Origin of the sequence: Dickeya undicola (assembly GCF_000784735.1) — a bacterium.
GTDB classification, from domain to species: domain Bacteria; phylum Pseudomonadota; class Gammaproteobacteria; order Enterobacterales; family Enterobacteriaceae; genus Dickeya; species Dickeya undicola.
This window is the reverse complement of the sequence record NZ_JSYG01000035.1, coordinates 1-57,671: the sequence shown is the minus strand read 5'-3', so window position 1 is coordinate 57,671 and position 57,671 is coordinate 1. Positions and strand designations below refer to the sequence as shown.

Below are 57,671 nucleotides of genomic sequence, written 5' to 3'. Positions count from 1 at the left end.
ACAAAACATTGGTATATTTTGCACCCTGTTTTGTATGGGAGCATGGAACGGACTTGAACGACACTATATCATCAGCGGCGCGCTGTTTGGCGCCATTTCTGTTGTACACAACATGTTGCAGTGGTCAGCCAAACGCAGTCCGATGCTCAGCAACTGGTTGCATTATCCAGTTATTGTGTTCTTAGGGCGAATTCTGACGCTGGCAAGCGCCGCTGTCTCCCTTTACATTTTTAGCGGAATGTCACCCCTATGAACCTTTACTCCGAGCTTAAGGAACTGCAAGATTTCTTGCACACAGCATTACTCAAGCCCGCGAACCCACAGCAACTGGCGATTAGCGGCAGCGACGAAGCAATGACCTGGCAACAGCTATCTGTAGCCGTTACCGATTGGTCGCAGCGCTACCAGCAGTGTCAGCAGCCAGCCGGTATACCGGTGGTGTTATACGGGCATCAGCAGGCTGAATTTGCCGTGGCAATTTATAGCTGTCTGCTGCATAACATTCCGTACATCCCGGTGGACTGTATCTATCCGCAGGAGCGACTTAAAGAGATTTGCCAGTTGGCGAGTGCCCCTTACTACTACGATGTGGCGACAAAGCAGTTCGTTACAACCGGTGAGGCTGGTCAGGTGCTGGCCGAGCAGGATCTCGCCTATATCATGTTCACCTCCGGAAGTACCGGCAAACCCAAAGGCGTGCAGATTGGGCGCGAAAGCCTATGGCACTTCATGAAGTGGGTGCGTCAGGACTTTTCACTGCCAGCATTGCCGGTATTGATGAACCATGCGGTGTTCAGTTTCGATCTCTCATTAATCCCATTGCTGGCGAATCTGGCAACCGGGGGGCACATCGTTCTGAACGCAAAAGAAGACATTGCGGCGGAAAACTGGCTTGATCGGCTGAAAAACAACGGCGTTTCCGTGTGGGTTTCAACGCCTTCTTTTGCCTACCAGCGGCTGCTCTCCCCACAGTTCAACAGTGAGTATTTACCCGAACTTAGCGTCTTCGTGTTCATCGGCGAAGTGTTAAATAAAGCGCTGGTAAAACAGCTGCGCCGCCGTTTCCCGCACGCCAAAATTCTTAACTCGTATGGCCCAACGGAAGCCACCATTGCAACAACCGTCATTGAAATCACCGATGAAATTCTGCACAGCGAAAACGACCTGTTGCCGATCGGCGTGATGATGCCGGACACCAGAATGGAAATCACCGCAGACGGTGAGCTGGTGATCTGGGGCAAACATGTGATGCGTGGCTACCTCGGGCTCTCGAAGGAGAACGCAGAGAAGTTGCTGCATCGGGAGAGTGAGGCGTTTCGGGGCTACAGAACCGGCGATCTGGGCTATGAGGACAATGGTATCCTGTACTGCCAGGGCCGAAATGACAGCCAGATCAAGCTGAATGGCTACCGCATTGAAATCAATGAGATTGAGAATCGCCTGCTGGCGATGTCCGATATCAGTGAAGCGGTGGTGCTGCCGCTGATGAAGTCGGGCGGTGGTGTGCTGCGTATTGCGGCGTTCTGCGTGACGGATTTAGCGCCTGAAGTGATTAAAAACTCACTGTCGAAGGTGATTCCGCACTATATGGTGCCTTCTCAAATTATAATCAAAGACGCGTTGCCGCTTAATCCTAACGGCAAAATCGACCGTAAGCTGCTGGATACCCATGCCCGCACGAATTAATTACTCCAGGAAAAAATGATGGAACAAGAAATACTTGCCCTGTTTGAAAAGGTCTTATCCCGCAAAGTGGGCTTTAACGATGAGCTGATTGAGTCCGATATTCTCGACTCTATTCTGGCGGTCGATCTGGTGCTGGAAGTGCAGGACGTTTACGGTTGCATGATCCCCCCGACCGAAGTCGCCAACGTGCTGAAGACCCCGGCGGATTTGGCGCGTTACATTGAAGAGAATCGCGGTTAGTCCTTAAACGGCGAATGGCTGTTGTGCTTTTAAGACCCTGGGTGCATTTATTCAGGGTCTTTTTGTTTCAGGGACATCGTGGCGCTCCGTGGGTAAGTTTTCAATCAGAGACGGTTTACATGACGAAATCTGTATAAGGAGCATGACAGAGAGATAAAACCGGCGGGGATACAAATAAGTGAATCTCGTCAAAGTAACGCTGTGCTTTTGTGTTAGGGTATGCTCCCTGAGCATCGCCGGGTTTCCGGTTTCTGTGCCCCGTCCGAGTTTTTATCATGTATGAGTTCAAACTGGTTTTACTGTTGCTCCAACAGATGTGCGTTTACCTGGTGATCGCCTATCTGCTCAGTAAAACGCCGCTGTTTATCCCGTTGATGCAGGTGACGGTTCGGTTGCCGCATAAGCTATTGTGCTATGCCATGTTTTCCATGTTCTGCATCATGGGCACCTATTTCGGGTTGCATGTGCAAGACTCCATCGCCAATACACGTGCGATAGGCGCGGTGCTGGGTGGGTTGCTTGGCGGGCCGGGCGTGGGCATGTTGGTGGGGATGACCGGCGGGGTGCACCGTTATTCGCTCGGCGGCATGACTGCGTTCAGCTGTATGGTGTCGACCATCGTCGAAGGGTTGCTGGGCGGTATGGCGCACCGGTTGCTGATGCGCCGCGGCCGTATCGATAGGCTGTTCAACCCTTTTACCGTGGCCGGGGTAACGTTTATCGCCGAATTGCTGCAAATGGCAATTATTCTGTCGCTGGCGCGGCCGTTTGATGATGCATTGAAACTGGTCAAGGACATTGCCGCTCCGATGATTGTCACCAACAGTATTGGTGCCGCGATGTTTATGCGCATCCTGCTGGACCGGCGTGCGATGTTCGAAAAGTACACCTCGGCGTTTTCGGCTCGGGCGTTGAAAATCGCCGCCTGTACCGAAGGTATCCTGCATAAAGGGTTCAACGAAGAAAACAGTATGCGGGTGGCGCAGGTGATCTATCAGGAGATGGATATCGGCGCGGTAGCGATCACCGATCGTGAAAAGTTGCTGGCGTTTATCGGCATCGGCGACGATCACCATTTGCCGGGAACGCCCATCGCCTCGGGTCATACCCGGCGCGCCATCGAGCACAACGAAGTGGTGTACGCGGATGGTAACGAAACGCCTTACCAGTGTTCGTTGCAGTCCACCTGCCGGTTGGGGTCGACATTGGTGATCCCGCTATGCGGTGAAAACCAGCAGGTGATCGGCACCATCAAACTGTATGAAGCCAAAAATCGGCTGTTCAGTTCGATCAACCGTACTTTCGGCGAAGGTATCGCCAGCCTGCTGGCCGCGCAGATTTTGGCGGGTCAGTATGAGCGCAGCAAGCAGCTGCTGACGCAATCGGAAATCAAGTTGCTACATGCCCAGGTCAACCCACATTTTCTGTTTAACGCGCTCAACACCTTGCTGGCGGTGATCCGCCGCGACAGTGAACAGGCCGGTCAACTGGTGCAATCCTTGTCGACGTTCTTTCGCAAAAACCTCAAACGCTCGGAAGAGATCGTCACGCTGGCTGATGAGATCGAGCACGTGAATGCTTATCTGCAAATCGAAAAAGCCCGTTTTCAGGAGCGGTTGCAGGTCCGCTTCAATCTGCCGCAGGCGCTGATGTCGATGCGCTTACCGGCGTTCTCGTTACAACCCTTGGTGGAAAATGCCATCAAACACGGCACGGCGCATTTGCTGGGTACGGGTATCATCACGATCAGCGCCAGTCAGCAGGGGGATCGCCTGTTGTTGAGCATTGAGGATAATGCCGGTCTGTACCAGCCGCGTACCAACTGCACCGGGCTGGGAATGAATCTGGTTGATAAGCGCATCCGCAGCCGTTATGGCAACGACTATGGTCTGAGCGTGGAATGCGAGCCTGATCACTACACCCATGTCCATCTAACCCTGCCTTGTGAGGAAAGCCACTCATGCTGAGCGTGCTGATTGTTGACGATGAACCGCTAGCGCGGGACAACTTGCGCTGCCTGCTGGAGCAGGATGACAGCCTTGATCTGGTGGGGGAGTGCGCCAATGCGGTGGAAGCGATCAGCGCCATTCACCGGTTGCATCCCGACGTGGTGTTTCTGGATATTCAGATGCCGCGTATCAGCGGGTTGGAAATGATTGGCATGATAGACCCCGACAACATGCCCTACATCGTGTTTATCACCGCTTACGATGAGTACGCTATCAAGGCGTTTGAGGAACAGGCGTTCGACTATCTGCTGAAACCCATCGACCCGCCACGGCTGGAGAAGACGCTACGTAACTTGCATCGGGAACGCCCTGTACAGAATGTCGATAAGCTGCCTGACCATCAGGCTGGGCTTGACTACATCCCCTGTACCGGCCACAGCCGTATCTATCTGATGAAAAGCAGCGAAGTGCAGTTTGCCAGTTCGCGACAGAGCGGGGTGTATGTGACCGGCCCGCAAGGGGAGGAGTGTTTTACCGAGCTGACTCTGAAAACGCTGGAAAGCCGTACCTCGCTGGTGCGCTGTCATCGGCAGTACCTGGTCAACATGGACCATTTGCGTGAAATCCGGCTGGAAGAAAGTGGTCAGGCGGAAATCCTGCTGAAAAGCGGTCAGTCACTGCCGGTGAGCCGCCGCTATCTGAAAACCCTCAAGCAACTGCTGGGCCTGAAAGGATGATGTCGGGCCTGTGCTGATACAGGCCATTCGACCTTCTGCTTCTCTATTTCTGCATCTTCTTCTGACGTGTTGGCTGGCGTCAGTGCCGCTCTTGTTGGTTTTTCCTGCTTGCTGAAGGGTGAATTTTCGTCAATTCAGGTAAAAATCTGTCACCGCTTATCCCGGTATGTGACCGGTCATCCGCTTATCCGACCGCTGACTGAAATTCAGCTATTACCCGACTGATACTCCCACTTAAAGTCACAATACGTGACTACATCATGAGTAATTACATTAATAAGAAGAGTAAACGCTATGAAAGATAAACTTCTCAGGCATCTTCCCTGGGCGTTACTGGGGTTCATCGGCGCGTGCTGTCTCGGCGTGGTCGCGCTGCGTCGCGGCGAGCACGTCAGCGCCATGTGGATCGTGGTGGCCTCAGTAGCGGTCTACCTCGTCGCTTACCGTTATTACAGCTTGTATATCGCCCGTAAGGTGATGCAGCTTGATGCCAACCGCGCCACACCGGCGGTGGTTAATAACGACGGGCTTAATTATGTGCCGACCAACCGTAATGTGTTGTTCGGCCACCACTTCGCGGCTATCGCCGGGGCGGGGCCATTGGTCGGTCCGGTACTGGCAGCCCAGATGGGCTACCTGCCCGGCACACTGTGGCTGCTGGCCGGGGTGGTGCTGGCGGGTGCGGTGCAGGACTTCATGGTGCTGTTCATGTCGACCCGCCGTAACGGTGTGTCGTTGGGTGAAATGATCAAAGAGGAAATGGGGCCGGTGCCTGGCACTATCGCGCTGTTCGGCTGCTTCCTGATTATGATCATCATCCTGGCGGTGCTGGCGCTGATCGTGGTGAAAGCCCTGGCGGAAAGCCCGTGGGGCGTATTCACCGTCTGCTCCACCGTGCCGATCGCGCTATTTATGGGCATTTATATGCGCTTCCTGCGCCCCGGCCGGGTGGGGGAAGTGTCGGTGATCGGTATCGTGTTACTGCTGCTGGCAATCTGGTTCGGCGGCGTTATCGCCCACGACCCGTACTGGGGCCCGGCGCTGACCTTTAAAGACACCACCATCACCTTCGCCTTGATAGGCTATGCCTTTATCTCTGCGCTGTTGCCGGTGTGGCTGATTCTGGCACCGCGCGACTATTTGGCGACTTTCCTGAAAATCGGGGTAATTGTCGGCCTGGCTATCGGTATCGTGATCATCAATCCCGAGCTGAAAATGCCGTCCATGACGCAGTTTATCGATGGCACCGGCCCGGTGTGGAAAGGCGCACTGTTCCCGTTCCTGTTTATTACCATCGCCTGCGGTGCGGTATCCGGCTTCCATGCGTTGATCGCTTCCGGCACCACGCCGAAGCTGCTGGCGAACGAAACCGATGCCCGCTTTATCGGCTACGGCGCGATGCTGATGGAATCGTTTGTGGCCATCATGGCGCTGGTCGCTGCATCGATCATCGAGCCGGGTCTGTATTTCGCCATGAACACGCCGCCGGTGGGGTTGGGTATCACCATGCCTAATCTGCACGAACTGGGTGGTGCCAACGCACCGGCGATTATGGCGCAACTGCAAGATGTGACAGTACATGCGGCAGCAACCGTCAGCTCCTGGGGCTTTGTGATTTCGCCGGAGCAGATCCTGCAAACCGCGAAAGACATCGGTGAACCGTCTGTGCTTAACCGTGCCGGTGGTGCGCCGACATTGGCGGTAGGTATCGCTCACGTGTTCCACCAAATCATCCCGAGCGCCAACATGGGCTTCTGGTATCACTTCGGTATCCTGTTCGAGGCACTGTTCATCCTGACCGCGCTGGATGCAGGCACCCGTTCGGGCCGCTTTATGTTGCAGGACCTGCTGGGTAACTTCGTGCCGTTCCTGAAAAAGACCGATTCGCTGGTCGCCGGTATCGTCGGCACTGCCGGTTGTGTCGGCCTGTGGGGCTACCTGCTGTATCAGGGCGTGGTGGATCCGCTGGGCGGCGTCAAGAGCCTGTGGCCGTTGTTCGGCATCTCCAACCAGATGCTGGCTGCCGTAGCGCTGGTGCTGGGTACGGTCGTACTGATCAAGATGAAGCGCACGCGCTACATTTGGGTGACGCTGTTGCCAGCGGTCTGGCTGCTGATTTGCACCACCTGGGCGTTGGGTCTGAAACTGTTCAGCAACGATCCGCAACTGGAAGGGTTCCTGTATCTGGCGCGTGCGTATAAACAGCGCATCGCCGAAGGCACCGACCTGAGTGCACAGCAGATTGCCAACATGCATCACATCGTCGTGAACAACTACACTAATGCTGTACTGAGCGTTTTGTTCCTGATTGTGGTGTATAGCATAATCTTCTATGGCATCCGCACCGCGTTGCAGGGGCGCAGCCAGTCGGATCGTAGCGACCGGGAAACGCCGTATGTGCCGGTGCCGGAAGGCGGCGTGAAGATCTCATCCCATCACTGACGGATTGTGGGGATGACATCGCCGACAGGTGCCTGTATGGGCCTGTCGGCGTTCATGCTCTGTCAGTGTGCGGACAAGCGGAGATAAAGAGAGGGTGATATGTTCGGAAACCTTGGGCAGGCGGGAAAATATCTGGGGCAGGCCGCCAGAATGCTGGTCGGTATCCCGGATTACGATAACTATGTGCAGCATATGCAGACCAACCACCCGGACAAGGACATCATGAGTTACGAGGAGTTCTTCCGCGAACGTCAGCAGGCTCGCTACGGCGGCAGCGGCAAAGGTGGTTTCCGGTGCTGTTAAACGCGAACATACAACAAGGAGCTTTTACCCGGTGATGACCACAATATTGCCCGCGACGATTCTCACCGGTTTTCTCGGTGCCGGTAAAACCACGCTGCTGCGGCATCTGCTGTATGCCGACCACGGTGAGAAAATCGCCGTGATTGAAAATGAATTCGGCGCGGTCGCCATTGACGACGCCTTGCTGGGCGACCGGGCGACCCGCATTACCACGCTGAGCAACGGCTGTATTTGTTGTAGCAGCGCTAACGAGCTGTCCGACGCGCTGCATGACCTGCTGGACGGTATTGACCGCGGTGAACTGGTTTTCGACCGGCTGGTGATTGAATGCACCGGTATGGCCGACCCAGGGCCGGTGATTCAGACCTTTTTTTCCGATGAACGCCTGAGCCAGCGTTTCCTGCTGGACGGCGTGATTGCGCTGGTGGACGCGGTGCACGCCGACGAGCAGTTGAGCCGACATACCGTGGCGCAGGCGCAGGTGGGCTATGCCGACCGTTTATTGCTGACCAAGACCGACCTGGCGGGTGATACGTCGGAACTGGAAGCGCGGTTGGTGCGCATCAACGCGCGCGCCAGTCTGCATCGGGTTATCAACGGCCAGATCGACCACCGCCAGATCTTCGGCGTCGACGGTTTCATGCTCAACGATCGCCTGTCGGTGTCTCTGCCGCGTTTTCGGCCATTGATCGAACAGGATAACGCTATCACGTCGCTGGTAGTGCGGTTGACGCGCCCGGTAGACATGGCGGCGGTATCGGCGGTGATGGAGCAGCTGTTACTGAACTGCGCCGATAACCTGCTGCGTTATAAAGGCGTGTTGGCGGTTGACGGTGATGACCGTCGCCTGCTGTTTCAGGGGGTGCAGCGGCTCTACAGCGCCGACTGGGACCGGGAATGGCGCACGGATGAACCACGCGAGAGTGTTATGGTGTTTATCGGTATTCGTCTGCCGGAAGACGACATTCGCCACGCGTTTGATGCGTTGAATGCATGACCTCGCTTGCCGGATGAAGAACGGAGAGTCGTCATCCGGCAAGATTTTCCTCTCTGATTAGTCAGAGTCTGATATGCATCGTTGATACGGATTTCTGATTCTCCCACTCCCTTAGCTTGCCAGACGTGACTTCAATGTTGCCGATGGTTTTTCATCAAACAACCGCTGGTAGTCGCAGGCGAACTGGCTCTGGTGCCAAAATCCCCATTGCATGGCGGCATCCTGCACGGTGTGGTGTGGCGAGTAGGGGCTAATCAGCTCGCGACGGACGGCGTTGAGGCGGATCATCTTTAGCCAGGCGTTGGGGCCGTACCCCATGACGTCGCAGAATGCGTTTTGCAGTGTGCGGCGGCTGACGTGCAGGCGACGGCAGAGGTCAAGCACAGTGACCGGTTCCGACTGTTGACTGAGGACGTATTCTCTGGCGCGGCCGATCAGGCTGCGGTAGCCGATGTGTTTGTCGGTTTGCCCGGTTTTGGCCCCTGCGGGGCGGGCGTTTTCCAGAAACGAGATCACCGTAGTCAGCAGATTGTGTTTGAGTACCTTGGCCGCGTTGCTATGTTGCAAGCGCTGCGGTTCTTTGCAGCCATACCAGAGCGCTTCGCGCACGAATGACCACAGCGCCTCCCGCTGGCGTGGCTCCACCAACAGCGTGGCGCTTTGTGCTATCAGCCGTGTCAGGTGTTCCGGTTCTTCCAGCACGTCGGTGTATTGCAACAATTCATCGCGTGAAATCACCACCCCAAAAATGGCGTAGTCATCCGGCGTATTCAGTTCGAACTCTTTACCGCCGGGGCTGACGGCAATCGCACTGCTGTTGATGGGATGGGAGCCGATGAATCCCATCCCGGCATGACGAGATGGAATGCCGAACCAGAAGGAGTCCGGCCACACCATACAGGACTGACGCAACGCCAGACTGGTGTACTCATGACACAGCTGGATGCCATCGAGCAGGATTTCTTGCAGTTCGCCGTTGAAATGCCCCGGCGAAACCTGATCGTAAATCTGCTGCCAGGCGGTAATGGTACGGGACTGGGCGTAGACGTCCTGAGTTTGGCGCTGATGCACATTATCACCCGTCGGCACCGCTGCTGTTGGCGGAAGACGGCGCACCACATCCAGGTGGTGCAGGTTGACCGGGTTGTGTTTCATCGTCAGTTCCCCTCCGTGACAATATCGGGTGTGGTCCGCAAAGCATGATGGCCGGACTTTGCCGACAACAGGACGTCTGCTGACCTGCGCATTACCCGTTATACGGTATTCGGTCGGGGAGGAACAGGCGCTGTGACACACTTTATTCCATCCCCCGTTTTCCCCCTTGCTCCCTGTTACGGTGTCGTGTCGCCGCCGGTTGCTGTCAGCGGCGAACACGCGATCAGGCAATACGGAACATATCCACCAGCACACAGCGCCGCAGGCGCACAAAGGTACGAGCCGAGGTGACGCCTTCGCCGGTCGGGGTCGAGATGGTCATCGAGGTCCAGCCTTCGCCGCCCAGTCCCAGCCCTGCGATACAAGGACCGTTCTTGACGAAAATACTGGTGTTGATGGTGTTCGCCATCCGGTTCAGGTTCCGGATATTGGTGGAATGCATTGCTGCGGTGTGGCGACAACCGTTTTCCAGCGTAACCGCCAGTGCGATCGCCTCATCAACATCCTTCACCCGAATCACCGGTAGTACAGGCATCATCAGCTCGGTCACCGCAAACGGGTGTTTGGCATCGGTTTCCGCCAGCAGCAGACGGGTATATTCGTCAACTTCCAACCCGATGGCAGCGGCGAGTTTTGTGGCGTCTCGGCCAACATAGTCGCGGTTGACGCGGCCTTTACCCTGTTCGTCGATATCGCTTAGCAGCACCGGCAGCAAGCGTTCGGTCTGATCGGGGGTAAGCAACACCGCATGGTTGCGCTGCATCTCTGCCAGCAGCGCATCGGCCACGCTGTCCACCACGATCAGCACCTTCTCATCGGCACAGATGATGTTGTTGTCGAACGAGGCGCCTTTGACGATAGCGCGGGCGGCTTTCGGGATATCGGCGGTTTCATCCACCACCACCGGCGGGTTGCCTGCTCCGGCGGCAATCAACCGCTTGTCGGTGTGTTTGCGCGCCGCTTCCACCACCGCTTCGCCACCGGTGACCACCAGCAGGCCGATACCGGGGTAGCGGAACAGGCGCTGCGCCGTCTCGATGTTGGGTTCGGTGACGCTGACCAACAGGTTTTCCGGGCCACCCACAGCGACAATCGCCTTGTTGAGCAGGCTGATGGTACGTAACGACACATTTTTGGCCGATGGATGCGGTGCGAACACCACGCTGTTGCCTGCCGCGATCATACTGATGGCGTTATTGATTACCGTAGCCGCCGGGTTGGTGGACGGGGTTACCGAGGCGACAACGCCCCAGGGGGCGTTTTCGATCAGCGTCAGGCCATTATCGCCGGTCAGTACTTCTGCTGACAGGCATTCGATTCCTGGTGTATGGCGCGCCTGAGACACGTTCTTGATGTATTTATCGACCACGCGGCCCATGCCGGTTTCTTCCACTGCCATTTCCGCCAGGACCTGAGCATAGCGCTCGCCAGCCACGCGAATCGCCTTGATCACCTGCTGGCGTAATTCAACGCTGGTCAACTGTTGCTGAGCCTGCGTCGCGGCTTGAACCGCGTCGTCAAGCGAATCAAAAATACCGCTCGGCGCGTCAAACATCACGATATGAGGCATCTGTACCGTCGGTTCAGTTATTGGTAGTTCCATAGTTTCAGTCCTCTTGTTGTGTACTACTCACGTCAAACGTACGGATGCAGAATAGGGACGGGTGGGTCGTGCCGATACGGTGTGGGCCGCGCAGGGCTGCCAATACCGGAGCGGGACGGACCGCAGTACGCGGGCGGGAGCCTCATCCCTGAGAGAACCCATCCTGTCTTTCCCGTTGACTTGTGGGTCATTGTGGCAACGGCGAACCAAAGGAAATAACAAAATTCGGCACGTCGGCGTAAAGGTTGAAAGGGATCACGAAAAAAGAAACGGCCGATGAACAGACAAGAAACCGCAGATGATGATGTGGATGGGCCTGGCCCGTGTGGAGAAATGGGCTCGGCCGCAGCCGAAGCCCGATATCGTGTTTACTGGCCTTTGCTATCCAACGCGGTGGCGATCACGCTGCCCAGCGGGGTGGGATTTTTATCGTTGCGATGAAGTGCGGCGTCGATGGCCCATTTTTCCAGCGCTACCCGATCTTTCTGGAAGATCATCATGTGGGTCGAACCACCGAACTCAAAGTGACCGATTTCGACGCCACGGGTGACGCTAACCGGCTCGGCACTCTCTTCAACGATAAAGGTGCTGGGTTCGATCACGCAGCTGGAGACTTCCACCATACCGATGCAGATCAGCGCCACATAACCGCAGGTCTTATGCCGGAAGATAAACACCGCACGTGCGGCCACATGGCCGAGATAAGGCTGTGATTCGGTGCCTTCCCAGGTGCCCTGATTTTCGCCTTGCCCCGGACGCTGGGCGAAGTAAGTGCCCGGCTCCACCCAGGAGCGCACCAGAAAACCGTCCAGTGGCGCGTTCCAGCGATGGTAGTGGGTGGCAGAAAGGAACCCTTGATAAAGCTGGCCTCCCTCGAACAGTTTGGCCCATTGCCGCTGCCCGCCGAACAGGTCGAGCAGCGAATAGGGGATGTCTTTGACCCAGAAGCGGCTTTCCAACTGTAGCTTGTCGGCATGTCGCCACGGCGTGGTTTCGCAGCCAATGTCGACCTGGGTTTTGGGATCGCCCTGGAATGGGCGTGCGCCGGGCACGAACTGGCGGATAAAGAAATCGTTCCAGCTGGTGAAACCGTAGCCCGGCTGTGTGGGCTCGTGTTGCATCTGATGCCAGACACCGGCCTGGTGCGCGGCTTTGGAGATCCAGGAACCGGCTTTTTCCGGCTGGGCGATATCGAGTTTGTCGAGCGAGGCGCTGCTTTTCAGGAAGCTGTTCCAGGCGTCCAGCACCTGGTGGAACTGTTGATTGAATGTGGCGTCGTGGAACAGCGCGACACCCGCTTCCGTCCCCATCGCTACCGCCAGAAACGCATTCATCGGCGTCCCGACCTGCGCGGTGGTGTTGAATGACGGCGAGGTGGTGATGATTTCGTTGAGGATCTCGAAGAAGCTGTCGTAGCTGTCGATCCAGGTGGCGTCGCCGTCGTCACTGATTTCCTTACGGGTGGATTCGGGCAGGGAGGCGACATAGGCATTGGACTGCTCGATCATGCTATTGAGCCACATGCGGTAGACGCTGTGGTTGGTCACCCAGTTTTTAAAGTTCTGTAGCACCGGCTGCATCGGCGTCAGGGTATTGTCCTGTTTTCTTTTGGCGATATGCGCGCGCAGCGGCATCAAAAATCTGGCTGTAGCCCATACCCGATTGGGCACCCAAAATCCCATCTGGATCGGCCCGGCGTTATCAAGGGTCAGCAGGTTGTGTCCGCTGCTCTCGTAATGCGGCTGCTGTTCTGCTTCAGATGTACTTGCTGTGTGGCTTTTGGCGCGAGTCATAGTATTTCCTCTCGATAGAACGTGTCATTGTCGAAAAATAAACATGCGTCGAAAAATGAACGTGCAACCACCCGAAAACATCGTTACGTAGGCTAACCGCTGAACGGCAGCCTCATGTCGTTATGTTTCAACCGCGTATGACCTGGTGGTGTGAAGAAAGGAAAGCGAAGGGTGGCAAGGGCGAAAAGCGCTCTGTCTATATGCCGGGTCGTTGCCCGGTGACCACATGCGCTATCTCTGTATTCAAGCATAGGCAGACTCCGGCCGATGGCAAGTTTGCGGCCGGTGTGGACATAGGCTGAAAACATGGGCGACCGGCTGTGGGGGATTAATGCAGGGAGCGCAAACGTAGGGTGAGGTCTGGAGGATAACACTCACGCCTACGTTTGGGGCGGGATGATGGGTTCTGCGTCATCCGTGTGGGGTGATGCGGCGCACCGGTGCATTTTGCCGGTTTTCCCACAGAGCGGTCATCCCACGTTGCAGGGCGATGAACACAAACAGCAATACGCCGATGGCTATCTTGGTCCACCAGGAACTCAGTGTGCCGTCGAAATTGATGTAGGTTTGAATCAGCCCCTGAATCGCCACGCCGAACAGTGTACCGAGTACGGTGCCGACGCCGCCGCTCAGCAGGGTGCCGCCAATCACCACCGAGGCGATGGCGTCCAGTTCAACGCCGACCCCAGCCAGCGCATAACCTGCGGAGGTGTAAATGGAGAATACAATACCGGCGAGGGTCGCCAGCCCGGTGGACAGCATGTAAATACGGACAGTCGTGCTGCGGGTGGAGATGCCCATCAGGTTAGCGGAGGTACTGTTGCCGCCGATGGCGTAGACCTGATTGCCGAAACGGGTATGGCGCGCCAGCACGATGCCGACGGCAACCACCAGCAGCATCAACAGCCCCATCGCGCTGAGCCGCCCGCCGCCGGGGATGATCCACGCCAGACTGGAAAGCGTCTCATAGATTGGGTGGTTGATCGGCAAGGATTCTTTCGACACCAGATAACTGGCACCACGCAGGAAGAACATCCCGGCCAGCGTGATAATGAACGCCGGAATTTTTAACGCATCGATAAGCCAGCCCATGAATGCGCCGAAAGTGCAGCCCATCAGCAGGATCAGTGGGAACGCCACCAGCGGCGACAGCCCCCAAACGCCGATAGCTTTGGCGAGAAACACGCCGGTAAATGCGATCACCGACCCGACGGACAGGTCGATGCCGCCGGAGAGGATCACGAAAGTCATGCCCACGGCGATGATGCCGAGAAAGGCATTATCCGTGAGGATGTTACAGATAACCCTGGTGGAGGCGAAACCGGGAAACTGGGTCAGGCAGTACAGATAACCCAGTACGAATACCGCCAGGGTGATCATCAACGGCAGATTACGCTTTATCATGCTGGCCTGCTCCTTTCAGCAACGTCATGAACCGGGGCGACTGGACGATCAACACGCACAGCACCACGATGGCTTTCACCACCTGATTCAGCTCCGGTGGGAAGCCGGACAGCAGAATGCCGGTGTTCATGCCCTGAATGATCAGCGCACCTACCACGGAGAGCACCAGATTAAAGCGCCCGCCCATTAGTGAACCACCGCCGATGACGACCGCGAGAATGGCGTCCATCTCCAGCCATAGACCGGCGTTGTTGGCGTCGGCCCCGCGGATATCGGCGGTGACGATCACCCCGGCGATGGCGGCGCACAGCCCGCTCAGCACGTATGTCATCATGACCATGGCGCGGGTGCTAACCCCGGCATTTTTTGCTGCCCGGATGTTGATCCCCACCGACTCAATGAACAACCCCAGCGCGGTTCGCCGCACCAGTAGCCAAAACAGCATCAGGGTAACCAGCGCGATGATCACCGGCGTCGGGAACCACAACAGCGCGCCACTGCCGAGCCACGCCAGTGGTGGTGAGTTGAAGGTAACGATCTGCCCGGCGGTAATTAATTGGGCGATGCCGCGCCCCGCGACCATCAGGATCAGGGTGGCGACGAACGGCTGGATCTTCAGCAGCGCCACCAGAACGCCGTTCCACAACCCGGCTAGCATACCGACGCCGAGCGCTGCCAGCAGCACTATCGGCAGGTTGTAGCCCTGCACGGTAAGCGATGCGGCCACTGCACCGGCGATGGCCATAATGGCACCGACCGACAGGTCGATGCCGCCGGTGGCGATCACCAGCGTCATGCCGATAGCCAGTAACGCGACCGGTGCGGCCCGGTTGAGGATATCGATCGGGCTGCCGAACAGGCGACCATCCTGCACTACTATCTGGAAAAAATGGCTGGCGACCAGGCTGTCCACCAGGAGCACCAGCACCAACGCGACGATTTGTGGCATACCTTGCGGTAACCGCAGTGCAGACCAGTGAAAGGGGCGCTTGTTGGTGCCCGGTTTGCTCAGTGATCGAGGCATCACCATGCCCTCCTTATGCCGCGATGGCATTCATGATGGCGGAAACGGACAACTGGTCGAGCGGGATTTCCGCTACCTGCCGCCGGTCGCGCATAATCAACACCCGATCGGCGTATCCCACCAGTTCCTCCAGCTCTGAGGAGATCACCAGTAGCGCCAGCCCATTGGCACACAGACTTTCGATCAGGCGGATGATCTCGGCGTGGGCACCGACGTCGATACCGCGCGTCGGTTCATCGAGGATCAGGAATTGCGGCTTGGTCAGCAGCCAGCGGGACAGCAGCACTTTCTGTTGATTACCGCCGGACAGCAATTCGATGGGCTGTTCGGCGCTCGGCGTGCGAATGCCAAGCTGGCGGATGAAGCGCTCGGTGATGGCCTGCTGCTCCTTGCGGGGAATTGGGCGTAGCCAGCCGCGCTGGGCTTGTAGCGCCAGAATGATATTCTCCCGTACCGAAGCGGCGGCAATGATACCGTCGGTTTTGCGATCTTCCGGGCAAAAGCCGATGCCAAGGCAGGAGGCCTGATGCGGTGAGCGCAGCGTCTGCGGCTTGCCTTTGATCACCGCGTTGCCACGGTCGGCTGGTTTGATGCCGAAAATCACTTCGGCGGTTTCCGTGCGGCCGGAACCCAGCAGCCCGGCAAGGCCGACGATTTCGCCGGGGCGCACCGCCAGTTCGAACGGCTCGATAACGCCTTTTTTACCGTATCTTTTGAATTCCACCACCGGCTTATCACTCAGTAACGTGCGGCCTGCGCGTTGCAGGGCGTTCTGTTCCAGCTCGCGTCCCAGCATCATTTTCACCAGTTCTATCTGCGGCAGCGAGGCGGTGTCGCGGGTGCCGACAAACGCGCCGTTGCGCAGCACCGTGATGCGATCAGTCACCTGATACACCTGGTCGAGAAAATGCGTGACGAAAATCAGGCTGACGCCCTGATCGCGCAACTGACGCATCAGGGTGAATAGCATCTCCACTTCCTGCGTATCGAGGCTGGCGGTGGGTTCGTCGAGGATCAAGACCTTAGCGGAGAGGTCGATCGCGCGGCAGATGGCGACGATTTGCTGCATCGCCACTGAAAAGCGGTTCAGCGGTTCGCGGACATCCAGTTCGAAACCGTAAGAAGACATCAGCGTGGTGGCGCGTGTTTCCATCTCTTTGCGTTGCAATAGTCCAAAGCGCCTGGGTTCACGGCCGATAAACAGGTTATCCGCTACCGACAGGTTGGGCAGCAGGTTCACCTCCTGATACACCGTGCCGATTCCCAGTTGCTGGGCATGAGCGGTGTTTTTGGGCGAGATAGACTGGCCTTCGAGGTAGATGGTGCCCGCATCGCGCTGATACACCCCGGTGAGGGTTTTAATTAGCGTGGATTTCCCCGCGCCATTTTCCCCCAGCAACGCCATGATTTCCCCACGCCGCAGGCTGAAGTCCACCTTATCCAGCGCTTTTACCCCGGGAAAATGTTTGCTTAGCCCTTCCGTACGCAGGATGTCCTGACTGTCGAAACCGTTCATGCGATTTTCCCTCACAAAACAGGCGGTGTCCTGCCACCGCGGTGGCAGGACGGGGATGACGATAAACGGTCAATATCCCATGTTCTTTTTCTTATCGAGTTCGGCCTGGGCGCTGTCGGGTTTGAACAGCGTGGATGGTGTTAGAATCAATTTGGGCGGCAGCGTGCCATCCTTTTTATATTTTTCCAGCGCGTCAAACGCTGGGCCCGCCATATTTGGCGTCAGTTCAACCGAGACATTAGCGTCACCCGCCAGCATGGCGCGGAAAATATCCGGTACGCCATCAATCGAACCGGTCAGAATATCTTTTCCCGGCTTCAACCCGGCTTCCTTAATAGCCTGAATGGCACCGATCACCATATCGTCGTTATGGGCGAAAACCATGCAGATATTTTTGCCGTTATTTTCTGACTTGATAAAACTTTCCATCACCTGCTTGCCGCCGCTACGCGTAAAATCGCCGGATTGGGAACGGATGATTTTAATTGTCGGTGTTTTAGCGATGGCTTCTTCAAACCCTTTTTTACGGTCAATGGCGACGCTGGCACCGACGGTGCCTTCCAGTTGAACCACATTACAGGTTTTACCGTTTTCGTTTTTTATCAGCCAGTCACCGATCAGTGCGCCTTCTTTGATATTGTCGGCGCGCACCGTGGTGAGATAGAGCGACTCGTCTTTGACGTCAATGCCACGGTCCAGCAGGAGCACCGGGATCTTGGCTTCTTTGGCTTCTTTTAGCACCGGCTCCCAGCCTGTTGCGACGACGGGCGCAATGAAAATGGCGTCTACCCCTTGCGCAATGAAGGAGCGCACTGCCTTGATTTGGTTTTCCTGTTTTTGCTGGGCATCGGCAATTTTCAGGTTAATGCCGCGCGCTTTCGCCTGTTCTTTAGCGACGGTGGTTTCAGCCGCGCGCCAGCCTGATTCCGAGCCGACTTGAGAAAACCCCACCGTTAATGGCGCTGCCAGCGCGACGGATGACAGGGACGCACACACAGCTGAAGCTAAAATGACGCGTTTCCACATAAAAGTGTCCTCTCTGGTAATCATTGGCTATCGGTCTTTGTTCTTAGGGACAGCGGTATTATTCGGTATTGAACATTGTCGCCCGTATTCGGGATTCGTCAGGCGGCGTTATTTTCCTCAGTCAAACCGTCATGACAAAACAGTAGTTTTTGCTACAGCTAAAGAGTCAGGGCGTATTCGCTGATCTTATGGATAAAATCGCCATCAGCGGGAAATCTGTGACTTCACGCAAATATTGTTTTAGGTCATTTTTTCGGGATTGAGCGGATGAAGGCTGTGTTTTGTTATCGGTGTCATGTTTTTTAAATAGCGGTGTTTATCACGTTGGAGTAGATGTTGCCGATCATCGTCGTCGTTCCTGTTTTCCTGATTTTTTTACTGCTGCTGGGCAGAGTATATGGATATTTAGCGTGTCTTTTTTTTTGGTTTGTTGTCGGTGTATGGCACAACATGAACCAAGCGAATGTCAGGTAATTTATCTTTATTATAACTACCGAAATGACGCGATGTTTTATTTGTGTTTAACAGCTAATTGCTGATGACACAGGTTTGTGATAGGTGTGTTTTAATATAAAGGTGACAGAAATGACCGAAGAAGATATTTACCCGCTGCTGGGAAAACTGGCTGATGGCCGTGTTTATTCCTATGCTGTACCTTGCTGTTCATATCATTCGCCTCATCAGCCATGTGCATTCATAATTTTTTCCCTGAATCAGGAAAATAATTATGATAGCGCACAGCAACTGGTGAACCAGCAAATTACCGTCAGCGTTGATTGCTATGCCCATACCGTGGCGGCGGCCCGCGCTTTGCGTGAACAGGTACGTACAGCGCTGGCGGTATTGAAACCGCATAAGACCATTGAATATAACGACTTTGATGTGGAGTACGAGCAGTTTCGTATGACGTTGGAAGTCAATCTTTCCCGTTAAGTGTAATTCTCCATTCAGCGTGATTTTTATTTCTCGATTTTTTTGAAATGAATTTCATAGTGGGAGTTGTTGCATTTTTTCATGAAAATAAAGGAAATGTTTATGTGGTATAAAGTGGGAAGCGTATCCCTTTTTTCCGGCAGTAAAGTGGTATTGGGAAATAACACCGCCTGGGCGGATAAAAATAACGGTGTCATTGCGGGCGGTATGCTGTTGATTTTTGCCGACTGTAAAATCCGGATTTATGAAATTGAATCGGTGGTTTCTGATACCGAATTGGTGCTGGCCAGCGAATATATCGGCTGTACCGAAAGTCACGTAGGCTACGCCATTCCGGTATTCGGCAGCAGCGATACCTTTGATCACGCCGCGTATGTGGCTCAGATTGCGGCGATGCTGGCCGGTTATCAGGCGCAACTGGCGCAGTGGAAAACGGTGCTGACCGAGCACGGTCAGGTGACCCTGACAGACAGCAACGGCCAGAGCGTGGTAGTGAAAACCCTGCCGGATCTGACCGATGCTTTCAGCCGAATGATGGACAAAACACTGAACGGTGCAGATATTCCGGATAAGGCGCAGTTTGTGGCGAACCTGGGGTTGAGCGATGTGGTGCGTCAGTCTGACCTGGCCAATCACACCCATACTGCCGCCCAGATTACCGATTTTACCGAGGCGGTGCGCAAAGTGCTGGTGAGTACGTTGGCGGCTGGTCAGGGCGTTTCTCTGGCGTATGACAACGGCAGCAATCAACTGACTATCAGCGCAACCGGGACTGGCGGCTCAGGTTCAGGTTCTGGTCGCCATTACACAGTCGTTACCCGTATTGGTGCGACAGCAAACCAGATTCATTCATTTCCTTTTACAGCTACTGGTCAGATGGACTATAGCGTTGATGCCTATGCGCTGAAGGAAGAAACCGGGTTGACCAATCAGTCTGTCACGCTGGAATCTTTCGATGCTGTCAGCAAGTCCAAATATGCTCAAACGGCGTCCCTGGTTTGGGATGGAGTAGTGAAACCTTATACGGGGGGGCAGCTTTCACTGGTTCAGGACGGGACGTTGTATTCCAGCGTCGTGACGACGGAAGCGGGTGCGTTGTCAGTTAATTTATTGCCGAATTTATTAGTCCCCAAGCTGACATCCAATACATCAGCATCAGATGTGACGGTGTCTCAAAGTAGTGTGTTCAATAACGATCCCAACTGGTTCGGTTGGAAAGCATTTGACCGCAATATGATCGGTGATAACACCCGATGGTCATCACAAGGCGCTGCTCCGCAGTGGTTGTCGGTTGCATTCGGCGCCGCTAAAACCATTGACTCGTATTTCATTGTTACTCATCAGAATATTGCGGCTGGTGGTGTGCCGAAAGACTGGGTATTACAGGGGAGTGACGATGGCACCACTTGGGTAACACTGGATTCCCGTAGTGGCATGACGTTTACCGCGAATGAAAAGAAAACCTTCAGCATTGCACCGGCGACCTATAAAACGTTTCGGGTCAATGTGACAGCGGTGAACAGTTCCAACTTTGTGTCAATTACCGAGCTGGGATTGATGATTCGCAGTCAGAAGGTATTGCTGCGAGCAGGCAATGATTATTACACCAGTGTCAATGGTGTGCTGAGTGCGGTCAATGCGCCGGTTCAGGCTGGCGATATTACTGCCCAGGGATTTATCGACTCAGGAAAAATCAGTGCGACTGATCTGGTTGGTAAACTTCCACTCAGTGTGGTGGCTGAAAATGGTGGAGACGTAGATGTTCTGTTTTCACCCGTACCGCAGATTATTTTGCCGCAATCGCTGATTAACGGTACACAGTGGCAAAGTGTTAATTCGGTACAGTTGTCAACGGCTTTGTCAGGCAAAGGAGCGGTATCCGTAGCAGTTTCACGTGACTTGAATGATTGGGTTATCTGGAACGGCAACGCCTGGGTGTCAATTGGTACATTGTCTCCAGATGCGATTGGTGCCAGTAAGCTGGTTGCGAATGGGATGTCTTCGTCGGTGCTGAATCAGATTACCGCTGCGCAGTGGGCTTTGCTGTACTCTGCGACTAACGGCGTGCCGGATAATTTGGCCTTTGCGCTGGCGCTGGATGTACCTGATGCATCGGTGGACAGCGCCACGGTCGATTCGCTGGTTCTGAGCGGCAATCAGGCCTCAGCCTGGAAGAAGCAGACCGAGGCTGAAGTGGAGATTCGCTGGTATCCCGACAAAGTGACGTTCAAAACCGTCGCTGCGGGTAACTACAAGCTGGCCTATCAGCAACCGTAACGGCGAGTCGTCTTTGTCGACGCCGGTTGTTGTACGCGGGCTGCCAGAGCAGTCCGCGTATTACCACAAGACATCGTTGTTGTATCTGGCAATCATTATTTTCACCGGTCATCTCCATGTAATGGCTGTGCGGCGGTGAGTCATCTTAATGTCAGGCTGAGGTATGCCGGTTTTTTACTATTATACCCGTCATACTTCAAGCTGCAGATGTGTTGGCTGCGTTCGCTCACCCGAATCACTTACCTGAGTAAGCTCATCGGGATTCGCTCTCTTGCCGCCTTCCTGCAGCTCGAATTATTTTGGGTATAGTATTTTATTCGAAATGTAGTCATGACAGGTTGTCAGTCGGAGTGTGCAGAAACATTACATTCTTTCTGTGTCTTACAGTTTACTGACAATAAATATAGGTTTTTATTATTATCAATAATCTACATTACGATTAAATATATATTTAAGCGTATAGTTTTATCCGTGAGCAATAGTTGTCTTCCTGATGATAAGTTCTTTTTAATTAAATGGTTACGGCGTTGATTGCACGTGTGCAGGGCGCAGCCAGCCCGATGTAACGCAGGCAAGAGAGAATGGACGTCTGTCTTTTGCGGTTTTTCGTCCTGATCTGATTCTTTATTAAGAAATGAGATATTAATGTTTGCTTAACTTTCGGCCGATAAAATCATCGTGTAGTGAGTGAATGTGTAGTTAACCATGAGGTCGTTTTACATGCAGAAGTAGGAGGTTGTTATGATTGAACAGGTCACTGTTTATTTAGCGATTCTGGCCGTCATCGTTGTTCCGGGATTTCTGGCCGCTTTTCTGAGCCCCAAATGGGATGACTGAATAATGCTAACCCAGCCTGATATCACACGCCCCGTTTGAAGATTATCGATTCATGCGGGGCGTGCTATTTGAGATGCCTCACTGCGTTTATTGCCCTTTTACTTCTCCTTTCCCCAACGCTTGCACGCTATTGCCCATCGCGTCGGTGGCCTTCATATCTGCCCCTTGTTCCTGTAACGCTTTGAGAATTTCCGCACGCTGAAATAAGGATGCATACATTGCGGCAGTCTGCCCTGCATTGTTGCGGGTGTTTGGGCTACATTTGGCTGCCAGCAGCAGACGCGCAATTTTCAGTTCGCCTTTGAACGTGGCACCCATCAGGGCAGTATTGCCTCGATTATCCTGCTGGCACGGGTCTGCACCGTGGTCGAGTAGCAGCGAAACCGTGTCGTAATGGCCGTGGTAAGCCGCCAGAATAACTGCGGTGTAACCCTTTTCATCACGTGTATTAAGGTTATAACCGACGCTGATGAATTCCCGAATCACAGCGTCGTTGCCGGTGCGGGCGGCATCCCACAAATACTGATTCAACTGGCTCTGAACCTGGTGCTCATTTAGCGCAGGATCGGTGGGCGGGTTAGAGGCTGATGCCGGTGGGGTGACCGGTGCTGTTGGCTGCTGTGCCTGCGCCGTTGTCAGCATTAACACCAGCAGGTAAAGAAAAGGACGTAATAGTTTCATGATGACGGTTCCCTGGTCGGTGTCGCCACCTGGATGACATGTCCAGGCGGCGACGTTCAGTTAGTCAGCCAGTTTACTGGCCAGCGACTGTACTTTGCTCAGGTCGCCTTTGGCGACATCAGTCAGACGGGTGCCGTAGGTAGCGTCAGCCTTGTAGAAATAGGAAAGCATGACGGTTTTGCTTTCGGTGTCAGCCATCGCCAACGCAGAGCCCAGGCTTTGTACCAGATCGTCCTGATCTTTCTTGCTATAGGAACGATACAGTTCGCCTGTCTGCTTGAAGTTCTGCTCCTTCTGGATCTTACCCTGCTGGGTGGTGCCGCTAAGTGGTGTCTGGCTATAGCGTGCAGAGGTCAGTTCTTCACGTGGATACAGGCGGCTTGGCTGGTAGTTCACCCCTTTATCTTGTGTGTGACCGCTATTCAGGCTGCCATCCTGATTGATGTTGTTGGCTTTTTTCAGCGGGGCGTTGATCGGCAGGCTCAGGCCGTTAGCACCCAGTCGGTACATCTGGGTATCGGCATAGGAGAACAGGCGGCCCTGTAACAGCCGGTCTTCAGACGGTTCGATCCCTGGCACCAGATTCGCGGGTGCCATAGCGACCTGCTCGGTTTCCTGGAAGTAGTTGTCCGGATTCTTGTTCAGCACCATCTGGCCGATTTTACGTTCGGGCACGCCCGGCCAGATTTTGGTGGCGTCCAGCGGGTTGAAGTCGAACTTCGCCAGGTCTTCCGGTGTCAGTACCTGAATGTAGAGATCCCACTTCGGATAGTCACCACGGTTGATGGCGGCCACCAGATCGTTGGTCATGTGGCTGTAATCCTTGCCCTGAACGTCCTCTACCTGTTTCGGGTCGAGATTTTTCACGCCCTGTAAGGTTTTCCAGTGGAATTTGACGTAGTGTACTTCGCCTTTGGCATTGACCAGCTTGTAGGCATGAACGCCATTGCCATCCATATTGCGATAGCTTGCTGGCGTGCCTTCGTTGGAGTAGAGCAGGGTCAGGGTACGGATGGATTCCGGTACGTGAGAGAAGAAATCGAACCGACGTCCATCGTTATCCTGATTGGTACGAGGATCGGGTTTGAACGCATGTACCATGTCTGGGAACTTGATGGCATCGCGGATGAAGAAGGTCGGGAAGTTGTTGCCGACCAGATCCCAGTTGCCTTGCGTAGTATAGAACTTGGTGGCGAAGCCGCGCGGGTCGCGCAGGGTTTCTGGGGAATGATTGCCGTGTACTACGCTGGAGAAACGCACAAACACCGGTGTTTCGCTGCCTTTTTTGAATACGTCGGCGACGGTCAGGTCCGAAATATCTGCGGTAGCGGTGAATTCCCCGTGTGCACCGGTGCCGCGTGCGTGTACCACGCGTTCCGGAATGCGTTCACGATCAAAACGCTGCAGTTTTTGCAGCAGTTGAACATCCTGTAACAAGACCGGGCCGTTGGGACCGGCGACCTGTGAGTTCTGGTTGTCGCCGACTGGCGCGCCATTATCGCGGGTCAGGGTATCGGCTATCGCGGGATAGGCCATTAACAGCGAAGACATGATCACCAGCGGCTTTTTCCAGCCAGGGACAGGGTGTGCGGCGGTGTGATTGCTCATAACTTTCCTCATCTTCCGTATGATTATTATCAACAATAGGGTTTGGTTATTGCTGTGAGTCCATTGCACTGCTTGAAGCTATAAGCAGAGAAAATTCACCATCAGGAACTCGGATAACAAGCTGGTGAATGTGGTTTACCTGTCGTCATGACCGGCAACGGTTTTTCGCTTATGGACGGCGGCATGGTGGCCGCCGGTGTTACTGGCGAGTCGCAAAGGCCCACAGCAACAGCAGGTACTTTACCGGTTTTGACACAACCGATAACGGCAGTTGTTTCTATCGAATTAATAGGCATGTCCTGAATAGGGAATAGGAAAAACGGTGAGGATAACCACGGACAATGTTGGAAAATGCGTTTATTCAGCGGGAGTTGGTAGGTGGGTGTCGTGTATTGGAGCCGGACTCAAGCAGAAAACATCCTCCGCGTGTGGGAAACGCGTGAGGATGTTATAGCGACGCAACATACAGCAGGAGGCTGATCGCGTCACGGGGGCGGGTCAACTGAATACCCTATCAGTTAAATACCATACCACCGTCGATCAGCAGGGCCTGACCGGTCATGTAGTCGGAGTCCGGACCGGCAAGATAGGACACGCAGGCGGCGACATCTTCCGGTTCAGACAGGCGGCCCAGAGTGATGCGTTTAGCGAATTCCGCCGTGCCGTAGCCGAGTGGTTTACCTGCAGCTTCGGAAATTTGGCGATCAATCTCTTCCCACATTGGGGTTTTGACGATACCGGGGCAGTAAGCGTTGACAGTAATGCCAAGCGGTGCCAAATCGCGGGCGGCGGTTTGGGTCAGGCCGCGCACAGCAAACTTGCTGGAGCTGTAAACTGCCAGTTCCGGGTTGCCGACGTGACCAGCCTGAGAGGCGGCATTAATGATCTTACCGCCTTGACCCTGCGCCTTGAAGGCTTCCACCGCAGCTTGAATTCCCCAGATGACACCTTTTACGTTGATGTTGTAAACCTTATCAACGATTTCAGGCGTGATATCTTCAATCAGTGTGGTGGGGGCGATACCGGCGTTATTGACGATGACATGGAAACCACCCAGCTGTTTATGCGCGGTGCGTACTGCATCGAACACCTGATCACGGTTTGAGACATCCGCGGTAAGCGCGAGGGCGTTGCCGCCGTGGTGTCTGATTTCCTGCGCCACCTGACCTGCGGTATCGCTGTTATAGTCCACGACAGCGACGGCAAAACCGTCTTTCGCCAGACGAAGGGCGATGGCTTTACCAATTCCCTGGCCTGCGCCAGTGACCAATGCGACTTTCTGTTTCATGGTCTTTTCCTGTGTTATGAATGAAAAAATAGCCACTGTAGGCAGGCTAACGCGCGATAACAGGAATGAAAACTTATAGTAAATATCGAAAACTATCATTTTAATGGATTAACTTTTTTTATTTTAAAATAAACCTATTAATTGCCACTATTGCCTGTTGGTCTTTGTGCTGTTTTATTCTGTGGACGGTGGGGCTTCAAGGTGCAACTTGTCTTGTACGTGGTTTGGAAAAGATTGGTCTGGAGAAGGTGGGGAACACAGTGTACCCTGCGAAGAACATCATTCGGGTCATGCCCCGCCGATATCTGTTTTGATGACTGTTTAAAAGCCGGTAACCATGAGCTACATCGATACCATCAAACACGAATTGGTTGGTTTCCTTAATGGATTGCCAATCTATCATCCGCTTGAAGAGGTGACGGATTCGCCCTGGGGAGCGGATGATTTTTCCTGTACGCCAGACAATCTGATTATTGGTGGCGGCGCGGGTGAGCATCCTGCGCTGGTCATCCACCAGTTAGGGGCGCTGGTGGCATCTTATCTGTTGCTCTGTCTGCAAAAACACAATGAATTTTTCCCGGAACAGCCTGACCCGTTACCGGCAATCTCGGTAGACCGGTTATACGAAATGGCGGAACGGCCACGCTCGCTGGAGTTTTGCGGCTGGTCGATGAACCATGTTAAGGAGTTTGTCGATCTGGCTCGTTCGCCACTGCATCCCAATCCGTTATCAGAATTGGGTGTTGCCGAGGAATGGATTGAGCACTCTATCGGTGAATTCGTTTACTACTCGTTGCCGGAGCTTAACCCGCTTGATGCGAAAATAGCGCGGTTGCCCGGTATGGAAAGCTGGTTTCCCGGTTACTGGATGTGCAATGTCACCTGCCCGCCGCCAAACTATGTCAAAACACGAAAACAGTCGTTACTGTCTGGCTCGTTTCAGGATCACGGTTTTTTTCGCTGGGATTACCGCTATCCGCCGGAAGAGTAATCGGCGGCACCGGTGGTGCGAGATGACGGCTGGCACGAAATGAGATTGAGGCGGCTTCCAAAAAACGTTAAACCTGAGGACTATCTGCTGTTTGCCGAGGTTTAATGATGGTTAGCCTGTCTCAGTTGTTACCGTTTGCCGCCATTGCGTTAGGACTGGTGTTGACGCCCGGTCCAAATATGATTTACCTGCTCTCACGAACTGTCTGTCAGGGACGGCGAGCCGGCCTGGTGTCGCTGTCCGGTGTGGCGTTGGGGTTCTTGATTTATATGAGTGCTGCGGCGCTCGGTATTACGGCTATCATGATGGCGGTGCCACTGGCTTACGATGTGCTGCGAATTGCGGGCGCGTGTTATTTGTTGTGGCTGGCCTGGCAGGCTGTGCGCGGTGGTGCATCACCTTTTCAACTGCGCGACCTGAAGCCGGACAGTAATCGCCGCCTGTTTCTCATGGGGCTTGTCACTAACCTGCTTAATCCTAAAGCTGCGATGCTTTATCTTTCGCTGTTGCCGCAATTTATTCGTCCGGAGCAGGGGAGCGTCTTGGGGCAGTCGCTGACACTGGGAATCACCCAGATAGCTATCAGCATGACGGTCAATGCGTCGTTGGTGATGGCGGCGGGGTACATTGCGGCCTTTCTGGCGGAGCGTCCGTTGTGGCAACGCGTGCAGCGTTGGCTGATGGGAGCGGTGTTGGCTGGGCTGGCGGTAAGAATGCTGGTGGATAGTCGCCGTTGATACGTGTAGGGCGGTTAATGCTGACCGCCTTTTCTATGTTGCAGAACGCATTTCTTCCCATTTCTCTCTCTGTCTGACTGTGCTTGTTTGACCCTGTTATCCCCGTCAAATTCGACTTACATCCTACCAATCAACCTTACCGACAGATGACAGTTCTATACACTGCAACTGGTAATGTTTGTCTCAACCCTTGTTGATGTTGTGTTATTCATCCCTGTCAGAGAGTAGTCATTTTCCCGCCTTCCTATTAAGGCGGGATTTTTTTGTCCAAAAGAACGTTTCGCTGCTGTCAGCCAAAAACTAATGCTAGCTTAATAAAGTGAAGCTAGGCTGTATGCGTTTTATACTCACACAAATTGTATGCTCATACAGAGAAGGAATTCCATGAAGACCAAGTATCATTCATCTCAGATTGTGTTGCACTGGCTGGTTTTGCTGCTGGTGATAGTCACTTATGCCGCTATGGAGCTGCGTGGTTTTGCCCCACGTGGGAGTAGTGCGCGAGCGCTGATGTCGACTATTCATTACAGCTGCGGCGTGTCAGTGTGGGTGCTGATGATCCTGAGGGTTGTACAGCGTTTTCGTTATCCTACACCACCTATCACCCCACAACCGGGGCGGCTGCTGGTGATAGCGTCTCATGCCGTGCATGGCTTTATTTATCTGATGTTTCTGGCGTTGCCAATACTGGGTGTGTTGGGCATGTACTACCGCGGTGTCGATTGGTCGGTGTTCGGTATCGCGATGCCATTTGCTGCTGAGTCGAATGACGATATCAAGCAGATCTTGCTGAACACTCATGAATTGATTGCTAACGCCGGGTATTTCCTGGTGGGGCTCCATGCGGTAGCCGCGTTACACCATCACTATGTGGTACGTGACGATACGTTGCTGCGGATGATGCCCGACAAAAAATAATATCGAGACGTGTTAATACGACACAGACGGCGGTTTTTTCCGCCGTCTGTTTTTTTATGCGTGTCTGGATAATCAATCCGAGGTTAATGCCCATCTGGCGGCGGGATTGTGCCAACACCAGGCTGTTCTGCCATCTGTTTGAAGCGCAGCAACGTTTTATGCAACATCTCTTTTGGCAACAACTGAAACACCTGGCTGAGGGTTCGCCCCAAAAAACCGCCAGGAGGGTCGAAACGAATACTGAGGGTCACTTCGGTGCCGTCACTGTGTGGGGCCGGACGAAACGAGAGGCGTCCTTCATTCGGGATTCTGGCACCCGGCAGCGAGCGCCAGTAAATAAATTGGCCCGGTCGCTCATCCACGATTCGTGCTTGCCATTCGATATACTGGCCGAGCGGTGCTTTCATCCGCCACAGCGAATCCGTTCTGTTGATGATATCGATGTGGGCAACATGGTTCATCAGCACCGGTAGCGTTTTGGGGTCGCGCCACAAATCAAACAGCACATCCGCCGGGCGGAAAATGACTAAAGAACTACTGAGTTGATCGGCGTGGTTATCCGTTATGCCAGATCGACGTAAGAATGTGGGTGGCACGTTATCTTCCCCTCCTGATTTACCTGAGACAAACCTTGCTATGGTCGTAGCGGCTCGAAAAATAGACGAGTTGCCCTGGTCTTGTCCCCGGTGTAGCCGTGTCTTCAGGCGAGTGTACGTGATGCCAGGGGAAACCTGCAAACCTGCAGGAAATAAAAACTTGTGTTAGCCGAGTATCACGTTTCCATTACAGATAGGGCGCGGAAGAGGATGCGTATTCTCACAAAAATAGAAGAATAATGACTACATTCAGAGCAGATTAACGGATATCTGTTACACTTTTACTTAGTGTTAATTGACTGCCGTGCCATGTTATCAAGTAAGCTTTTTTTTCTCATTTTTTATTTAGCCCATCAGATGATGGGCTTTTTGTTTTTCGATAATAATGACGCAGTGGACTATTAATTGGTTTTTTATTTTCTGTTTTTATTTCTGTTGTAATGGTCACAAAAATAAACGATGTGCATTGTTTTTTTAAGGTTGATTTAATTTTCACCGTGTAACTTTATCAGCAGGTAATCACTTTGTCGCGCCAAAACACCAGGGTTTTATAATTATAAGATAGTATTTGCCCACCTTTCGGTGGGCTTTGTTTTTTATCTACTTTCATCTTTTTTGAGCTGTTGTATTAAAAATTATTTTTTTTTTTTTTGCTTTCCTAATGTTGGCTTAATGTACATGCAATAGAATTCTTATCAGGCAGCGGAAAGCTGCCAACCTGTGTCTTCAGGATGCTTCATGCCAGAGAATAGTGTCATCTTTGCCCACCTTTCGGTGGGCTTTTTTTTGTATTTAAATACAGTTAGTTATTTGAATTTTTAGCAATGGCTTTTTGAGGTCCTTAAATTAAGGTTATTTTAAGGTAATAACGGTAAATTTATTTCCAGACAGTGGATAACTGTCGTGCCAGTACTACCAAATCTTAGCTGTTGAAAAACCCAATAGCTTTGCCCACCTCTTGGTGGGCTTTTTTTTTATGTTTGTCAGTCGCTGCTGAATTTCAATATAGTAATAGTTCCGCAGGGGATAATCATAATGGAAAATAAAAATATTTTCTTTGTAGGGTTAAGGTTGCTGACTTTCTCGCCGATAAATAAAAACAAGAGTGGTGCTTGAGAAAATGAATTTTTTTTAAAACGCACGTCAAGCAGAACAAGATGCGAAAACTAAATGGGAGAGTGTCGCGCTAATGACCCACCAGGGATGAAATACGAATAACAAGGCTTTATACCTGAAAATTTTGAGTTTGTAGGACGAGACAAACAACGGACTCAGCAAATAGCGACCAGGAGGCGAAGTAGACCATACGTCAGCAGATTGAAAGATAACAGGTATATCGTGAAGTCGATTCGCCTTATGTGTTAATCCACCATGTAGCCAGTGGCATTTCGCAACACGGCGTCACTTCTTTCAGGGGCTTCCTACCCAACTGGCCTGTCAACTGGCAGGCCAGCATTATTTCAGCTTCATAAACCACGTCTGCCGGGAATCATCGGCCGAAGAAACGATCGACAGGCGCTGAAACCCGAGTCGTTGGTAAAGTCGGATCGCCGGGTGGTTATCACGCATGACCGTCAGCGTCAAATGTGACAGGTGGGCACGAGCATCATTAATCAGAGCACGCAGTAATCTGTCTGTCGCGCCACTTCCGCGTAACGCGTCTGTGACATAGACACCCCAGATAATCCCTTCATCATGACTTTGCTCGGCGTAGGCGGCGATGCCGCATAGGCGACACTCAGGCGCGAACATTCCCCACACATGATTAGTGTCTAGTCGGGCGATAAACGTGCTGGCAGGTTCTGCCTGCTCTTTTTGCCAGGTGCTGCCGAAGGCATGTGGAGCTTGCTGCAGCCCTTCCAGTCGAACTCGTCGAAACTCAGCGAAATCATCGGTTGCCAGTCGGCGAATTATCATTATTCGTGTCCTGCAACACCAATAAAAAAGCCCCGAGGCGGGGCACGCATGTCATAAAAAGCTATCGCCGTTATTATTGTGAGTCAATCGTATACAGTCAGCATGACGATAATAAGACAACAATTTGCACCATGCTGCGTGTTGTCTCGCATTCCGGTTAAGCAACAGGGCTGCACCAGGAAAAGTGCTACCCTGAGGGAGAATGTGTTCATTACTATTGAATTGCGATGGATAGACAGGGTGCTGCAATGACAGAAACTGAAATCTTGCGACTGAGCGTGCTGGTGGGACAACGTCTGAAGGCGCGTCAGGAAAAAATGACCTGTGCCGAGTCCTGTACCGGTGGATGGCTGGCTAAGGCGATTACGGATGTACCCGGTAGTTCGGCATGGTTTGACTACGGTTTTGTAACTTACAGCAATCAGGCCAAGCAGGCGCTGGTCGGCGTACGGGAAAATACACTGGTGCAATTTGGTGCGGTTAGCTGCGATGTCGTGAACGAAATGGCGGCTGGGGCGCTGAGCCGTTCAGGTGCGGATATCGCCGTATCGATCAGCGGTATTGCCGGGCCGGACGGCGGAACGCCAGACAAACCAGTGGGAACCGTGTGGTTTGGTTTTTGCGATAGAAACGGTAACAGCGTGGCCCAAAGAATGCAGTTTGACGGCGATCGTCATGATGTTCGTTTGCAGGCGGTGGCGTTTGCCTTACAGACGCTGCTGGAGAGATTTTTATAAAATAGGCTTGATGCTGTATGAGTATACAGTATAATGCGGCCATCGGTTCGGTGAATCATGAATAAGCAACAGCGTAGAGGCAGCGGCAGGCTGCGCGACAGGAGCAGAAATGGCTATTGATGAGAACAAACAAAAGGCACTGGCGGCGGCGCTGGGTCAGATCGAAAAGCAATTCGGTAAAGGTTCTATCATGCGTTTGGGCGAAGATCGCTCAATGGATGTTGAAACGATCTCCACAGGCTCCCTGTCTCTCGATATCGCACTGGGTGTTGGTGGTTTGCCGATGGGGCGTATTGTCGAAATCTACGGTCCTGAATCCTCCGGTAAAACCACGCTGACACTGCAGGTTATTGCGGCTGCGCAACGTGGAGGTAAAACCTGTGCGTTCATCGATGCTGAGCACGCGCTGGACCCGATCTACGCGAAGAAACTGGGCGTTGATATCGATAATCTGCTGTGTTCCCAGCCGGACACCGGCGAGCAGGCGCTGGAGATCTGTGACGCACTGGCTCGCTCCGGCGCGGTGGATGTGATTATCGTTGACTCCGTGGCGGCGTTGACGCCGAAAGCGGAGATCGAAGGGGAAATCGGCGATTCGCATATGGGTCTGGCGGCGCGCATGATGAGCCAGGCCATGCGCAAACTGGCTGGTAACCTGAAGCAGTCCAATACGCTGCTGATCTTTATCAACCAGATCCGTATGAAGATCGGCGTGATGTTTGGTAACCCGGAAACCACCACCGGCGGTAACGCGCTGAAATTCTATGCTTCCGTTCGTCTGGATATTCGCCGTATCGGTTCGATTAAAGAGGGCGAAGAGGTTGTAGGGAGCGAAACGCGTGTCAAGGTCGTGAAAAATAAGGTTGCTGCACCGTTTAAACAGGCTGAATTCCAGATTCTGTATGGTGAAGGGATCAACACCTACGGTGAACTGGTTGATCTGGGCGTGAAGTACAAGCTGATTGAGAAAGCTGGTGCCTGGTACAGCTACAATGGCGACAAGATTGGTCAAGGCAAGGCTAACGCTTGCAATTTCCTGAAGGAAAATCCAGCTATCTCTGCTGAACTCGACAAGAAACTGCGTGAAATGTTGCTGCACAAGGATAATGACGCTGTGCCGAACGCTAGCGGTGCAAGCGCCGAGTACGATGAAGAAGCCGCTGGCGAACTCAACGACGATTTTTAATGGAACGTCGTAGCATGAGCAGCACATTCTCGGGATGACAGGTATGTCGAAAGTACTCCGTTATGCGATGAATGTGCTGGCTGTGCGAGATCATAGCGAGATGGAATTGCGCCGCAAGATTGCGGCGTATTTGCAAACGAACCGCGAATGCAACCATGACAATGCTGACGATAACCCTGCATTGTCCGAGTTTGATACCCAAATCGAGCAGGCGGTAGACAGTTGTCGGCAGCAGGGCTGGCTGGATGATGCACGCTATGCCTTGCGCTATATTAGTAGCCGCTGCCGCAAAGGATACGGTGCTCAACGTATTTGTGCCGAGCTTAATCAACGGGGTATCGATAAATCAACCCAGCGCATGGCGCTGCAGTCTTGTGAGATAGACTGGTATCTGCAGGCGAAAACTGTAGCGACCCGTAAGTTCGGTTCACCATTGCCAATCAGTTGGCCAGAGCGCGCCAAAGTTCAGCGTTACTTGCTTTATCGCGGTTTTTCCCACGATGAAATTCAGTCGGTATATATGAATTTTTCCGATTGAACGCACACGGGATTTTACTTCCCCCCTAAGAAAATTTATCTTATTCCCACTTTTTTTGTTCGCGTTTGGCTTGGTCACATCAGAATGCTGCATCTGCCTTGCCCGCGACTGTTCTTTTAGCTTGATTTCAGGACAATTATGAGCAAGAGCACCGCTGAGATCCGTCAAGCGTTTCTCGACTTTTTCCATAGTAAAGGTCATCAGGTTGTTGCCAGCAGTTCCCTGGTGCCAAACAATGATCCTACGTTGTTGTTTACCAATGCCGGGATGAATCAGTTCAAGGATGTTTTCCTGGGGCTGGACAAACGTAATTATGTGCGCGCCACGACCTCTCAGCGTTGCGTGCGCGCCGGCGGCAAGCATAACGATTTGGAAAACGTGGGTTACACTGCGCGTCACCATACCTTCTTCGAAATGCTGGGTAACTTCAGCTTCGGTGATTATTTCAAACGCGACGCCATTACTTACGCCTGGGAACTGTTGACCAGTCCGCAGTGGTTTGGCCTGCCCAAAGAAAAACTGTGGGTCACGGTTTATGCCACTGATGATGAAGCCTATGACATTTGGGCAAATGAGGTGGGTGTACCTCGCGAGCGCATTATCCGCATCGGCGACAACAAAGGCGCACCATACGCGTCGGATAACTTTTGGCAGATGGGCGATACCGGTCCTTGCGGCCCTTGCTCTGAAATTTTCTATGATCATGGCGATCACATCTGGGGTGGACCGCCGGGAAGTCCCGAAGAAGATGGCGACCGCTATATCGAGATCTGGAACCTGGTATTCATGCAGTTCAACCGGCAGGCTGATGGCACCATGTTACCGTTGCCGAAACCATCGGTTGATACCGGTATGGGGTTGGAGCGTGTTTCCGCTGTCCTGCAGCATGTGAATTCCAACTACGAGATCGATCTGTTCAAAACACTGATCGCGGAAGCTGCCAGCGTGGTAGGAACCGATGATCTGAACAGCAAGTCGCTGCGCGTCATTGCCGACCACATTCGGTCTTGTGCATTCCTGATTGCTGATGGCGTAATGCCGTCGAATGAAAACCGCGGCTATGTGCTGCGTCGAATCATTCGTCGTGCTATCCGTCACGGTAATATGTTGGGTGCGAAGGAAACCTTCTTCTATAAGCTGGTTGGTACTCTGATTAAAGTGATGGGACCCGCTGCTGAAGAGCTTAAACGCCAGCAGAGCCTGGTGGAACAGGCGCTTAAGAATGAAGAAGAGCAGTTTGCCCGTACGCTGGAGCGCGGATTGCTGCTGCTGGACGAAGAAATTAAACAGCTTAAAGGCGATACGCTTAGCGGTGAGGCGGCATTCCGTCTTTATGACACTTACGGCTTCCCGGTCGATTTGACCGCGGATGTTTGCCGTGAGCGTAATCTGAAAGTAGATGAAGCCGGTTTTGAACGTGCGATGGAAGCGCAACGTCAGCGCGCGAGAGACGCGAGTGGCTTTGGTGCTGATTACAACAGCCTGATCCGCGTGGATGAATCTACAACGTTCTGCGGTTATGAACGTACCGAACAGCAGTCGAAGGTTGTGGCTATTTATCGTCAGGGCGAGTCCGTGCAGGAAATTCAGGCAGGTGACGAAGCGGTCGTGGTCCTGAATGAAACCCCGTTCTACGGAGAATCCGGTGGACAAGTTGGCGACCAGGGCGAATTGGCGTCGTCGACAGCACGTTTCTCTGTTGCCGATGCTCAAAAATATGGTCAGGCTATCGGTCATATCGGCAAACTGGCTCAGGGTTCTTTGCGGGTGAACGACAAGGTGGATGCGGTGGTGGATCATGTTCGCCGCGACCGTATTCGTCTGAACCACTCTGCGACTCACTTGTTACATGCTGCTTTACGTCAGGTGCTGGGTGAGCATGTGGCGCAGAAAGGTTCGCTGGTTAATGACAGCTACCTTCGTTTTGACTTCTCTCATCCAGAGGCGATGAAGCCAGAGCAGATTCGTCAGGTGGAGGACATCGTCAATACCCAGATTCGTCGCAACCTGCCGATAGACACAGATGTGATGGAGTTGGATGCGGCCCGAGCGAAAGGTGCGATGGCGCTCTTTGGTGAAAAATACGAAGAGAATGTCCGTGTGCTGTCGATGGGCGATTTTTCCATCGAACTGTGTGGTGGTACTCATGCTCGCCGCACTGGTGATATCGGTCTGTTCCGGATCGTGTCTGAATCGGGTACGGCTGCAGGTATTCGCCGTATTGAAGCTGTTACCGGTGAGAATGCCATTGTCGATCTGCACCATCAGAGTGATTTGCTGCATGAAGTCACGCAGTTGGTGAAAGGTGACAGCAACAATTTGGCCGATAAAGTGCGTTCTTTACTGGAGCGTAGTCGCGGGCTGGAAAAAGAGTTGCAGCAGTTAAAAGAGCAGCAAGCCGCGCAGGAGAGCTCTTCACTGTCCAGCAAGGCGAAAGATATCAACGGTGTGAAGCTGCTGGTGACGCAGTTAAACAATGTTGAACCCAAGCTGTTGCGAACGATGATGGATGACCTTAAGAATCAACTGGGTTCTGCGGTGATTGTGCTATCGACAGTGGCGGATGGTAAAGTCAGCCTGATCGCCGGGGTGACCAAAGAGTTGACCGATCGTGTCAAAGCGGGTGAGTTGGTTGGCTTTGTGGCAAACCAGGTCGGCGGTAAGGGTGGCGGTCGCCCGGATATGGCACAAGCAGGCGGAAATGATGTCGATGCGTTGCCATCGGCGTTGACCAGCATTGAAGCCTGGGTGGTTGATAGGCTATAAATATTAAATACGTGTTATCCCGGCAAAAACGCCATGACTATGAGTGGTTTTGGCGTTTTTAGCTTGCGGTAAGGATGGCCGTAAACAAGACTGTTCATAAGGCGTCTGTGGGGTTCCAGAGACGTCTTATGGGATGAAGTCTGGTTGTGATAACAAAAAGCGCAAGCTGTCTTATATCGACTAAACTGAACATTAGTAATAGACAATGAGTGAGATGATGAGACATTTTCGTCATCCAGGTTTACGTTTTCCCCAACCATGATGGATAATGACGGGAGAACAGAGAGGCCTGACTCTTTATAATCTTTCAAGGAGCAAAGAATGCTTATTTTAACTCGTCGAGTTGGCGAAACCCTCATGATTGGCGATGAGGTTACGGTTACCGTACTAGGAGTAAAGGGCAATCAGGTTCGTATCGGTGTTAACGCGCCAAAAGAAGTCTCTGTACACCGTGAAGAGATTTACCAGCGTATTCAGGCAGAGAAGTCTCAGCCAACCTCCTATTGATTGAATAGCGTCTCGTGTTGGCGAGGCGCTGTTGTTCACGTATCTCTATTTTTCCTGTATTTTCCTTTTTTGCTAATGACAGCCTTACCGGTATTTGTAGCTGTGCGTGCAAATAACTGGTTGTTTTATTGGCGATAAAGCATGGTTTTTGTTGTTAATCTGTTCTTGTTGGGTGCGAAGTGTTCAAACGGAACTGATATCGGAAAAATTGTTTGACTTATAAGTCCGGGAAAGTAATATGTGCGCCACGCAGACAGGTGAGCGCTGAACGAAAACGAGTTTAGTGATTACCAGTCGGTACGGTGAGGTGGCCGAGAGGCTGAAGGCGCTCCCCTGCTAAGGGAGTATGCGGTCAAAAGCTGCATCGAGGGTTCGAATCCCTCCCTCACCGCCATTAATATGCATCCGTAGCTCAGCTGGATAGAGTACTCGGCTACGAACCGAGCGGTCGGAGGTTCGAATCCTCCCGGATGCACCATTTAATGGATAGCGTTATCTGACAAGAGCACTGTCAGTTATACAATTTAAGAGAAGTTTGCAGTAAATCTTGAAATGCATCCGTAGCTCAGCTGGATAGAGTACTCGGCTACGAACCGAGCGGTCGGAGGTTCGAATCCTCCCGGATGCACCATTCTCCTGATGCTGTTTCCTCTTGTTGTAAAATCATAGTCTAAAAGATTTCCAAAATGCATCCGTAGCTCAGCTGGATAGAGTACTCGGCTACGAACCGAGCGGTCGGAGGTTCGAATCCTCCCGGATGCACCATCTTATTTAAAATCATCCAAACTTATTTCCACAGTAGCGTCTTTTCTTTGTCAGAGATTCTGCGGTTTCCCTTGCCTGATACATCTATTTCATTGTTTTTATTATGGTTATTGAATAAGCGACAACGTTTTGACTTTGCGTTAAAGTAATCGTCTCTTTTCGGTGGGTACGGAGTCATGATGTACGATCGCTATCTGGGCCTCATCTTTGACATGGATGGCACCATCCTCGATACAGAGCCGACCCACAGCCTGGCATGGCAACAGGTTCTGGCAAAGCATGGTATGAGTTATGATGACGATGCCATGACGGCGCTGAATGGCGCGCCGACCTGGCGTATCGCCGAGGTGATTATCAACCAGCATCAGTCGGATCTTGATCCGTATCGGTTGGCGGCGGAGAAAGCAGCTCTGACTGAAACCATGCTGATGGACACCGTACAGCCACTGCCGCTGATTGACGTCGTTAAAGCGTATCATGGCCGCCGTCCGATGGCTGTCGGCACCGGAAGCACACATGGTTTGGCTGATCGTCTGCTACGTCATCTAGGCCTGCGTGACTATTTTTCTGCGCTGGTCGGCGCTGATGATGTACAGCGGCATAAGCCTTTCCCTGATACTTTCCTGCGTTGTGCAACATTAATCCAGATTGCCCCTGAACACTGCCTCGTGTTTGAAGATGCCGATTTTGGCCTTCAGGCTGCGGCTAGTGCAGGTATGGATGTGATTGATGTAAGAACGCTGTGAGTGAGTTCTGGGCGGTTTTTTCCTTATTCTGGAGCAGCTTTCTGAGTGCGACGTTGTTGCCAGGCAGTTCGGAAGTCGTACTGGTTTCGTTGTTGTTAACTCACAGCAGCAGCCCGTTGCTGCTGATTAGTGTCGCTTCGATTGGTAATACATTGGGCGGGATCACCAATATTGTTGTCGGGCGCCTGATTCCTGAACTTAAGCCACAAAAAGGATTGAATACCGCACGACGCTGGTTGCAGCGTTATGGCACCGCTGCATTACTATTTAGTTGGGTGCCGGTGGTCGGCGATATCTTGTGCATATTATCGGGGTGGTTAAGGATGCCCTGGGCAAGTTCCGTAATATGTATTTTTATCGGAAAAACGTTGCGCTATCTGATAGTGGTTGGCGTAGCGCTGAAATGGACGATGGGGACAGCATGAGTTGTAATTGTGATAGTTGCCCCCATATACCATCCATTATTCTTATTAACATGACTAAATCTTCATAGCGGGAGGTCAATTTGATCCCGGACGTATCAAAAGCGCTGTCCTGGCTGGAAAAACATCCTCAGTCTATAAAAGGGATCCAGCGTGGCATTGAGCGTGAAACACTGCGCGTGATGGCAAATGGACATCTGGCGAAGACAGGGCATCCGGAGAGATTGGGGGCGGCGCTAACCCACCCCTGGATTACCACGGATTTTGCTGAAGCATTGCTGGAATTCATTACGCCGGTTGACAAGGATATTGATCACCTTCTCACCTTTTTGCGTGATATTCATCGTTATGTGGCGCGTCATCTTGATGATGAGCGCATGTGGCCGCTAAGTATGCCTTGCTTTATTGAAGCAGGGCAGGATATCGAACTGGCGCAGTATGGTTCCTCGAATATTGGTCGTTTTAAAACGCTATATCGTGAGGGCCTGAAAAACCGCTATGGCGCGTTGATGCAGACCATTTCTGGCGTGCATTATAATTTTTCGCTGCCGTTGGCATTCTGGCAGGCTCGTGATGGCATTACCGACGCTATCAGCGGTAAGGAAGCGATTTCCGCCGGATATTTTCAACTGATCCGGAATTACTACCGTTTCGGCTGGGTAATTCCGTATCTGTTTGGTGCCTCGCCAGCGATTTGCTCCTCTTTCCTACAGGGCAAAGAAACTCACTTGCCGTTTGAGCGTTCGGAAAAAGGTATGCTCTACCTGCCGTACGCGACATCGTTGCGTTTAAGTGACTTGGGTTACACCAACAAATCACAGAGCAACCTTGGCATTACCTTCAACAGTTTGGAAACCTATGTTTCAGCGCTGAAAAAGGCGATTCACACGCCTTCTGAAGAATATGCAGGGATTGGGCTCAAAAAAGAGGGCCGTTATCTGCAGTTGAATACCAATGTGCTGCAGATTGAGAACGAATTGTATGCACCGATCCGGCCTAAACGCGTTACTCGTCCGGGCGAGTCACCTTCCGATGCGCTATTGCGCGGCGGGATTGAGTATATCGAAGTGCGTTCGCTGGATATCAATCCATTCTCGGCGATCGGCGTCAGCGCCGAACAGGCGCGATTCCTCGATCTGTTCCTGATTTGGTGTGCGTTGGCGGATGCGCCGGAAATGAGTGAATCGGAACTGCTCTGCACACGTAAAAACTGGAATCAGGTGATTCTGGAAGGCCGTAAACCGGGGCAGACAGTCGGTATGGGCTGCGATACAACGCGTCAGACGATTGCGGAAGTTGGACGTTCACTGTTTGCGGATCTGCGGCGTGTTGCGGAATTGTTGGATCAGGGGCAAGCTAAGCCGTACTATCGACAGGTCTGTGATCAACTGGTTGAAGGATTTGACGACCCGGACAAGACGTTTTCCGCCCGGATTTTGGCGATGATGCTGGAAAATGGTAGTGGCGGCGTTGGTCTTCAACTCGCCGGGCAGTACCGCGAGCAACTGTTGCAGGAGCCGCTGGAGATTTTATCTGAAACCCAGTTTACTTCCGAGTGCGAGCGTTCATGGCAGCACCAACGTCAACTGGAGTCAGAAGATACGCTGAGTTTTGATGCATATCTCTCCAGGCAGTAATGCCGGGAGCCGGTAAAAGAAAAGGCCACGCGGTTGTCACCGGTGGCCAAAGAAACATCTCTGATAATAGGGATGATGATAATAAATGCGCGTCTTTCATTTGTTATGACCGGCATCGGTAAGAAAAGTTTCCTGGAAACGAGAAATAATTTTTCATGAGGAGGTGGCAACATGCCATTACTGGATAGTTTTACTGTCGATCATACTCGTATGGCTGCACCTGCCGTTCGCGTGGCCAAAACCATGACAACCCCTCATGGTGATACGATTACTGTGTTTGATCTGCGTTTCTGCCGCCCTAATCAGGAGATCATGCCGGAGCGTGGTATCCATACTCTGGAGCACCTGTTCGCGGGTTTCATGCGTGATCACCTTAACGGTGACGGCGTCGAGATCATCGATATCTCTCCTATGGGTTGCCGTACCGGTTTCTACATGAGCCTGATTGGCACGCCGGAAGAACAGCGTGTGGCTGACGCCTGGAAAGCGGCCATGACGGATGTGCTTAAGGTTACCGATCAGCGTAAGATTCCGGAACTGAACGAATATCAGTGTGGCACCTATGAAATGCATTCCCTGACCGAAGCTCAGGACATTGCACGCCACATTCTGGATCACGACGTTCTCGTCAACAAAAACGACGATCTGGCGCTGCCGAAAGACAAATTGGCGGAATTACACATCTGATTGACGTCACACGTATGCAATAAAAAAAGAGAGCCATGGCTCTCTTTTTTTATGCGACGGATAAACGTGTTAGTCGAATAAGCGGTCAATGCGCCAGGAAGTTCTGGATGACCCGACTGCCGAAGTAGGAGAGCGTCAGCAACAGTGCGCCGATCAGGTTGAACCACACCACCCGGCGTCCGCGCCAGCCTTCGTGATAGTGTCCCCAGAGCAGCAGAATGTAGACAAACCATGCCAGCAGGGAGAACAACGCCTTATGAAGGTTCTCTTTATTGCTGAGCAAATCGTTCATGTAGATAAGGCCGGTACATAACGTTAGCGTCAGTAGAATGACGCCAATCTGGGTTATGTGGAACATCTTGCGCTCGATGCCCAGCAGAGGCGGCATGTCAGCAGTAAATCCCAGTTTTTTGGTTTTCAGCATGTAATCCAGTAATGCCAATTGCAGCGCATACAACGCGGCAATCATCAGCGTGGCATAGGCAAACAGCGCCAGACCAATGTGCACCATTAGACCAGGCATCGCTTCGAGGTGGGTAATAAACTCACCTGGCATGAAACTGGCGAACGCCAGATTTATAAACGCAAAGGTATAGACGATGGGCAGCAGAAACCAGCCGCGATTGCGCGATGCCACTACGGTCATCACCGTGCAAATAATCAGGCTGACGAGGGAGCCAATGTTCAACAGACTCAGGTTTTGCCCGATCTGGACATCGAAAATTCGCTGATACAAAGCCACTGCATGGCAGACCAGGGCGATCGTAGCGGATACCACTGCCAGACGGCGGTAGGTTCCGTTTTTTCGCACCAGACTAGGAATGATTAATCCCAGGCTGAGGAAATAGGCCGCTAAAGCTACAATGGCGAAGACAGACATAGCGATAGGTTATTCAATATCAACTGAGTAAAATGAAGGGTCAGTATAGCCTTAGTCGTCACCGCCACCAACCAGTTATCCGTGTCGGCGCACGCAGATTGGTCTGGCTTTCGTGTTATACTCCTCGCTGTTCGCGTCGCGGTAGCGGCCAGTTTCACATTGAGCATGAGATATGTTTGAAAATTTAACCGATCGACTATCGCGCACTCTGCGCAATATCAGCGGCCGTGGGCGGCTGACGGAAGACAATATCAAGGATACGCTGCGTGAAGTCCGTATGGCGCTGCTGGAAGCCGACGTGGCGTTGCCAGTGGTACGTGACTTTATCAACCGTGTAAAAGAGCAGGCGGTTGGTCACGAAGTCAACAAAAGCCTGACGCCGGGACAAGAGTTCGTCAAGATTGTGCAGAACGAGCTGGTAACCGCCATGGGCGAGGTCAACCAGGCGCTCAATCTGGCTGCTCAGCCACCAGCGGTGGTGCTGATGGCGGGCCTGCAAGGGGCGGGGAAAACCACCAGTGTTGGTAAGCTGGGCAAATTCCTGCGTGAAAAACAGAAGAAGAAAGTACTGGTGGTGTCGGCGGACGTGTACCGCCCGGCGGCGATCAAACAGTTGGAAACGTTGGCGCAGACCGTCGGCGTTGATTTCTTCCCCTCGGAAGCGCATGAAAAACCTATCGACATCGTTAATCGTGCGTTGCAGCACGCCAAACTGAAATTCTACGATGTTCTGCTGGTGGATACTGCTGGTCGTTTGCATGTCGATGACGCCATGATGGATGAAATCAAGCAGGTTCATGCGTCGATCAATCCGGTCGAAACGCTGTTTGTGGTTGACGCCATGACCGGCCAGGATGCAGCGAATACAGCTAAAGCCTTTAACGAAGCATTGCCGTTGACTGGGGTGATTCTGACTAAGATTGATGGTGATGCCCGTGGTGGTGCAGCGCTGTCTATCCGTCATATTACGGGTAAACCCATCAAGTTCCTGGGCGTCGGCGAAAAGACTGATGCGCTGGAGCCGTTCTACCCGGATCGTATCGCTTCACGTATTCTCGGTATGGGCGACGTGCTCTCGCTGATTGAGGAACTGGAAAGCAAGGTCGACCGTTCTCAGGCCGAGAAACTGGCTAAAAAACTGAAGAAAGGTGATGGATTTGATCTGACCGATTTTCTGGATCAGCTAAAACAGATGCGCAACATGGGCGGCATGGCTAGCATGATGAGCAAGCTGCCGGGTATGGGGCAGATTCCGGATAACGTGAAATCGCAGATGGATGACAAGGTATTGGTGCGAATGGAGGCGATCATCAATTCCATGACGTTGCAGGAGCGCGCCAAGCCGGAAATCATCAAGGGTTCGCGTAAGCGCCGCATTGCGATGGGATCCGGGATGCAGGTGCAGGATGTCAACCGACTGCTGAAACAGTTTGATGATATGCAGCGCATGATGAAAAAAATGAAAAATGGGGGCCTGGCTAAGATGATGCGAGGCATGAAAGGGATGATGCCGCCAGGTTTTCCAGGCCGTTAAGTCGTGAATATGTGACCCCGACGGAAAAGTCGATGGTGTGAATGCATGGTTTTAGATTGCTTTTTGCACCAAAATGAGTAAAATCTTCGGGCTTTTTATATGACACTGGGCCCCGTTCCTCGATGGGGCCCGGTTGTTTTATTAACTAAAGAGGATGTTATGGTAACAATTCGTTTGGCACGTGGCGGCGCTAAAAAACGCCCGTTCTATCAAGTCGTTGTGACCGATAGCCGCAATGCGCGCGACGGTCGTTTCATTGAGCGCGTAGGTTTCTTCAACCCGATCGCTACCGGTAAAGCTGAAGGCCTGCGCCTGGATCTTGACCGTATCGAGCATTGGGTTGGTCAGGGGGCTACTGTTTCTGATCGCGTTTCTGCGCTGATCAAAGACGCGAAGAAAGCAGCGTAATCTGTTGCGGTGGTGGTAATGAGCAAGCAACTCAGCCCGAAAGCCCCGGTCAACCCGATTACATTGGGGAAAATGGGGTCGACGTACGGCATCAAAGGTTGGCTCAGGGTATTTTCATCCACCGAAGACGCCGAAAGCATTTTTGATTATCAACCTTGGTTCATCCGGAATAAAGGGCTGTGGCAACCGATCGAGATCGAGAGCTGGCGGCACCATAATCAGGACCTGGTCATCAAAATCAAAGATATTGACGATCGGGATGCGGCGAATTTACTGACTAATTGCGAAATTGTCGTGGATTCGGCCCAGTTGCCTGAACTGGGTGAGGGTGATTATTACTGGAAAGATCTTATTGGCTGCGATGTCGTCACCGTAGGTGGCTATGAGCTGGGAAAAGTCATCGATATGATGGAAACCGGTTCTAATGACGTTCTGGTAGTAAGAGCTAACCTAAAAGATGCTTACGGAGTCAAGGAACGGTTGATTCCGTTTCTGACCGAGCAGGTTATCAAGCACGTTGACCTGTCTACGCATCGTATTGAAGTAGACTGGGATCCTGGTTTTTGAACTCTGTAAAATCTGCAGTTAATGAGTGGAACGGTGCTATGTGGATTGGGGTGATTAGCCTGTTTCCTGAGATGTTCCGCGCTATTACTGATTATGGAGTCACTGGCCGGGCAGTTAAAAATGGCCTGCTGAGCGTACAGTACTGGAGTCCTCGCGACTTCACTTACGATCGGCATCGCACGGTGGATGATCGCCCTTATGGCGGTGGCCCCGGTATGTTGATGATGGTGCAACCCTTACGGGATGCTATCCACGCAGCAAAAGCAGCGGCAGGCGAAGGGGCTCGGGTGATTTATCTGTCACCGCAGGGTCGCAAACTGGATCAGCAAGGCGTAAGCCAGCTCGCCACACATCAGAAGATGATTCTGGTTTGTGGAAGGTACGAGGGCATTGATGAACGTGTCATCAAAACCGAAATTGACGAAGAATGGTCAATCGGTGACTACGTTCTCAGTGGTGGTGAACTACCTGCAATGACGCTGATTGATTCTGTCGCCCGGTTTATTCCCGGCGTGCTGGGTCATGAAGCTTCGGCACAAGAAGATTCTTTTGCCGATGGGTTGTTGGATTGTCCTCACTACACTCGGCCTGAAGTGTTGGAAGGTATGGATGTACCGGCGGTATTGCTGTCGGGCAACCATGCGGAAATACGCCGCTGGCGTTTGAAGCAGTCGCTGGGCCGAACCTGGCTTAGAAGACCTGAACTTCTGAAAAGCCTAGCTCTGACTGACGAGCAAGCAACGTTGTTGACTGAGTTTCAACAGGAATATCAGTCCGAACAACAATGAGTATTAGGGGGCCGTTGCGGCAGTGCCGGACGAACCCATATATCAGTTTACCTAGGGTAAGAGACATATTATGAGCAATATTATCAAGCAGCTTGAACAAGAGCAGATGAAGCAAGACGTACCTGCATTCCGTCCGGGTGACACCGTGGAAGTTAAGGTATGGGTCGTTGAAGGTTCCAAAAAACGTCTGCAGGCATTCGAGGGCGTGGTTATCGCAATTCGTAACCGCGGTCTGCACTCTGCATTCACTGTTCGCAAGATTTCCAACGGCGAAGGCGTAGAGCGCGTATTCCAGACGCACTCTCCGGTAGTGGACAGCATTACCGTTAAGCGCCGTGGTGCTGTGCGTAAAGCCAAACTGTACTACCTGCGTGAGCGTGCTGGTAAGTCTGCTCGTATCAAAGAGCGCCTTAACTAAGCATACGCTTTCGCAACATCCGAAAGCGATAAGGGGTGGCATTTGCCACCCCTTTTTTATTTGGAGTCTTATCCGTGTTATGCGGCTTTCTCTGTTTTCCTGGCGATCACGGTAGGATACATCCTCATGCGATCATCAATAAAATGTATGTCGCTGAATCCCGCTTGTTCCAACTGACGCTGTGTCTGGGTATAGGTGCGGAATGCAGTCCATCTGGCTTCCAGAATGCGTGAAAACAGTAAGTGCTGTAAGGGAAGCAAGCGCTGCTCTTCCTCGGTGACCTGCCAGGTCGATTCTGCCGATAACACCGGGGGGGGCGTTAGAAAACTGGTGATCAACGTCCCCCCAGGTTTTAGTGCCTGATTGAATGCTCGATAGAGTGCTGTCACTTTTTCATCATCTGGCTCATAAACGTTGAGTCCATTACTCGTCAGGACATCTACGGGTTCTGGCAATTGTAATGACCAGGCATCGCACTGCAGCAACGTGATACGATCGTCGCAATGCTGCTGTTGAGCCAGTGCGTTCGCGGCCTCCAGCGCTTGCATATCCAAGTCTACGCCGATTAATCGCACATCCTGATAATGTGAATAATCCAGCAGCAGCAAGTCTCCCATCAGACCACAAGGTACAGAAGCCAGTACCATATCGTCATGTAACCGTGATTGTAACTGCTGGCGGAAAATACTGAACCGCTCACGGGTAGCAAGTACCGCGGGTAATCGTTCGTAGATTAATTTTTCCAGATCACTGTTGGATGACCGCGTGGCGAAAGCGGAAGGGTAAGTGACCAAATGGTGAGTCCAGTAAGCGTTCAGCCCTCGATGTGCCAGAAGAAATTGCCCAAGGTCGAATGTCCCCAGCTCCTCTGCAATTGCGATTTGTTCTTCCACTGTGGCACCAGGGAGATCACCAGACTGGCGGATCCTCGTTCTGACGGCATCGAGAGTAGCTTGATGATCATCAGGTGACGTTGAGTGATGAGACAGTAGCTGTCCTTGTCCGGAATGCGATGACGTGCTTTTCATAATGAAGTCCTGTTTGCCAGCTTATTGCGTGATGGGTGAAGGTCTGACCAGGGCAATGATGGCAAACAAAACGAATGCGTATGTTCAATTCCATTTGGCATCAGTATCTAGTTTCAAATTGTTATGATTTAGTTGGGTTATTATAAGTTTGGTTCATCACTGACGGTAGATGATTTATCCGAAAATCTTCTCAGTGGGTAATAAAATAGAGTGGGTAATAAAATAGTCAGGTTGCGGACAAGCTCATTGGTATGGTGGGTGAACGTGGGGATAGTGGGATGCTCGCTGCCAGCGAGGGGGGCTGGCTGGGTTCATACCGAGCTACCTGGGCTTAGTCGCAGTTATTGGCAGCTGAGAGGCAACGTGTTGCGAAAATTAGTAGATTGACCTGTTATGGCTGGTCGATTCATCCACTGCGCGTTGCCATAATTTTTTCAACTTTTCTGCATCATTGACGCTGTCGCAGCTAGCCGGGAAGGGTTTTCCTGCTTGCCCCCAGACGGTGACATTATTGGGGTGGCACCATTCCGTCTGCCCCGCCCGATACCCGTTCAGATAGGCATGGCGATCAACATCCGGATTGCCAAACCATTCCGACAGTGTTTCGTTATCTCTCACAAACATACCGCTGGTGGCGTCTTTATATCCCGCGTCATACCAGAAATTGGACTCACTTTTAGTTGGCGATACCGATGGAATGGACTGGCACCCGACGAGGAGTAACAACCCTACCAGCACTATACCCTTTCTCATGATCGAACCTATTTTTACAGCGTCAGAATGGAGACATACGGCCTAATATTACGCAATTTCCTATTTTTCTTTTAATGATTTCAGTGTGCTGTGCCTGTTTGGCGCTCTTCACTCAATTTAGCGGTATGCCCAACAACATACAAACATACAGTGATAGCCGTGGCTGAGATGCGTTGTCGTGACGCCAAATCACTTGTGTATATTTTTATTTACACGTGGTGTGGTCAGTGGTCGCTGCTTTCGTCAGTTATGTGGTTTATCAACGGTTAAGCAAGTAGTCAGTGTTTGTTCTACGAAGGCATGTTATCTGCACTCGTCAAATATCAGCAGTAACATCATCAAGCTTCGAAATCACTTTAGAATGGCCGATTTTCCGCTGCCAAATGCCAGGGAGGCGGTGATAGCGTGATGACACCGTGCTTTCAATGCATTACCGAATTCGGTGGTGAGATTCGCCCAATAGGTACTAACCCGTTTTGTGAGTACCAATCGGCCTTACGGGAGTAATTTTAACTTTACACCTATGGCTTGAAAAATTTACGACCTGTGTGTTAAGGTGTGAGCCTGTTACCGACAATGACGAAATAGCTCCCTTCATACCAAAGGAACATACAGGATCATCATCATGCAAAAAGACACGCTCAATAATATTAATATCAGCGCCGAACAGGTTCTTATTACTCCCGACGAACTGAAAGCCAAATTCCCGCTCAATGAGCCGGAACAGCAGGCGATTGCTCTGTCGCGGAAAACCATTGCTGACATTATTCATGGCAACGACAAACGTCTGCTGGTGGTGTGTGGTCCCTGTTCTATTCATGATACGGATGCCGCGCTCGATTACGCGCGTCGTCTGCAATCCCTGTCAGCCGAATTGAGCGATCGGCTGTATATCGTCATGCGTGTCTATTTTGAAAAACCCCGTACCACTGTTGGCTGGAAAGGGTTGATCAATGATCCCTACATGGATGGTTCCTTTGATATGGAGGCGGGGTTGCATATCGCCCGCGATTTGCTGCTTAAGCTGGTAAACATGGGGTTACCGCTGGCGACTGAAGCGCTGGACCCGAATAGCCCGCAATACCTGGGGGATTTGTTCAGCTGGTCGGCGATTGGCGCCAGAACCACCGAATCCCAGACTCACCGCGAGATGGCTTCTGGGTTATCCATGCCGGTGGGCTTCAAAAACGGCACTGACGGTAGCCTTGGCACCGCCATTAACGCCATGAAAGCCGCGTCAATGCCGCATCGCTTTGTCGGTATCAATCAGAGCGGTCAGGTTTGTTTATTGCAGACGCAGGGAAATCCGGATGGACATGTGATCCTGCGTGGCGGCAAAAAGCCGAATTACAGCGCGGAAGACGTGGCTGAGTGTGAAAAACAGATGCACGATGCAGGACTGAATCCGGCGCTGATGATAGATTGTAGCCACGGTAACTCCAGCAAAGACTACCGTCGGCAGCCACTGGTGGTGGAGTCGGTGATCGAGCAGATCAAATCCGGTAACCGCTCTATTATCGGGCTGATGCTGGAGAGCCATATCCACGAGGGCAATCAGTCTTCCGAGCAACCACGTGCCGACATGCGTTACGGGGTATCGGTGACGGATGCCTGCATCAGTTGGGAAAGTACAGAGACATTGCTGCGCTCGGTTCATAACGAGCTGAGTGTACGAAGCGTCAATCAGTAAGGAGAAGAACAGATGGTCGCTGAACTGACCGCATTGCGTGATCAGATAGATGAGGTAGATAAAGCATTATTGGCGTTGTTGTCGCGTCGGCTACGTCTGGTGGCGGAAGTCGGCGAGGTAAAGAGCCGTTATGGTTTGCCAATTTATGCGCCTGATCGGGAAGCAGCGATGCTGAGTTCACGACGTAAGGAAGCAGAAGCGCTGGGTGTTCCCGCGGATTTGATTGAGGATGTTCTGCGTCGGGTGATGCGGGAGTCCTATGCCAGCGAGAATGACAAAGGGTTTAAAACGCTCTTCCCCTCACTGCGCCCGATTGTGATTGTGGGGGGGCGTGGTCAGATGGGACGTCTGTTTGACAGAATGCTGACGCTGTCCGGCTATCAGGTTCGTATCCTGGAGCAGGAAGACTGGCCACAGGCGGAGACGTTGCTGGCGGATGCCGGTATGGTGATCGTCAGTGTGCCAATCCATGTCACCGAACAGGTTATTGCCCGTCTGCCTCGGTTGCCGGATGACTGTATTTTGGTGGATTTGGCATCGGTCAAGAACGCTCCGCTGCAAGCGATGTTGGCGGCACATCAAGGGCCGGTGCTGGGGTTACACCCGATGTTCGGCCCGGATATCGGCAGCCTGGCCAAACAGGTCGTCGTATATTGTGACGGACGCCAGCCGGAGGCCTACCAGTGGTTGCTGGAGCAGATCCAGGTGTGGGGGGCCCGGCTTCATCGCACCAGTGCGGTGGAGCACGACCAAAACATGGCGTTTATTCAGGCGTTGCGCCATTTCGCAACGTTTGCTTATGGTGTGCATCTGGCGGAAGAAAATGTACAACTGGAACAATTGCTGGCGCTCTCTTCGCCGATATACCGGCTTGAATTGGCGATGGTAGGGCGGTTGTTCGCGCAGGACCCGCAGCTCTATGCCGACATTATCATGTCTTCCGAGAACAATCTGGCCCTGATCAAACGTTACTACCAGCGTTTTGGCGAGGCGATCACATTACTGGAAGCAGGAGATAAAGCGGCGTTTGTCAGCAGCTTTAAGAAAGTCGAGCACTGGTTTGGTGATTATTCGCGGCGATTCATGGCGGAAAGTCGTACACTGCTGCGTCAGGCGAACGATATCCGACAGTAGTGCAAACGACGTTGATGGTTTTCTGAAAAGCCACCCTCGCTGAGAGGGTGGCTTTTTATTACCAGTAGCAGAAGCATATCTTCTGGCTGATTCTGATGTGGCATCCGTTATGACGGTTCTACCGGCACCACATTTTCGCTAGGGTAGCAGCCGAGTACCTTGAGCGAGCGGGTAATCGCGGCCAGACCTTGTAGCGCTTTACGGGTATTGTCGTTGCGCAGATTGGCCTGCACATCAATATAAAACATCTCTTCCCACGGATTGCCGTTGATCGGCCGAGACTCCAGTTTTGTCATTACGATGCCATGCTCGCGCAGCACCAGCAGCGCTTCCACCAGTGCGCCGGATTGCTGTCCGGTCGCCATGATTAAGGTGGTTTTAGCTGGTACTTGTTCGGTGACATCGATCGGCTTGCGAGCCAGTACGATGAATCGGGTGATGTTTTGCGCCTGATTGGCCAGATTGTGTTCCAGCACCTGTAACCGATAAAGCATTCCACCGGCTTCGCTGCCCAGCGCGGCGGCATGTGGTGAATTAAGTTCTGCAACCTTCGCCATCGCAGCGGCAGTGCTTTCGCAGTACTCGATTTTCCAGTGTGGAAAACGGTTGATGAAATGGCTGCACTGCTGGAAAGGCTGTGGGTGGCTGTAAACAGTCTGGATCTGATCCAACTGCGTGTCCACAGCGACCAGCACGCAATGATCGATAGGTGTGGTCAGTTCACCGACAATGGACAACCCAGTGTGTTGCAGCAGGTCGTAGACATCGTTGATTGAGCCGGAGCTGGTGTTTTCTATCGGCAGCACGGCGTAATCGGCCTGGCCGGTTTCCACCAGGCTAATGATGTCCTGAAAACGCTGGCAGCCGCATTCAATAATCTGGTCAAAATGGCGGGCGGCATACTGACGGGCGGCTAAATGAGAGTAAGAGCCTTTGGGGCCGAGGAAAGCGACGCGAGCGGAGTGCGACTCGCCAGCGTTGAGGTGCTGCTGCAGTAATGCCTGTTGAGTCAGTACCGAATCTTCAATAATCAACTGGAACAGACGGGTAATGTAGTGACCGTCGAGCTGCCGCTTTTTGCCTTCTTCTGCCAGCCGGGACAGTAAATCCCGTTCGCGCTCTTTATCGCGAATGGGGCGATGGGAGTGTTGTTTGGCTCGCGCTACATCTAACGCCAGTTCCCTCCGTTGTGCTAACAGTTCGAGCAGTTGCATATCCAGCGCGGTAATGCGCTCGCGCAGTGCCAGTAATGGATTATCGGTCATGGTATGTACCTGTTTGCTGTCCAATAAAAAAGCCTCCTGATTCAGGAGGCTTTTTTTGTTCGTCTTCGTATTCTTACTCACACGACAAATCGCCCCCCGCATCGGGGAGAGTAAAGAAGAATACGAAGAAGAACGGTTGTGGCGTCATGTCATCAAATCCTTGTTGGGAATGTTGATTAAGGTAACTGTTGCCTTTTCATCCTGTCAATACAAAATCGCCGGGAGCGATGTATTGGTCTATCAAGGGTGGAGGAACGTTAACCATAAAAAACGCGCCTTGCGGCGCGTTTCAGGCAACAAACAGAATTTGTTATTAAAATGGATGCGCGGTGGTTGCGCCATCCAGTCCAACTATTCTGCTGAGGCCTGCAGATTGACATCTTTGATGCAACTGTCCGCACGGCGTGCTTCGCCTTTGTGTTGAACCTTGTTCAGCTGTCGTTCCAGTTTTGTGATGAGTTCATTGACAGCGGTATACATATCTTCGTGTTTGGCGCTGGCCACCAACGGGCCATTGGGTGTACTGATGGTGGCATCGACCACAAAACCCTGCGGCTCTCTAGACAGGATAATATGCGGATTAATCAGGTGAGTCTGCCATTTATCCAGTTTGCTGAGACGGTCTTCGACATGCTGACGTATTGCGGGGGTAATATCCATCTGCTTACTGGTAATGTTGATAGTCATAAAAACTTACCTCTCTGCCTTTTCCGTCTTGGGTGAATTCAGCATACCCCTAGTCGATGCAAAGTGGGTGACTTTGATCACTTTTTTTGGTCACTTTTCCGTCATGTGAATTGATTTGTGAGCGGCCTTGTGGAACCGGTGTGGCGCGCTTGTCGCCTAGCCAGGGCTGTGCCATTATCTATTGGATGTATTGGCGGGATTATCCGGTTACATTCAGGATGACCGGCGATAGATCAGAAAAACAGAGCAAAAAAAACGGCAACCGGAGTTGCCGTGGTAATAGGGTTTCAGGCGTTTCTTCAGGCGGAAGGGTTGGCGGCGATGATTTTAGCTACCTTGTCGGCCTGCGCAGTCAATTGCAGTTCCCGATAGGCATTTTCCATCAGCGGCAGTGCGATGCGCGTTGCCTGCGTATCCGGATAGTCCTTCAACATTTGCTCTACACGGTTAACCACGGCGACATAAGCGCCGCGTTTCGTGTAATACTGTGCGACAGAAAGCTCATACTTAGCCAGACGTTCTTTCAGGAATGCCAGGCGCTTGCTGGCGTCTGTGGCGTATTGGCTGTTCGGGTAACCCTGAAGCAACTGGTTGAAAGCTTTAAACGCCGAACGAGCATACTGAGGATCACGGTCTGAACGGTCGACGCCGAAGAAGCCTTGCAACATACTATCATCTTGCGCCATGTTGGTCAGCCCACGCATGTAAAGTACATAGTCTACGTTCGGGTGCGTCGGGTTCAGGCGGATGAAACGATCAATCGACGCCTGAGCCAACGGCAACTCGGCGGATTTGTAATAGGCGTAAATCAGGTCCAATTGGACTTGCTGGGAGTAAGGGCCGAATGGATAACGGTTATCCAGCGCTTCCAACTGCGTGATGGCGGCTTTAAAGTTGCCGTCCTGCAGTTTCTCCTGGGCGGTGGCATACAGTTCTGAAGGTGGACGGTCGGGAACCGCATCTTTGGAATTGGAGCAACCAGCCAGCGTCAGGCTCAACGTGGCAGCAGCCACCAGGTATTTCATACGCGTCATGACGATTTGATTATCCTCAGAGTGTTTTTCCGGGAAACTGTCCGTTAAGCTCCCGATTAAGACCAGCTACAATGGTACATTATTTTAAACGGCATCGCCGTTAAAACCCAACGTTAATAAGAAGCAGCATATTATGTCCCAACAAGTACAACTCACCGCGACGGTAGCCGAATCTCAACTTGGCCAACGTTTAGATCAGGCTTTGGCCGAATTGTTCCCTGATTATTCACGTTCACGTATAAAAACGTGGATTTTGGAACAACGGGTACAGATTAACGGCAAGATGGTGGATAAACCAAAAGAGAAAGTGCTTGGCGGGGAATCTGTCGCTATTGATGCTTTGATCGAAGAAGACGCCCGCTGGGAAGCGCAGCCGATCTCGCTGGATATCGTCTATGAAGACGAAGACATACTGGTGATCAATAAACCGCGTGATCTGGTCGTGCATCCTGGCGCTGGTAATCCTGACGGCACCGTGCTGAACGCGCTATTGCATCACTATCCGGAGATCGTCGATGTGCCGCGTGCGGGGATTGTCCATCGTCTGGATAAGGACACCACCGGTCTGATGGTAGTGGCCAAGACTGTACCGGCCCAGACCCGGTTGGTGGAATCGCTTCAGGCGCGTGAAATTACCCGTGAATATGAAGCGGTGGCGATCGGCACGATGACGGCAGGTGGCACAGTAGAGGAGCCGATTGCCCGTCACTCCACCAAACGTACGCACATGGCAGTACACCCGATGGGAAAGCCAGCCGTGACACATTATCGCATCATGGAGCATTTCCGTGCGCACACCCGTCTGCGTTTGCGATTGGAAACGGGCCGAACCCACCAGATTCGCGTCCACATGGCGCACATCAACCATCCGCTGGTGGGCGACCCATTGTATGGTGGTCGTCCGCGTCTGCCTAAAGGCGCTTCTGAGGAATTTATCGAGACGCTGCGCAATTTTGACCGTCAGGCGCTGCACGCTACCATGTTGCGCCTTTATCATCCTATCAGCGGTATCGAGATGGAGTGGCACGCTCCTCTACCGCAGGATATGGTGGATCTGATTGCCGCGTTAAAAGCGGATACCGATGTGTTTAAAGATCAACTTGATTGGTGATGACATGGCGTCTGGCAGCATGATATTAACCCCCGACTGGCCTGCTCCGGCGACGGTACGGGCCTGTAGCACCACTCGTCTTGGCGGCGTCAGTGGTGCGCCGTATGGCTCGCTCAATCTGGGTAATCATGTGGGAGACGACCCATTGCATGTGCAGGACAATCGGCAACGTCTGGTCGCCGCGGCTGGATTGCCGGTCATGCCGCATTGGCTGGAGCAGGTGCATGGCACACAGGTGGTTAACCTCGATCAGACATCGCCTGCTTCACTGACGGGCGATGCCGCTTATACCACCCGCAAGGATCGGGTATGCGCGGTAATGACTGCCGATTGTCTGCCGGTCCTGTTCTGCTCCACCGATGGTCGTGAAGTGGCGGCGGCACATGCTGGCTGGCGCGGTTTGCAAGCTGGGGTGCTGGAGCAGACCCTGAGCCATTTTCGTGCTCGCCCGGTCGATATTTTGGCATGGATGGGTCCAGCGATCGGTCCGCTTCAATTCGAAGTCGGTGGCGAGGTTCGCGAGGCTTTTCTACAGGGTAACCCTGACGCTGATAATGCTTTTATCCCTCGTAATGGTAAATTTCTCGCCAATATCTACCAGTTGGCCCGTTTACGTTTACAGGCCGCTGGCGTCAGCCTGGTGTTTGGCGGCGACGATTGTACGGTCAGTGACGCAGACCGGTTTTTCTCCTATCGACGTGATGGAACGACCGGACGTATGGCAACTTTGATTTGGCTGATATAACCTATTGAATTAAGACGATCCGGAGGATTAACGTTTTTCCTTCTATTATTACTGGCAAAATCATCTTGAATTTTTGAGGGATGACCTCACTTAATCTCCAGTAGCAATTTTGACCAGTATGTATGGGAGGAGTTATGCGTCTGGATCGTCTTACCAATAAGTTCCAGCTTGCCCTCGCTGATGCCCAATCTCTCGCCCTCGGACGAGATCATCAATTCATTGAGCCGCTGCATTTGATGAGTGCCCTTCTGAATCAGGAAGGGGGCACTGTCGGCCCGTTGTTGACAGCAGCTGGGGCAAACGTGAGCCGTCTTAAAAGTGAAATTGAACAGGCAATCAGCCGATTACCACAGGTGGAAGGCACCGGTGGCGATGTTCAACCGTCCAGCGAGCTGGTACGGACGCTCAATATCTGCGACAAGCTGGCGCAGAAAAAGGGCGACACGTTCATTTCTTCAGAATTATTCGTGCTGGCGGTGTTTGAATCGCGCAGCGCATTGGGTGATCTGCTAAAAAATGCAGGCGCCACTCAACAGAATGTCACTCAGGCTATCGAGCAGGTTCGCGGCGGGCAGCAGGTCGACGAGCAGAGCGCCGAAGACCAGCGTCAGGCACTGAAAAAATTCACGATTGATCTCACAGAGCGTGCCGAACAGGGCAAGTTGGACCCAGTGATTGGCCGTGATGAGGAAATCCGCCGTACCATCCAGGTATTGCAGCGCAGAACCAAAAACAACCCGGTTTTGATCGGTGAGCCTGGCGTCGGGAAAACCGCCATTGTCGAAGGGCTGGCGCAGCGTATCGTTAATGGCGAAGTCCCTGAGGGGCTGAAGAATAAACGCGTGCTGGCGCTCGATATGGGCGCGCTGGTGGCGGGAGCGAAATACCGTGGTGAGTTCGAGGAACGTCTGAAAGGTGTGCTGAACGACCTGTCCAAACAGGAAGGCAATGTCATCCTCTTTATTGACGAATTGCACACCATGGTCGGTGCTGGTAAGGCTGATGGCGCAATGGATGCGGGCAACATGCTCAAGCCTGCGCTGGCGCGCGGCGAGTTGCACTGTGTTGGGGCGACGACGCTGGATGAATATCGTCAATACATTGAAAAGGATGCTGCCCTTGAGCGTCGTTTCCAGAAAGTGTTTGTCGCCGAACCGACCGTTGAAGACACCATCGCCATTCTACGCGGTCTGAAAGAGCGCTATGAGCTGCATCATCACGTGCAAATCACCGATCCGGCGATTGTCGCGGCGGCCATGTTATCTCACCGGTACATTTCCGATCGGAAATTGCCGGATAAAGCGATCGATCTTATTGATGAAGCCGCATCTAGTATCCGTATGCAGATCGATTCCAAACCGGAGCCGCTGGACCGCCTTGATCGCCGCATTATCCAGTTGAAGCTGGAACAACAGGCGTTGAAGAAAGAGTCTGATGAAGCCAGCCTGAAACGTTTGGAGATTCTGAATGCCGAGCTGGAGCAGAAAGAGCGCGAATACTCAAAACTGGAAGAAGAGTGGAAAGCCGAGAAGGCGTCGCTGACGGGCACACAAAATATTAAAGCGGCGCTGGAGCAGGCAAAAATTTCTCTGGAACAGGCAAGACGCCAGGGGGATTTAGGCCAGATGTCGGAATTGCAGTACGGCAAAATTCCTGAGCTGGAAAAACAGCTGGCCGCTGCCACACAGGTTGAAGGCAAAACTATGCGCTTGCTTCGTAATCGGGTAACGGATGCCGAGATTGCCGAAGTGCTTGCCCGCTGGACCGGTATTCCTGTTTCACGGATGCTTGAAAGTGAGCGGGAAAAACTGTTGCGAATGGAGCAGGAGTTGCATCAGCGCGTGATTGGACAGAACGAAGCGGTGGAAGCCGTTGCCAATTCCATTCGCCGTAGCCGCGCCGGATTGTCAGACCCCAACCGTCCCATCGGCTCGTTTCTGTTCCTCGGGCCGACCGGCGTGGGTAAAACTGAATTGTGTAAGACGCTGGCGTCATTCCTGTTCGATAGTGATGACGCTATGGTCCGTATTGATATGTCCGAGTTCATGGAGAAGCATTCAGTTTCTCGCCTGGTAGGCGCACCTCCCGGATATGTCGGTTATGAAGAAGGTGGGTATCTGACTGAAGCGGTACGCCGCCGGCCTTATTCCGTCATCCTGCTGGATGAAGTGGAAAAAGCGCATCCCGATGTGTTCAACATTCTATTGCAGGTGTTAGATGACGGGCGTCTGACTGACGGACAAGGCCGCACGGTGGATTTCCGTAATACGGTGGTTATCATGACTTCCAACCTGGGCTCGGATCTGATCCAGGAACGGTTCGGCGAGATGAATTACAACCAGATGCGTGACATGGTGTTGAGCGTCGTCAGCCATCATTTCCGTCCGGAGTTCATCAACCGTATCGATGAAGTTGTGGTATTTCACCCGCTGGGTAAAAACCATATTACTTCAATTGCGCAGATTCAGTTGCAGCGGCTCTACAAACGTATGGAAGAGCGCGGTTATACCGTCACAATATCCGATGCGGCGTTGGAATTGATCGGCAACTCAGGTTTTGACCCTGTGTACGGCGCCCGGCCATTGAAACGCGCCATCCAGCAGATGATTGAGAATCCGCTGGCGCAACAGATATTGTCAGGGGCTTTGGTTCCTGGCAAACCGGTTACCCTGGATGCGGATGATGAGGCGATTGTGATTCGACAGTAATCGTTATTCTTATGATGAAGCCCGGCTAATGCCGGGCTTTTGCTTTATTTATCGCCTGATAGGGTAGTAAATCGTCATTAATTGGGGTTTTGGTTCAAAATGTGAGCGGTTGAGTTTTTTTTTGAAAATTAGTCTTGTCAGGCCAGAAGAACTCCCTATAATGCGCCTCCACTGACACGGCAACGGCGATGAGCCAGCGCGGTGTGAGGCAGAGAAAATGAAAAAAAGTCGTTGACTCTGAATGAGGAAAGTGTAGTATACGCCACCTCGCG

The 57,671-nt window shown here is 52.5% G+C and carries 51 protein-coding genes, 4 tRNA genes and 1 other annotated feature (1 of these 56 running past the window's edge); of the genes, 37 read left to right on the top strand and 18 right to left on the bottom strand.

Annotated elements, in window-relative coordinates:
* From OB87_RS16770 to yjiA, 8 genes are all read left to right on the top strand, one after another.
* Positions 1–253: the 3' end of a membrane-bound O-acyltransferase family protein gene (locus OB87_RS16770; protein WP_033570549.1), read on the top strand. The gene continues 866 nt to the left of window position 1, outside the view; only the last 253 of its 1,119 coding nucleotides appear in the window; its start codon lies beyond the left edge, outside the window; it ends in the stop codon at positions 251–253.
* The gene (locus OB87_RS16765) at positions 250–1,686 is read left to right on the top strand and encodes an AMP-binding protein (protein ID WP_033570548.1); all 1,437 of its coding nucleotides are present in this window, start codon (positions 250–252) and stop codon (positions 1,684–1,686) included. The genes OB87_RS16770 and OB87_RS16765 overlap by 4 nt, the downstream gene beginning before the upstream one ends.
* A gap of 18 nt (positions 1,687–1,704) precedes the next feature.
* Entirely contained in the window at positions 1,705–1,926 is a 222-nt protein-coding gene (locus OB87_RS16760) for an acyl carrier protein (protein ID WP_033570547.1), read from the top strand.
* A 275-nt stretch (positions 1,927–2,201) separates the two neighbouring features.
* Positions 2,202–3,893: a sensor histidine kinase gene (locus OB87_RS16755; protein ID WP_033570546.1), complete on the top strand. Its 1,692-nt coding sequence runs from the start codon at positions 2,202–2,204 to the stop codon at positions 3,891–3,893.
* Positions 3,887–4,612: a two-component system response regulator BtsR gene (gene btsR / locus OB87_RS16750; protein WP_033570545.1), complete on the top strand. Its 726-nt coding sequence runs from the start codon at positions 3,887–3,889 to the stop codon at positions 4,610–4,612. The genes OB87_RS16755 and btsR overlap by 7 nt, the downstream gene beginning before the upstream one ends.
* Before the next feature lie 294 nt (positions 4,613–4,906).
* The gene (locus OB87_RS16745) at positions 4,907–7,054 is read left to right on the top strand and encodes a carbon starvation CstA family protein (protein ID WP_033570544.1); all 2,148 of its coding nucleotides are present in this window, start codon (positions 4,907–4,909) and stop codon (positions 7,052–7,054) included.
* A gap of 99 nt (positions 7,055–7,153) precedes the next feature.
* Positions 7,154–7,357: a YbdD/YjiX family protein gene (locus OB87_RS16740; RefSeq protein ID WP_033570543.1), complete on the top strand. Its 204-nt coding sequence runs from the start codon at positions 7,154–7,156 to the stop codon at positions 7,355–7,357.
* 34 nt (positions 7,358–7,391) lie between these two features.
* Complete coding sequence (gene yjiA / locus OB87_RS16735; protein WP_033570542.1) at positions 7,392–8,354, top strand: GTPase; 963 nt, start codon at positions 7,392–7,394, stop codon at positions 8,352–8,354.
* A gap of 111 nt (positions 8,355–8,465) precedes the next feature.
* Here yjiA and eutR read toward each other — a convergent pair whose 3' ends face one another.
* From eutR to ytfQ, 7 genes are all read right to left on the bottom strand, one after another.
* Positions 8,466–9,509 (bottom strand): HTH-type transcriptional regulator EutR, encoded by a 1,044-nt coding sequence (eutR, locus tag OB87_RS16730; protein ID WP_033570541.1) that lies wholly within the window; start codon positions 9,507–9,509, stop codon positions 8,466–8,468.
* Between the two features lie 223 nt (positions 9,510–9,732).
* Entirely contained in the window at positions 9,733–11,079 is a 1,347-nt protein-coding gene (locus OB87_RS16725) for an aldehyde dehydrogenase family protein (RefSeq protein WP_050515744.1), read from the bottom strand.
* A 401-nt stretch (positions 11,080–11,480) separates the two neighbouring features.
* A complete protein-coding gene (locus OB87_RS16720) occupies positions 11,481–12,905 on the bottom strand; it encodes a phosphatidylserine decarboxylase family protein (protein WP_033570539.1) in 1,425 nt (474 codons plus the stop codon).
* A 411-nt stretch (positions 12,906–13,316) separates the two neighbouring features.
* Positions 13,317–14,309, bottom strand: a complete 993-nt coding sequence (gene yjfF / locus OB87_RS16715; RefSeq protein WP_033570538.1) for a galactofuranose ABC transporter, permease protein YjfF — start codon at positions 14,307–14,309, stop codon at positions 13,317–13,319.
* The gene (gene ytfT / locus OB87_RS16710; RefSeq protein WP_033570555.1) at positions 14,296–15,333 is read right to left on the bottom strand and encodes a galactofuranose ABC transporter, ATP-binding protein YtfT; all 1,038 of its coding nucleotides are present in this window, start codon (positions 15,331–15,333) and stop codon (positions 14,296–14,298) included. The genes yjfF and ytfT overlap by 14 nt, the downstream gene beginning before the upstream one ends.
* Before the next feature lie 13 nt (positions 15,334–15,346).
* Positions 15,347–16,849: a galactofuranose ABC transporter, ATP-binding protein YtfR gene (ytfR, locus tag OB87_RS16705; RefSeq protein WP_033570537.1), complete on the bottom strand. Its 1,503-nt coding sequence runs from the start codon at positions 16,847–16,849 to the stop codon at positions 15,347–15,349.
* Between the two features lie 69 nt (positions 16,850–16,918).
* Positions 16,919–17,875, bottom strand: a complete 957-nt coding sequence (gene ytfQ, locus OB87_RS16700) for a galactofuranose ABC transporter, galactofuranose-binding protein YtfQ (RefSeq protein ID WP_033570536.1) — start codon at positions 17,873–17,875, stop codon at positions 16,919–16,921.
* Between the two features lie 585 nt (positions 17,876–18,460).
* Between ytfQ and OB87_RS16695 the strand changes: the two genes are divergently transcribed.
* The 3 genes from OB87_RS16695 (at position 18,461) to mgtS (ending at position 21,922) form a co-directional block, all read left to right on the top strand.
* On the top strand, positions 18,461–18,808 hold the full coding sequence (locus tag OB87_RS16695) for a DUF3168 domain-containing protein (RefSeq protein ID WP_033570535.1): 348 nt from the start codon (positions 18,461–18,463) through the stop codon (positions 18,806–18,808).
* Positions 18,809–18,910: 102 nt separating this feature from the next.
* Positions 18,911–21,085 carry a discoidin domain-containing protein gene (locus OB87_RS16690; RefSeq protein ID WP_033570534.1) on the top strand — a complete coding sequence of 725 codons (2,175 nt, stop codon included), beginning with the start codon at positions 18,911–18,913 and terminating at the stop codon, positions 21,083–21,085.
* Positions 21,086–21,826: 741 nt separating this feature from the next.
* Positions 21,827–21,922 carry a protein MgtS gene (gene mgtS / locus OB87_RS20755; protein ID WP_022634566.1) on the top strand — a complete coding sequence of 32 codons (96 nt, stop codon included), beginning with the start codon at positions 21,827–21,829 and terminating at the stop codon, positions 21,920–21,922.
* Positions 21,923–22,009: 87 nt separating this feature from the next.
* Here mgtS and OB87_RS16685 read toward each other — a convergent pair whose 3' ends face one another.
* From OB87_RS16685 to OB87_RS16675, 3 genes are all read right to left on the bottom strand, one after another.
* The gene (locus OB87_RS16685; RefSeq protein WP_033570533.1) at positions 22,010–22,603 is read right to left on the bottom strand and encodes an ankyrin repeat domain-containing protein; all 594 of its coding nucleotides are present in this window, start codon (positions 22,601–22,603) and stop codon (positions 22,010–22,012) included.
* Positions 22,604–22,663: 60 nt separating this feature from the next.
* A complete protein-coding gene (katB, locus tag OB87_RS16680) occupies positions 22,664–24,154 on the bottom strand; it encodes a catalase KatB (RefSeq protein ID WP_200884316.1) in 1,491 nt (496 codons plus the stop codon).
* Positions 24,155–24,725: 571 nt separating this feature from the next.
* Positions 24,726–25,499 (bottom strand): (S)-acetoin forming diacetyl reductase, encoded by a 774-nt coding sequence (locus OB87_RS16675; protein ID WP_033570531.1) that lies wholly within the window; start codon positions 25,497–25,499, stop codon positions 24,726–24,728.
* A gap of 337 nt (positions 25,500–25,836) precedes the next feature.
* On the opposite strand from OB87_RS16675, the gene OB87_RS16670 reads away from it, so the two are divergent.
* From OB87_RS16670 to cybB, 3 genes are all read left to right on the top strand, one after another.
* Positions 25,837–26,490, top strand: coding sequence for a hypothetical protein (locus OB87_RS16670; protein WP_033570530.1), 654 nt, complete (start codon positions 25,837–25,839; stop codon positions 26,488–26,490).
* 107 nt (positions 26,491–26,597) lie between these two features.
* On the top strand, positions 26,598–27,227 hold the full coding sequence (locus OB87_RS16665) for a LysE family translocator (RefSeq protein ID WP_033570529.1): 630 nt from the start codon (positions 26,598–26,600) through the stop codon (positions 27,225–27,227).
* A 384-nt stretch (positions 27,228–27,611) separates the two neighbouring features.
* Complete coding sequence (gene cybB / locus OB87_RS16660) at positions 27,612–28,145, top strand: cytochrome b561 (protein WP_033570528.1); 534 nt, start codon at positions 27,612–27,614, stop codon at positions 28,143–28,145.
* A gap of 83 nt (positions 28,146–28,228) precedes the next feature.
* Here cybB and OB87_RS16655 read toward each other — a convergent pair whose 3' ends face one another.
* Both OB87_RS16655 and OB87_RS16650 read right to left on the bottom strand, forming a co-directional pair.
* A complete protein-coding gene (locus tag OB87_RS16655) occupies positions 28,229–28,741 on the bottom strand; it encodes an SRPBCC family protein (protein WP_033570527.1) in 513 nt (170 codons plus the stop codon).
* Between the two features lie 1,455 nt (positions 28,742–30,196).
* Positions 30,197–30,658, bottom strand: coding sequence for a GNAT family N-acetyltransferase (locus OB87_RS16650; RefSeq protein ID WP_033570526.1), 462 nt, complete (start codon positions 30,656–30,658; stop codon positions 30,197–30,199).
* Positions 30,659–30,906: 248 nt separating this feature from the next.
* On the opposite strand from OB87_RS16650, the gene pncC reads away from it, so the two are divergent.
* The 13 genes from pncC (at position 30,907) to luxS (ending at position 40,649) form a co-directional block, all read left to right on the top strand.
* The gene (pncC, locus tag OB87_RS16645; RefSeq protein ID WP_033570525.1) at positions 30,907–31,395 is read left to right on the top strand and encodes a nicotinamide-nucleotide amidase; all 489 of its coding nucleotides are present in this window, start codon (positions 30,907–30,909) and stop codon (positions 31,393–31,395) included.
* Between the two features lie 109 nt (positions 31,396–31,504).
* Complete coding sequence (gene recA, locus OB87_RS16640) at positions 31,505–32,581, top strand: recombinase RecA (protein WP_033570524.1); 1,077 nt, start codon at positions 31,505–31,507, stop codon at positions 32,579–32,581.
* Between the two features lie 43 nt (positions 32,582–32,624).
* Positions 32,625–33,119: a recombination regulator RecX gene (gene recX, locus OB87_RS16635; RefSeq protein ID WP_033570554.1), complete on the top strand. Its 495-nt coding sequence runs from the start codon at positions 32,625–32,627 to the stop codon at positions 33,117–33,119.
* Between the two features lie 138 nt (positions 33,120–33,257).
* Positions 33,258–35,885: an alanine--tRNA ligase gene (gene alaS / locus OB87_RS16630; protein WP_033570523.1), complete on the top strand. Its 2,628-nt coding sequence runs from the start codon at positions 33,258–33,260 to the stop codon at positions 35,883–35,885.
* Positions 35,886–36,206: 321 nt separating this feature from the next.
* Positions 36,207–36,392, top strand: coding sequence for a carbon storage regulator CsrA (csrA, locus tag OB87_RS16625; RefSeq protein WP_005972168.1), 186 nt, complete (start codon positions 36,207–36,209; stop codon positions 36,390–36,392).
* Positions 36,393–36,693: 301 nt separating this feature from the next.
* A tRNA-Ser gene (locus tag OB87_RS16620) sits at positions 36,694–36,786 on the top strand.
* 7 nt (positions 36,787–36,793) lie between these two features.
* Positions 36,794–36,870 (top strand) — tRNA-Arg (locus OB87_RS16615).
* Positions 36,871–36,946: 76 nt separating this feature from the next.
* A tRNA-Arg gene (locus OB87_RS16610) sits at positions 36,947–37,023 on the top strand.
* Positions 37,024–37,080: 57 nt separating this feature from the next.
* A tRNA-Arg gene (locus OB87_RS16605) sits at positions 37,081–37,157 on the top strand.
* A 179-nt stretch (positions 37,158–37,336) separates the two neighbouring features.
* The gene (gene yqaB, locus OB87_RS16600) at positions 37,337–37,903 is read left to right on the top strand and encodes a fructose-1-phosphate/6-phosphogluconate phosphatase (RefSeq protein WP_033570522.1); all 567 of its coding nucleotides are present in this window, start codon (positions 37,337–37,339) and stop codon (positions 37,901–37,903) included.
* On the top strand, positions 37,900–38,328 hold the full coding sequence (locus OB87_RS16595) for a YqaA family protein (protein WP_033570521.1): 429 nt from the start codon (positions 37,900–37,902) through the stop codon (positions 38,326–38,328). The genes yqaB and OB87_RS16595 overlap by 4 nt, the downstream gene beginning before the upstream one ends.
* A gap of 80 nt (positions 38,329–38,408) precedes the next feature.
* Entirely contained in the window at positions 38,409–39,962 is a 1,554-nt protein-coding gene (gene gshA / locus OB87_RS16590) for a glutamate--cysteine ligase (protein WP_033570520.1), read from the top strand.
* Positions 39,963–40,133: 171 nt separating this feature from the next.
* Positions 40,134–40,649 carry an S-ribosylhomocysteine lyase gene (luxS, locus tag OB87_RS16585; protein ID WP_013319092.1) on the top strand — a complete coding sequence of 172 codons (516 nt, stop codon included), beginning with the start codon at positions 40,134–40,136 and terminating at the stop codon, positions 40,647–40,649.
* An 85-nt stretch (positions 40,650–40,734) separates the two neighbouring features.
* Here luxS and OB87_RS16580 read toward each other — a convergent pair whose 3' ends face one another.
* Positions 40,735–41,529: a cytochrome C assembly family protein gene (locus tag OB87_RS16580; RefSeq protein ID WP_033570519.1), complete on the bottom strand. Its 795-nt coding sequence runs from the start codon at positions 41,527–41,529 to the stop codon at positions 40,735–40,737.
* Between the two features lie 172 nt (positions 41,530–41,701).
* Here OB87_RS16580 and ffh point away from each other — a divergent pair, with 172 nt between their 5' ends.
* From ffh to rplS, 5 genes are all read left to right on the top strand, one after another.
* Complete coding sequence (gene ffh, locus OB87_RS16575; protein ID WP_033570518.1) at positions 41,702–43,063, top strand: signal recognition particle protein; 1,362 nt, start codon at positions 41,702–41,704, stop codon at positions 43,061–43,063.
* A 159-nt stretch (positions 43,064–43,222) separates the two neighbouring features.
* Positions 43,223–43,471, top strand: coding sequence for a 30S ribosomal protein S16 (rpsP, locus tag OB87_RS16570; protein WP_012768742.1), 249 nt, complete (start codon positions 43,223–43,225; stop codon positions 43,469–43,471).
* A gap of 18 nt (positions 43,472–43,489) precedes the next feature.
* Positions 43,490–44,038: a ribosome maturation factor RimM gene (gene rimM / locus OB87_RS16565; protein ID WP_033570517.1), complete on the top strand. Its 549-nt coding sequence runs from the start codon at positions 43,490–43,492 to the stop codon at positions 44,036–44,038.
* Positions 44,039–44,076: 38 nt separating this feature from the next.
* Complete coding sequence (gene trmD, locus OB87_RS16560) at positions 44,077–44,826, top strand: tRNA (guanosine(37)-N1)-methyltransferase TrmD (protein ID WP_033570516.1); 750 nt, start codon at positions 44,077–44,079, stop codon at positions 44,824–44,826.
* 70 nt (positions 44,827–44,896) lie between these two features.
* Positions 44,897–45,244 (top strand): 50S ribosomal protein L19, encoded by a 348-nt coding sequence (gene rplS, locus OB87_RS16555; RefSeq protein ID WP_012768745.1) that lies wholly within the window; start codon positions 44,897–44,899, stop codon positions 45,242–45,244.
* A gap of 77 nt (positions 45,245–45,321) precedes the next feature.
* Here the strand turns inward: rplS and OB87_RS16550 are convergent, their stop codons facing one another.
* Together OB87_RS16550 and OB87_RS16545 are read right to left on the bottom strand one after the other, a co-directional pair.
* The gene (locus OB87_RS16550) at positions 45,322–46,272 is read right to left on the bottom strand and encodes an SAM-dependent methyltransferase (RefSeq protein ID WP_033570515.1); all 951 of its coding nucleotides are present in this window, start codon (positions 46,270–46,272) and stop codon (positions 45,322–45,324) included.
* A 375-nt stretch (positions 46,273–46,647) separates the two neighbouring features.
* Positions 46,648–47,025: a DUF2799 domain-containing protein gene (locus OB87_RS16545; protein WP_033570514.1), complete on the bottom strand. Its 378-nt coding sequence runs from the start codon at positions 47,023–47,025 to the stop codon at positions 46,648–46,650.
* 625 nt (positions 47,026–47,650) lie between these two features.
* Between OB87_RS16545 and OB87_RS16540 the strand changes: the two genes are divergently transcribed.
* Together OB87_RS16540 and tyrA are read left to right on the top strand one after the other, a co-directional pair.
* A complete protein-coding gene (locus OB87_RS16540; protein ID WP_033570513.1) occupies positions 47,651–48,715 on the top strand; it encodes a 3-deoxy-7-phosphoheptulonate synthase in 1,065 nt (354 codons plus the stop codon).
* 12 nt (positions 48,716–48,727) lie between these two features.
* Positions 48,728–49,849 (top strand): bifunctional chorismate mutase/prephenate dehydrogenase, encoded by a 1,122-nt coding sequence (gene tyrA, locus OB87_RS16535; protein ID WP_033570512.1) that lies wholly within the window; start codon positions 48,728–48,730, stop codon positions 49,847–49,849.
* Positions 49,850–49,956: 107 nt separating this feature from the next.
* Here the strand turns inward: tyrA and pheA are convergent, their stop codons facing one another.
* The 3 genes from pheA to bamD all read right to left on the bottom strand — a co-directional run bounded on the left by pheA (position 49,957) and on the right by bamD (position 52,835).
* Positions 49,957–51,114 carry a bifunctional chorismate mutase/prephenate dehydratase gene (gene pheA, locus OB87_RS16530; protein ID WP_033570553.1) on the bottom strand — a complete coding sequence of 386 codons (1,158 nt, stop codon included), beginning with the start codon at positions 51,112–51,114 and terminating at the stop codon, positions 49,957–49,959.
* A gap of 22 nt (positions 51,115–51,136) precedes the next feature.
* Positions 51,137–51,263 (bottom strand) — a sequence feature (Phe leader region).
* A gap of 202 nt (positions 51,264–51,465) precedes the next feature.
* Complete coding sequence (gene raiA / locus OB87_RS16525; RefSeq protein WP_033570511.1) at positions 51,466–51,801, bottom strand: ribosome-associated translation inhibitor RaiA; 336 nt, start codon at positions 51,799–51,801, stop codon at positions 51,466–51,468.
* Between the two features lie 299 nt (positions 51,802–52,100).
* On the bottom strand, positions 52,101–52,835 hold the full coding sequence (bamD, locus tag OB87_RS16520; RefSeq protein ID WP_033570510.1) for an outer membrane protein assembly factor BamD: 735 nt from the start codon (positions 52,833–52,835) through the stop codon (positions 52,101–52,103).
* A 133-nt stretch (positions 52,836–52,968) separates the two neighbouring features.
* Here bamD and rluD point away from each other — a divergent pair, with 133 nt between their 5' ends.
* From rluD to clpB, 3 genes are all read left to right on the top strand, one after another.
* Positions 52,969–53,946 carry a 23S rRNA pseudouridine(1911/1915/1917) synthase RluD gene (gene rluD, locus OB87_RS16515; RefSeq protein ID WP_033570509.1) on the top strand — a complete coding sequence of 326 codons (978 nt, stop codon included), beginning with the start codon at positions 52,969–52,971 and terminating at the stop codon, positions 53,944–53,946.
* A gap of 19 nt (positions 53,947–53,965) precedes the next feature.
* On the top strand, positions 53,966–54,691 hold the full coding sequence (yfiH, locus tag OB87_RS16510; protein ID WP_033570552.1) for a purine nucleoside phosphorylase YfiH: 726 nt from the start codon (positions 53,966–53,968) through the stop codon (positions 54,689–54,691).
* Positions 54,692–54,825: 134 nt separating this feature from the next.
* A complete protein-coding gene (clpB, locus tag OB87_RS16505; protein ID WP_033570508.1) occupies positions 54,826–57,399 on the top strand; it encodes an ATP-dependent chaperone ClpB in 2,574 nt (857 codons plus the stop codon).
* The last annotated feature ends 272 nt before the right edge of the window (positions 57,400–57,671 follow it).

Bases quoted from the DNA above. Each gene is read 5' to 3' on its own strand.
- tyrA (WP_033570512.1), top strand. From the start codon at position 48,728: ATGGTCGCTGAACTGACCGCATTGCGTGATCAGATAGATGAGGTAGAT.
- OB87_RS16765 (WP_033570548.1), top strand. From the start codon at position 250: ATGAACCTTTACTCCGAGCTTAAGGAACTGCAAGATTTCTTGCACACA.
- katB (WP_200884316.1), bottom strand. From the start codon at position 24,154: ATGTCTTCGCTGTTAATGGCCTATCCCGCGATAGCCGATACCCTGACC.
- clpB (WP_033570508.1), top strand. From the start codon at position 54,826: ATGCGTCTGGATCGTCTTACCAATAAGTTCCAGCTTGCCCTCGCTGAT.
- OB87_RS16720 (WP_033570539.1), bottom strand. From the start codon at position 12,905: ATGACTCGCGCCAAAAGCCACACAGCAAGTACATCTGAAGCAGAACAG.
- ffh (WP_033570518.1), top strand. From the start codon at position 41,702: ATGTTTGAAAATTTAACCGATCGACTATCGCGCACTCTGCGCAATATC.
- OB87_RS16690 (WP_033570534.1), top strand. From the start codon at position 18,911: ATGTGGTATAAAGTGGGAAGCGTATCCCTTTTTTCCGGCAGTAAAGTG.
- pncC (WP_033570525.1), top strand. From the start codon at position 30,907: ATGACAGAAACTGAAATCTTGCGACTGAGCGTGCTGGTGGGACAACGT.
- yjfF (WP_033570538.1), bottom strand. From the start codon at position 14,309: ATGATAAAGCGTAATCTGCCGTTGATGATCACCCTGGCGGTATTCGTA.
- btsR (WP_033570545.1), top strand. From the start codon at position 3,887: ATGCTGAGCGTGCTGATTGTTGACGATGAACCGCTAGCGCGGGACAAC.
- OB87_RS16670 (WP_033570530.1), top strand. From the start codon at position 25,837: ATGAGCTACATCGATACCATCAAACACGAATTGGTTGGTTTCCTTAAT.
- OB87_RS16725 (WP_050515744.1), bottom strand. From the start codon at position 11,079: ATGCCTCATATCGTGATGTTTGACGCGCCGAGCGGTATTTTTGATTCG.
- rluD (WP_033570509.1), top strand. From the start codon at position 52,969: ATGTCCCAACAAGTACAACTCACCGCGACGGTAGCCGAATCTCAACTT.
- OB87_RS16540 (WP_033570513.1), top strand. From the start codon at position 47,651: ATGCAAAAAGACACGCTCAATAATATTAATATCAGCGCCGAACAGGTT.
- yjiA (WP_033570542.1), top strand. From the start codon at position 7,392: ATGACCACAATATTGCCCGCGACGATTCTCACCGGTTTTCTCGGTGCC.
- OB87_RS16760 (WP_033570547.1), top strand. From the start codon at position 1,705: ATGGAACAAGAAATACTTGCCCTGTTTGAAAAGGTCTTATCCCGCAAA.
- OB87_RS16740 (WP_033570543.1), top strand. From the start codon at position 7,154: ATGTTCGGAAACCTTGGGCAGGCGGGAAAATATCTGGGGCAGGCCGCC.
- OB87_RS16650 (WP_033570526.1), bottom strand. From the start codon at position 30,658: ATGATAATTCGCCGACTGGCAACCGATGATTTCGCTGAGTTTCGACGA.
- rpsP (WP_012768742.1), top strand. From the start codon at position 43,223: ATGGTAACAATTCGTTTGGCACGTGGCGGCGCTAAAAAACGCCCGTTC.
- recX (WP_033570554.1), top strand. From the start codon at position 32,625: ATGTCGAAAGTACTCCGTTATGCGATGAATGTGCTGGCTGTGCGAGAT.
- cybB (WP_033570528.1), top strand. From the start codon at position 27,612: ATGAAGACCAAGTATCATTCATCTCAGATTGTGTTGCACTGGCTGGTT.
- trmD (WP_033570516.1), top strand. From the start codon at position 44,077: ATGTGGATTGGGGTGATTAGCCTGTTTCCTGAGATGTTCCGCGCTATT.
- OB87_RS16545 (WP_033570514.1), bottom strand. From the start codon at position 47,025: ATGAGAAAGGGTATAGTGCTGGTAGGGTTGTTACTCCTCGTCGGGTGC.
- rimM (WP_033570517.1), top strand. From the start codon at position 43,490: ATGAGCAAGCAACTCAGCCCGAAAGCCCCGGTCAACCCGATTACATTG.
- OB87_RS16745 (WP_033570544.1), top strand. From the start codon at position 4,907: ATGAAAGATAAACTTCTCAGGCATCTTCCCTGGGCGTTACTGGGGTTC.
- OB87_RS16695 (WP_033570535.1), top strand. From the start codon at position 18,461: ATGACCGAAGAAGATATTTACCCGCTGCTGGGAAAACTGGCTGATGGC.
- OB87_RS16755 (WP_033570546.1), top strand. From the start codon at position 2,202: ATGTATGAGTTCAAACTGGTTTTACTGTTGCTCCAACAGATGTGCGTT.
- OB87_RS16685 (WP_033570533.1), bottom strand. From the start codon at position 22,603: ATGAAACTATTACGTCCTTTTCTTTACCTGCTGGTGTTAATGCTGACA.
- bamD (WP_033570510.1), bottom strand. From the start codon at position 52,835: ATGACGCGTATGAAATACCTGGTGGCTGCTGCCACGTTGAGCCTGACG.
- OB87_RS16580 (WP_033570519.1), bottom strand. From the start codon at position 41,529: ATGTCTGTCTTCGCCATTGTAGCTTTAGCGGCCTATTTCCTCAGCCTG.
- luxS (WP_013319092.1), top strand. From the start codon at position 40,134: ATGCCATTACTGGATAGTTTTACTGTCGATCATACTCGTATGGCTGCA.
- recA (WP_033570524.1), top strand. From the start codon at position 31,505: ATGGCTATTGATGAGAACAAACAAAAGGCACTGGCGGCGGCGCTGGGT.
- OB87_RS16675 (WP_033570531.1), bottom strand. From the start codon at position 25,499: ATGAAACAGAAAGTCGCATTGGTCACTGGCGCAGGCCAGGGAATTGGT.
- rplS (WP_012768745.1), top strand. From the start codon at position 44,897: ATGAGCAATATTATCAAGCAGCTTGAACAAGAGCAGATGAAGCAAGAC.
- OB87_RS16665 (WP_033570529.1), top strand. From the start codon at position 26,598: ATGGTTAGCCTGTCTCAGTTGTTACCGTTTGCCGCCATTGCGTTAGGA.
- OB87_RS16550 (WP_033570515.1), bottom strand. From the start codon at position 46,272: ATGAAAAGCACGTCATCGCATTCCGGACAAGGACAGCTACTGTCTCAT.
- yqaB (WP_033570522.1), top strand. From the start codon at position 37,337: ATGTACGATCGCTATCTGGGCCTCATCTTTGACATGGATGGCACCATC.
- mgtS (WP_022634566.1), top strand. From the start codon at position 21,827: ATGATTGAACAGGTCACTGTTTATTTAGCGATTCTGGCCGTCATCGTT.
- pheA (WP_033570553.1), bottom strand. From the start codon at position 51,114: ATGACCGATAATCCATTACTGGCACTGCGCGAGCGCATTACCGCGCTG.
- ytfT (WP_033570555.1), bottom strand. From the start codon at position 15,333: ATGCCTCGATCACTGAGCAAACCGGGCACCAACAAGCGCCCCTTTCAC.
- eutR (WP_033570541.1), bottom strand. From the start codon at position 9,509: ATGAAACACAACCCGGTCAACCTGCACCACCTGGATGTGGTGCGCCGT.
- ytfQ (WP_033570536.1), bottom strand. From the start codon at position 17,875: ATGTGGAAACGCGTCATTTTAGCTTCAGCTGTGTGTGCGTCCCTGTCA.
- alaS (WP_033570523.1), top strand. From the start codon at position 33,258: ATGAGCAAGAGCACCGCTGAGATCCGTCAAGCGTTTCTCGACTTTTTC.
- ytfR (WP_033570537.1), bottom strand. From the start codon at position 16,849: ATGAACGGTTTCGACAGTCAGGACATCCTGCGTACGGAAGGGCTAAGC.
- csrA (WP_005972168.1), top strand. From the start codon at position 36,207: ATGCTTATTTTAACTCGTCGAGTTGGCGAAACCCTCATGATTGGCGAT.
- raiA (WP_033570511.1), bottom strand. From the start codon at position 51,801: ATGACTATCAACATTACCAGTAAGCAGATGGATATTACCCCCGCAATA.
- yfiH (WP_033570552.1), top strand. From the start codon at position 53,966: ATGATATTAACCCCCGACTGGCCTGCTCCGGCGACGGTACGGGCCTGT.